Here is a 56,443-nt window from a genome sequence, read left to right on the forward strand (position 1 = left end):
TGCCCTCCATCAATGCTTCCAAGATCCTCATTCTCGCCACCGATGGCTATGAACGTTCCGAGCTGCGCGTGCCTCTGGAAAAGCTGCGGGAGCGCGGCGCTGAGGTGAAGATCGCCTCGATCCAGTCCGGCTCGATCAAGAGCTGGGACGAGAAGGACTGGGGCGACAGCGTCGATGTCGATCTCGAAGCCAAGAATGTGAAGATTGACGAGTTCGACGCGCTGGTGCTGCCCGGCGGCCAGATCAACCCCGATACGCTGCGCAAGGATGAGACCGCCGTGAAAGTCGTCCGTGATTTCGTGGCGTCCGGCAAGGTCGTCGCCGCCATCTGCCATGGCCCCTGGCTGCTGGTCGAGGCCGATGCGCTCAAGGGCCGCAAGGTTACCTCCTTCCCCTCCATCAAGACCGACGTGAAGAATGCCGGCGGCCTGTGGGAAGACGCACCCGTCGTGACCGACCAAGGCATCATCACCTCGCGCAAGCCGGATGATCTCGACGCCTTCGTCGACAAGATTGTCGAAGAGGTCGAGGAAGGCCGTCACGACCGCCGCGCCGCCTGAGCCACGCCGATTTTGCCTGCAGATGAAAGGACCGACACGATGGTAGATCTGGCCAAGACCCGCAATGATCCGCTGCAGCAGCTTTGGGATGTGGTGGAGAACATCCACGCCGGCATGCTGGGCGTGGAGGATTCACACCAACACATGCAGCCCATGGCGCCCTTCCTGGAAAAGGAAACCAATTCGATCTGGTTCTATACCAAGGCGGATACGGATCTGGTCCAGGCGGTGCGCACCGGCGACCGCGCCCATTTCTGCGTGGTCGGCAAGGATCATGATTATCACGCCTGCCTCGCCGGCCCAATCGATGAGGAGCTGTCGCGCGAGAAAGTGGACAAGTTCTGGTCGCCGCTGGTGGCTGCCTGGTACGACGAGAGCGGCAAGGACGATCCGCTTTTGACCATGCTGCGTCTGAGGGTCGAGGATGTGTCGATCTGGGCCTCGACCGGCAGCTCGGTGCGCTTCGGCTGGGAAATTGCCAAGGCGAACCTCACCAATTCGGAGCCGGATGTCGGCGTGCATACCCAGCTGACCCTGCCTCACTAAAACCTCACAGGAATGACCGAATCCCGGTTCGCCAGACATCCTGCAATGGATGAACGGCGGCCGGGTTTTGCCGTGCGGTCACGCGCAATGCGTTCGTCTTCCCTTCCGTCCTTTTCTGCCGATCAAGGAATGTCCGCCATGACGCAGCCCCCGAGCAAGGAACCTGGCCCGGAGATCGAACCCTATACCGGCCCAGCCGGAGGCTGGGGTTCCGTGACCTCGCTGATGCGGCAGGCCAAGCGGGCCAAGCGTCCGGCCAGCGTGCTGCCGGGGCTTGTCCAGCAGAACAAGCCGCATGGCTTTGCCTGTGTCAGCTGCGCCTGGGCCAAGCCCGCCGATCCGCATCCGGCGGAATTCTGCGAGAACGGCGCCAAGGCCACCTTTTGGGAGCTGACTTCCGACCGGGCAACGCCGGATTTCTTCGCCCAGCATACGCTTGCGGAACTGAAGACCTTCGACGATTACGAGCTGGAAATGACCGGCCGGCTGACCGAGCCGATGCGCTACGACCGGGAAAGCGACCGTTATTTACCCGTAAGCTGGGACGAAGCCTTTGCCGAGATCGGGCGCGAGCTTCAGGCCATCCGCGCGCAGGACCCGAAGACGGCGATCTTCTACGCCTCCGGCCGCGCCTCGCTCGAAACCTCCTATATGTATGCGCTGTTTGCCCGGCTCTACGGCAACAACAACCTGCCCGACAGCTCCAACATGTGCCATGAATCCACCTCCGTCGCCCTGCCGGAGGTGATCGGCGTGCCCGTGGGAACTGTTCGCCTGCCGGATTTCGATCAGGCGGATGCACTGTTCTTCTTTGGACAGAATCCGGGCGTCAATTCCCCGCGCCTGCTTCATCCGCTGCAGGAAGCGGTGCGGCGCGGTGCGCGCATCGTCACCTTCAACCCCCTGCGCGAGCGCGGGCTGGAGCGCTTCACCAATCCGCAGAGCCCGGTGGAGATGGTGACGCGTCACGAGACGAAGATTTCCAGCCAGTATCACCAGGTCAAGGCCGGCGGCGACATTGCCGCGCTTGCCGGCCTCTGCAAGGCGGTGTTGGCGATCGATGGCGACGCCATGGAAAGAACCGCCGGTGGCGTGCTGGACCGCGCCTTCATCCGCGAGCACTGCCATGGCTTCGAGGCGTTCCGCGCCTTCATCGATGCCACGCCCTGGGAGGCGATCGAGCGCGAATCCGGTCTGACCCGCGCGGCGCTGGAAAGTGCGGCCGAGGTTTACGTCAAGGCCAAGGCGGTGATCGGCATCTATGGCATGGGCCTGACACAGCATAAGCGCGGCGTCGAAACCATCCAGATGCTGACCAATTTCCTGTTTCTGCGCGGCAATATCGGCCGTCCCGGCACGGGCGTCTGTCCGGTGCGCGGCCATTCCAATGTTCAGGGCCAGCGCACCGTCGGCATCTCGGAAAAGACCAAGCTGGTGCCGCTTGACCGGCTGGCCGAGCAATATGGCTTCGAACCGCCGCGCGAGGATGGGCTGACCACGGTCGATGCCTGCGAGGCGATCATCGCCGGGCGCATCCGCGCCTTTGTCGGGCTCGGCGGCAATTTCCTGCGCGCCGTGCCGGAAACGGAGGCGATGGAGGCGGCTTGGCCGCGCATGCGGCTGACGGTGCAGATCGCCACCAAGCTCAACCGCAGCCATCTCATCAATGGCGAGGTCGCCTATCTCCTGCCCTGTCTGGCCCGAACCGAGATCGACCGGCAGGAGAGCGGGTCGCAGGCGGTGAGCATCGAGGACAGCACCTCCTGCATCCATGGCTCCAAGGGCTTCCACGCCCCGGCGAGCGAGCATCTCCTGTCCGAACCGCGCATCGTTGCCGGGATTGCCAAGGCGACGCTGCCTGCCAATTCGAACGTGCCCTGGGATGGCTGGGTCGCGGATTATGCCCGCATCCGTGACGCGATCGAGGCGACCTATCCCACGATCTTCACCGATTTCAACAAGCGGATGTGGACTCCGGGCGGCTTTGAGAAACCAATAGCCGCGCGCGAACGCCGTTTCGACACGGAGACCGGCAAGGCCAATTTCAAGGTGCCCTCAGCGCTTTCGGCGAGCTTCGCGGAGGATGCGCCCGATGTGCTCCGGCTGATGACGCTGCGCTCGAACGGTCAGTTCAACACGACCATCTACGAATATACCGACCGCTTCCGGGGCGTGGATGGCACGCGCAAGGTGCTGTTCCTTAATGCGCGCGACATGGACCGGTTCGGCCTTGCCGAGGGCGAGCGCGTGACGCTGGAGACGGCCGTGGACGATGGCGTGGTGCGCCGCGTCGCAGATCTGCGCGTGACCGCTTACGATATTCCCCCGGGCTGCTGCGGCGGCTACTATCCGGAATGCAATCCGCTGATCCCGCTCTGGCAGCATGCCGAGCGCAGCAAGGTGCCGGCGGCGAAGTCCGTTCCGGTCAGGATCGTCAAGCAGAACTCGCCATCGTAACTGGAACTGCAACCTTTGATCGCATATGAGAAATATGGGAAGAAAGCCGGCTTCGACACAATTAATTAAGCCGGCCCTAACCCCGCATCGCTAGATCTGGCGAATGCGCAGTCACAGGCCGGAGTTCATGGTGGCATTCTTCACGTCGAAATCGCAGGCGAAGCTCGACGCGATCGCCCGTTCCTATGCCGTCATCGAATTCTCGCTGGACGGCTATATCCTCGATGCCAACCAGGGCTTCCTGGAGACCATGGGCTATCAGCTGGACGAGATCCGCGGCAAGCATCATCGCATCTTCGTCGAGGCGCAGGATGCGGCTTCCCAGGCCTATGCCGCCTTCTGGGCCAAGCTGAAGCGCGGGGAGTTCGACCGGGGTCAGTATCGCCGCCTGGGCAAGGGCGGACGCGAGATCTGGATCGAAGCGTCCTACAGCCCTGTCCTGCAGGGCGGCCGTCCGGTCAGCATCATCAAATGCGCGACCGACATCACCGCGCGGACGCTGAAATCCGCCGAGGATGCCGGCAAGCTGACGGCGATCTCGCGTGCGCAGGCCGTGATCGAGTTCACGCCGCAGGGCGAGGTGCTGACCGCCAACGAAAACTTCCTGCAGACGCTAGGCTATGAGCTGACGGAGATCGTCGGCCGGCATCATTCCATTTTCTGCGATCCCGAGCAGGTGGGCAGCGCCGAGTACCGCCTGTTCTGGGAGGCGCTGAGGGCTGGCGAGTTCGTCGCGCGCGAGGTCCGGCGGGTGGGCAAAGGCGGCCGTGAAGTGTTCATCCAGGCTTCCTACAATCCGATCTTCGACCTGAGCGGCCGGGTGATCAAGGTGGTGAAATTCGCCACGGATGTCACCCCGCGCGTGAAAAATGTCGAAATGCTGCGCACCGCCCTGCGCCTCCTGTCGCAAGGCGATCTGACCCAGCGCCTCGACCGGGACTTCACGCCGCAGCTGGAAAGCCTGCGCCTTGATTTCAACGAGGCGATCGGCCGGCTGAGCGAGACCATGGGTGCGGTGGGCGACAATGCCCAGGCCATTGCCGCCAGCGCCGAACAGATCCGTGTGGCGGCCGACGATCTGGCCGAGCGCAACGATCATCAGGCCAGCTCGGTGGAGAAGACCGCCTTTGCGCTTTCGGCCATCACCCGCAGCATGGCGGATGCCACACGACAGGCCGAGGAGGCCGGCCGGATGGTAGAGGAGACGCGCGGTTACGCCGAGGGGTCCGGCATCGTCGTGCGCCGGGCGATCGCGGCGATGGGGCAGATCGAAACCTCCTCGCGCGAAATTTCCAACATCATCGGCGTGATCGACGAGATTGCCTTCCAGACCAACCTTCTCGCACTCAACGCCGGCGTCGAGGCGGCCCGTGCCGGCGATCTCGGCAAGGGTTTTGCGGTGGTGGCGCAGGAGGTCCGCGCCCTGGCGCAGCGCTCGGCCGAGGCGGCCAAGGAAATCAAGCGGCTGATCCAGACATCGGGCGAGCATGTGGCCAGCGGTGTCGCGCTGGTGGGCGAGGCCGGCGCGGCGCTCGACCAGATTGCGGCGCAGGTGAAGGATATCAACGGCAACGTCGCGGCCGTGGTGGAGGCGGCGCGCGAGCAGCGCGAGTCGCTGGGCGAGATCAACGAGGCCGTCAATACGCTCGATCACGGCACGCAGCAGAATGCCGCCTTGGTCAAGCAGTCGAATGCGGCAAGCCGCGATCTGGCCGAGGAGGCGAGCGGCCTGTTCCACCAGATCGGCCAGTTCCGCACCGGCGGCACGGCATCGGCCACGCTGGCGGAGACGGCCGCGCGGATGCGTGCGCCCTCCAGCCGGTTGGGTTCACATGGAGCGCCGCCCGCGGGCCTCCCGGCCAGCCGGTCTGCGCCCGCCCGATCCGCGCCCGCGCAATCCGCGCGACCGGCGACCGTCGAAAGGCCGCGACCCGCCCCGCCGCCCCGCCGCCTATCTTCCGCCGGCGGCGCCGCAGCCGTGGCGCAGGAAGCCAATTGGGAAGAGTTCTGATCAGGCCAAACGCCGCGCCGGCGCGGGGTGCTCTTTCATGACAGGCAGAGCCTCGGGCAGGGGCAGGCAGGCTGCCTCGGCAAAGGCCGCGCCGATGCCGATCAGCACCGGCTCGTCCACGCCGATCGCCTGCATGGCCGCTGGCATATCGGCGAGCCGGCCGGCCCAGCGCTGCTCCTTGTCCCGCGTCACCGCGCTCATGATCACGGCCGGCGTCGTCGGCGGCAGGCCAAAGGCGGCCAGCTTTTCGGCAATGCCGCCGGCCGTGCGCCCGCCCATGTAATAGACTGTGCTGGTGCGCGGATCGGCCAGCCCCTGCCAGTCGAGCGTGTCCGGCAGGGCGCCTTTACGCGAGTGGCCGGTGACGAAGCGTACGGACTGGGCATGGTCGCGATGCGTCAGCGACACGGTGAAGCGCGCCGCCATGGCGCTCGCCGCTGTGATCCCCGGCACCACCTCCACGGCGATGCCCTCGCCGCGCAGCCGCGCGATTTCCTCGCCGGCGCGGCCGAAGATCATGGGATCGCCTGACTTCAGCCGCACCACATGCTTGCCGTCCTTGGCGAAGCGCACCATCAGATCGTTGATATCTTCCTGCCTGCAGCTTTCCCGCCCGCCGCGCTTGCCCACCAGCATGCGCTTGGCCTCCCTTCGCGCAAGCTCCAGCACCTCGGCGGAGACGAGATCGTCGAACAGGATCACATCGGCCGACTGCAGCGCCCGCATGGCTTTGAGCGTCAGCAGTTCGGCATCGCCCGGCCCGGCGCCGACCAGCGTCACGCGGCCGGCGGGTGCCTCGATCGCCGTCGCATCGAGATCGCCCAAAAGCTTTGCCACGGCCTCCTCGCGCGAGCCCGGCTCGGTGGAGAGCGCCCGATCGACAAAGCGCTCCCAAAAGCGCCGGCGCGCCGGCCCCGGCTGCAGCCGCTCGGCCACCCTTTCGCGAAGGCTGCGCGCGGCCTCGCCCCAGCGCGTCAGGCCCGGCGGCAGCAGGGTCTCGATTCGCCGGCGGATCGCCTGGGCCAGGATCGGCGCGGCGCCATCGGTGGAGATCGAGACCACGACGGGCGAACGGTTGACGATCGAGCCGAACTGGAAGCTGCAGAAATCCGGTTTGTCGATGACATTGACCGGCACGCCGGCCGCCCGCGCGGCACAGAAGAAAGCCTGCGCCTCCTCCCGCGTCTCGCAATCGGCAAGCGCCAGGGCCGCGCCGGAAAACAGGCCGACATGCCAGGGATGGGCATGGTGGACGAGACGCCCCGGCCCGGCGCTTTCCTCGGCGATCAGGTGCGCCATGGTCTCATCAAGGGCCTCAGCGGGACAGTAGAGATGAACCTCGGCGCCGCAGGCGAGGAGAAGCTCGGCCTTCCAGGCCGCGCCATCGCTGCCGCCCGCCATCACCACCCGCCGTCCTTCCAGACCAACGAAGACGGGCAGCTTGGCGAGCGGGGCCATGCGGGCGCGCCGTCCCTCGGCGCTGGCGGTTTCACTCTGCGGCAGCGGCGTGACAGGCATGGAGGATCCCCTTGATCTCGGCACGGCAGGAGCCGCAATTGGTTCCGGCATTCAGGCAGGCGCCGATCGCCTCGACGCTTTGCGCGCCCTGGCGGATGGCGGCGGTGATCTGGTTGATGCCGACGGAAAAGCAGCTGCAGACGATGGCACCCGCATCGACCCGCCCGGCATCCGGCCGCCCGGCAATCACGCCAAGCCGGGCCTTGAGATCGCCATGGCTCTGGCCGAGCTGGGCCAGCGCGAAGCCACGGGCGGCGGCCACCGGACCGCGTGCGAGATAGACCGCCGCCACCAGCCTTTCGCCGGCGAAGAAGGCGAGGCGCACATCGCCGCCCGTGGCATCGAGATAGCCGATCGGTTCCAGCGACGGATCGAGACCGAAAGCGGCCCGGCACCAGTCGGCCCAGTTTGCCGGCGCCTCTTCCAGCGCGAATTCCAGCCGCCAGCCGGCCTCGGCCTTGCCCAGCGCCCAATAGGCGCAGTCGAGGTCACCAGGCTTTTGCGCCAGCACGGCAAAGCCATAGGCGGCCGCGGCAAAGGGCGCGGCGCTGACGGCGACGTTCTTTGTGGCCGGCTGGCCGGAATGCGGATCGGTGAGCCCCGGGATCAGCGCGCCGATCCGCGCCTTGGCGGCATAGGCGTCGTTCCAGTGCATCGGCGCAAACAGTGCTCCTTCCGCCTGCCGCGCGGTGACGAGTGCGCGCAGGATCACCCGGCCGAGCGGGCTCGTGACCGTGACCAGCTGCGCATCCTCGATGCCGAGCGCTGCTGCGTCGCGCGGGTGGATCTCGCAGAAGGGCTCGGCGATATGGGCGGAGAGGCGGGCGCTCTTTCCGGTCCGCGTCATCGTGTGCCACTGGTCGCGGATGCGCCCGGTGTTGAGCGTCAGCGGAAAATCGGCGGTGCGGCGCTCGGCCGGCTGCGCGGAAACGGCGACGAAACGGGCCTTGCCATCGCCATGATAGAAGCGGCCATCGGCGAAGAAGCGCTCCTTGCCCTGCCGGTTTGCGGGCCGCGGCCACAGGAAGGGCGGAAGTTCCTCGTAAGCTTCATTAGACATATCCGCGAAGGCGCCGATGTCGAAATCGCGGCTGCCGTCATTCTCGAAGGCCGAGAGCGCGGCATGTTCGGCGAAGATCTCGGAGGGCGCCTGATAGGCGAAGGCCGCGCCATGGCCGAGCCGGCGGGCGACCTCCGCCATCTGCCACCAGTCGGGCCTGGCCTCGCCGGGTGCTGTGAGGAAGGCGCGCTGGCGGGAGATGCGCCGTTCGGAATTGGTGACGGTGCCATCCTTCTCGCCCCATCCGAGGGACGGCAGCAGCACGTCGGCCTCGCGCGCGGTGTCGGTCGTCCCGCTCATGTCGGAGACCACAACGAAGGGGCAGGTGCTGAGCGCGGCACGCACCAGATCGGCCTCCGGCAGCGAGACCACCGGATTGGTCGCCATGATCCACAGCGCCTTGATCCGGCCGTCTGCGGCAGCGCGGAAGAGGTCCACCGCCTTCAGCCCCGGCCGGTCGGCAATGACGGGCGCCTTCCAGAAGCGGCGGACGCGGTCTCGGTGTTCGGGCTCTTCGAGCGCCATATGGGCGGCCAGCATGTTGGCGAGCCCGCCGACCTCGCGCCCGCCCATGGCATTGGGCTGGCCGGTGAGCGAGAAGGGGCCCATGCCCGGCCGGCCGATGCGGCCCGTGGCCAGGTGGCAATTGAGGATGGCATTGACCTTGTCCGTGCCCGAGGTTGACTGGTTGACGCCCTGGCTGTAGCAGGTGACGACCTTTGTCGTGCCGGCGAAGAGGCGGAAGAAGGTTTCGATCTCCGCCGGCGTCAGTCCGGTCAGCGCCTGAAGCGTGGCATCGTCAAGCGCCTCGGCCTCGGCCAGCGCTGCGTGGAAGCCGCGCGTGTGGGCGGCGATATAGGCACGGTCGAGCGCCGGGCTTCTGGCGAGATGGGCCAGCAGTCCCATGAACAAGGCCACATCGCCATCGGCGCGGATGGGCAGATGCAGATCGGCAATCTCGCAGGTCATGGTGCGGCGCGGGTCGATCACCACCACCTTCATGTCAGGCCGTGCGGCCTTGGCGGCGGCCAGGCGCTGATAGAGCACCGGATGGCACCAGGCGAGGTTGGAGCCGGTCAGCACCACGAGATCGGCGAGTTCCAGGTCTTCGTAAGTCCCCGGCACCGTATCCGATCCGAAGGCGCGGCGATGGCCGGCGACCGAGGAGGACATGCAGAGCCGTGAATTGGTGTCGATATTGGCCGAGCCGATGAAGCCCTTCATCAGCTTGTTGGCGACATAGTAATCCTCGGTCAGGCACTGGCCCGAGACATAGAAGGCGACCGCATCGGGCCCATGTTCGGCCACCGCCGCGCCGAAGCGTTCGGCGACGAGATCGAGCGCCGCCTCCCAGGAGGCCTGCCGCCCCCCGATCTCGGGATGCAGCAGCCGGCCCTCGAGATCGACGGTCTCGCCCAGCGCCGAGCCCTTGGAACAGAGCCGGCCGAAATTGGCGGGATGGTCGGGATCCCCCTTCACGGACACCTGCCCGTCGCCCTCGCGCCGGGCGATGACGCCGCAGCCGGTGCCGCAATAGGGGCAGGTGGTCTTGGTTTCAACGGCCATGACGGGGCTTTCTCCGGCAGACGGGAATCGCGGATGGAACAGGATGGGCTTGCTGAAGAGGCCGGAAATGCGTATTTAAATACGCATTAAAGGAGGCACGCGTGGAGTGCGACAGCCGCAAGATCATCCAGCGTCTCAAGGATGACGGCTTTACGCTCGTCAAAGTCTCTGGTTCGCACCACAAGTTTCGTAAGGATGATCGAACGGTCATCGTGCCGCATCCGAAGAAGGATCTGCCGCTCGGCACGGCCCGCAGCATCGCGCGCCAGGCAGGCTGGCTCAGCAAGCCCTCTGCCGAAGAATGAAAGGATAGTCCATGCGGTCCTATCTCGCTCTTGTTCACAAGGATCCCGACAGCGCCTTCGGCCTGTCCTTCCCGGATCTGCCCTCGGTCTTTTCCGCTGCCGACGAAGAGGGCGACCTGATCGACAAGGCGGCGGAGGCGCTGCGCCTGTGGGCGGAGGATGAAGAGCTGCCGGAGCCGACCCCCATCGACGTGTTGCTTGCCCGCCCGGATCTGCGCGAGGAGCTTGCCCAGGGCGCTTTCCTGATCCGCGTTCCGCTGATCGAGGACGACGTCCGTGTCGTGCGCGCCAATGTCACCTTTGAAGCCGGCACGCTGAGGGCCATCGACGCCGCTGCGGCCAAGCGCGGGCTGACACGCTCGGCCTTTCTGGCAAGCTGTGCGCGCAAGGAGATCGAGCGGGCGGGGTGACATCGTCGTTACTCCGCCGCCGCCAGCGCCGGCTCGGCGAGCGCGATCGAGAGGCGGCCATTGTCGTTGCGCACGGGGAAGGTGCGCACTGTGCCTTCATCGGCGCCAAGTGCTGCGCCTGTTTCCAGCGAGATCACCCAGTTGTGCAGCGGGCAGGTGACAGCGGCGCCGTGGACGATGCCTTCCGACAGCGGCCCGTGCTTGTGCGGGCAACGGTTCTCGATGGCGTAGACGGCATTGTCGGCGGTCCGGAACACGGCGATCTTGGCGGTCGGGGTCTTGATGCAGCGCGCGCCGCGCAGGGGAATGTCGTCGATCTCTCCGATGGCGATCCAGCTCATGGCATGTTCCTTTCGGGCGGTCGTAAATGGGTGGGGGCAGAAGGAGGGCCGCCGCGCGGATCAGCCGGCAGCGGCCCGTGCATCACTCGGCCGCGGCTTCAAAGCCGACGGTCGCCATGGGCTTGAACTCGTGCTTGTCCTTGCCGGAGACGCGCTCCGACCAGGGGTCAACCTGCGCGAATTGCTGGGAGAAGACGAAGCGTTCGTAATAAGCCCGGCGCTTCTCGCCATCCTCCAGGATCTGGCGGCGGATCTCGTCGAGGCCGATGCGCTTGGCCCATTTGTAGATGCGCTCGAGATAGCGGGCCTGCTCGCGGTACATCTGGGTCAGCGCGACGATATGCTCCAGCGCCTCGTCCTCGGTCTTGACCAGGCCGAGCACCTCCGTGCCCTTGATGTCGAGGCCGGCCGCGCCGGCGAAGTGGATCTCGAAGCCGGAATCGACGCAGATGACGCCGATATCCTTGCAGGTCGCCTCCGCGCAGTTGCGCGGACAGCCGGAGACGGCCAGCTTCAGCTTGGCCGGCGTCCAGGAGCCCCACATGAACTTCTCGATGCGGATGCCGAGCCCGGTGGAATCCTGCGTGCCGAAGCGGCACCAGTCGGAGCCGACACAGGTCTTCACCGTGCGCAGGCCCTTGGCATAGGCCTGGCCGGAGATGAAGCCGGCCTTGCCGAGATCGGCCCAGACGGCGGGAAGGTCTTCCTTCTCGATGCCGAGCAGGTCGATGCGCTGGCCGCCGGTAACCTTGACCATGGGGATCTCGAACTTGTCGACCACATCGGCGATCGCGCGCAGCTCGGCCGCGTTGGTCACCCCGCCCCACATGCGCGGGACGACGGAATAGGTGCCGTCCTTCTGGATATTGGCGTGGACGCGCTCGTTGATGAAGCGCGACTGGTAGTCGTCGGCATAGTCGGCCGGCCAGTCGCAGACCAGATAGTAGTTCAGCGCGGGCCGGCACTTGGCGCAGCCGCAGGAGGTCTTCCACTCCAGCTCCTGCATCACGGCGGGGATGGTCTTCAGCCCCTTGGCCTTGATCAGCCGGCGCACATCGTCATGGCCGAGCTCGGTGCAGGTGCACATGGGCGTTACGGCAGCGGGGTTATAGGCGTCGCCCAGCGTCAGCGACATCAGCTGCTCGACAAGGCCGGTGCAGGAGCCGCAGGAGGCGGAGGCCTTGGTGTGCGCGCGCACACCGTCCAGCGTCGTCAATCCCTTGCCCGTGATGGCCGAGGTGATCTTGCCCTTACAAATGCCGTTGCAGCCGCAGATTTCCGCATCATCCGGCAAGGCTGCAACGGCCGCCATAGGGTCCAGCGGAGACCCTCCCTGATAGGCCTGGCCGAAGATCAGCGTGTCGCGCATGGCCGAGATGTCAGCGCCCTTCTTCTTCAGGTCGTTGAACCAGGCGCCATCGGAGGTCTCGCCATAAAGCACCGTGCCGATGATGCGATTGTCCTTGATGACGACGCGCTTGTAGATCCCGGCTGTCGCATCGCGCAGCACGATTTCCTCGCGGTCGTCGCCATCGGCAAAGTCACCGAGGGAGAAGAGGTTGATCCCCGTCACCTTCAGCTTGGTCGGCGTATCGGAGTGGACGAAGGCGGGCTTGGTGTCGCCGGCCAGATGGGCGGCGGCAATGCGGGCCATTTCATAAAGCGGCGCGACGAGGCCATAGACCATGCCGTCCACTTCGGCGCATTCGCCGACCGCAAGGATATCGCCATCGGAAGTCCGCATGCCGGCATCGACGACGATGCCGCGGTTGACGGCAAGGCCGGCGTCCTTGGCAAGACCGGCATTCGGCCGGATGCCGACGGCCATCACCACGAGTGTCGCCGGAATGATCGTGCCATTGTCGAGCTCGATGCCCTCGACGCGATCCGTGCCGATGATGCGCTTGGTGTTGGCCTTGGTGATGACCTTGATGCCGCGCTCTTCGACCGCCTTCTGCAGCAGATAGCCGGCGGCGGGATCGAGCTGGCGCTCCATCAGCGTCGGCATGACATGCAGCACGGTCACGTCCATGCCGCGCAACGCAAGGCCGGCTGCGGCTTCGAGACCGAGCAGCCCGCCGCCGATGACGATGGCCTTTTCGCGCGATTGTGCGGCGAGCAGCATGGCGTCCACGTCGTCAAGGTCGCGATAGGTGATGACGCCGGGCAGGTCCTTGCCCGGCACGGGGATGATGAAGGGCACCGAGCCGGTGGCGATCACCAGCCTGTCGTAGCTTTCCGTCACGCCATGGTCGGAGGTGACGGTGCGGGCGTTGCGGTCGATGGAAACGATCCGATGGCCCTTGTAGAGGGTCACGTTGTTGTCGATATACCAGCCGTCGCCGTGGATGATGATGTCCTCGAACGTCTTTTCGCCCGAGAGCACCGGCGAGAGCATGATGCGGTCATAGTTGACGCGCGGCTCGGCGTTGAAGATCGTGACCTCGTAGAGGCCGGGCGCCTGTTCGAAGAGGTGCTCCAGCATGCGGCCGGGGGCCATGCCGTTGCCGATGATGACGAGTTTCTGCGTCATGCCGTCTGCTCCATATCTTTAGCGCTGCGCGTGCTTGCCGCGATCATCACGCCGGAGAGCGTCCCATAGGCGGTCGCCCAGGCAGACTTGGTCTGCGGCGTGAAATCGGGCCCGAGGCCCTGTTCCAGTGTCCAGAGAAGTGCGTCGCCCACCACCTGGTAGTGCTCGGGCTTCACTCCATAACCATTGTGCTTGACCGCCAGCGCTTCGGCGGCGGGCACGATGCTCGGAAGATCCTTGAGGCCGTTGACGACGACGCCGAGCGTCATCATCAGCTTACGACCCTGCTCCTTCATGTCGCCCTTGGAGAGAGGCTTCACCTCGGGCGCGATTTCAAAGAGCCTGCCGTAGAAGAGCTCCGCTGCCGCTTCCTTGATCGGGACGACTTTCGCGAAGGAGGACTGGACGAGATCGATATCAGTGGGTGTCATGGTCCCGTCCTCTCATTCAGCGGCTTCGACGAAGCGGTGGCGTTCGTAGAGGAACTTCAGCACGGCTTCGCGGCACTTGAGGTAGGTCCGGTCGGCGGCGAGCGCGATGCGGTCGCGCGGGCGGGGGATCGGCACGGAAAGCACCTCGCCGATGCGCGCCGCAGGTCCGTTGGTCATCATCACGATCCGGTCGGAGAGCAGCACGGCCTCGTCCACATCATGGGTGATCATCACCATGGTGTTGCCGAGCCGGGCGTGGATCTCCATCACCGCATCCTGCAGATGGGCGCGGGTCAAGGCATCCAGCGCGCCGAAGGGCTCATCGAGCAGCAGGATCTTCGGCTCCATGGCCAGCGCGCGGGCGATGCCGACGCGCTGCTTCATGCCGCCGGAGATTTCCGAGGGGCGGCGCTCGCGGGCATGCGCCATCTGCACGAGATCGAGATTGTGCATGATCCAGTCATGCTGCTCGGCCTTGGTCTTGGTCGCGCCGAAGACCTTGGTGACGGCGAGGTTGACATTGTCATAGACGCTGAGCCAGGGCAGCAGCGAATGGTTCTGGAACACCACCGCGCGTTCGGGACCCGGCGCGTTGACCTCGCGGTTTTCGAGCAGCACGGCGCCGGCCGAAACCTTGGTCAGCCCTGCGATCAGGTTCAGCATCGTCGACTTGCCGCAGCCGGAATGGCCGATGATCGAGACGAATTCACCCTTGTCGATCGTCAGGTTGATGTCCTTCAGCACCTCGGTGCGGCTGCCGCCCCGGTCGAAATGCTTGTCGATATGGTCGAGCTTGAGATAGGCGGTCATGGGTCTGGCTCCTCAGTTGGTGGCCGCGCCGCGGGTGATGATCCGGGCGGCGAAAGCGACGAGCTTGTCGAGGATGAAGCCGACCACGCCGATATAGACGAGGGCGACGATGATGTCGGGCAGGCGGGAGGAGTTCCATGCATCCCAGATGAAGAAGCCGATGCCCACGCCGCCGGTCAGCATTTCCGCCGCGACAATGGCCAGCCAGGACAGGCCGACGCCGATGCGAAGCCCGGTAAAGATGTAGGGGGCGGCGGCCGGCAGCATGATCTTGAAGAAGAACTCGACCTGGTTCAGCCGGAGCACCTCGGCGACGTTGCGGTAATCCTGCGGAATGTTGCGCACGCCGACGGCGGTGTTGATGATCACGGGCCAGATCGAGGTGATGAAGATCACGAAGATGGCCGAGGGGCCGGCCTGCTGGAAGGCGGCGAGCGACAGCGGCAGCCAGGCAAGCGGCGGCACGGTGCGCAGCACCTGGAAGATCGGGTCGAGCCCGCGCATGGCCCAGATCGACTGGCCGATCACCGCGCCGAGCAGGATGCCGACGATGGCGGCCAGGCCGAAGCCATAGGCGACGCGCTGCAGCGAGACGAGCACGCGCCAGCCGAGCCCGATATCCTGCGAGCCATTGTCGAAGAAGGGCGAGACGATCAGATCGCGGCTCTGCTCCCAGACGGTGGCCGGCGAGGGAAGGGAAGCGTCGGGCGCCGAACAGAGCAGCTGCCAGAGACCGACGAGCAGGGCGAGCACGACGAGCGGCGGCAGCACCGACTGGGCAAGGCCGATGCCGATGCGCTTGAGGTTGAAACGCGGCTGCGGGCGGCGGGAAAGCGCGATCACGGTGCCGCGCGCCGGGCTGGCGGCCTTGCGGTCTGGGCCGGCGCCGGCGGGGGTGGGGGCCAAAGCGGACATGGCGGGTTCCTTGACGAACGAAAGAGGAGGCGAAGGCCAGGCCCTGTCAGGGCCAGACCGTCCGGTCAGGAGGCGGCCTTGATCGAAAGGCTCTTGAGATAGGCGGAAGGATCGGCCGGATCGAAGGTCTTGCCGTCGAAGAAGGTCTCGACCCCGCGCGAGGTGGAGGCCGGGATGTCGGCGTCTGCGACCGACAGCGCCTTGGCGGCCGAGCGCCAGAGATCCTCGCGGTTCACCGCATCGACCAGCGCCTTGATGTCGGTGTCGGGCGCGAGCTTGCCCCAGCGGATGTTCTCGGCCATGAACCAGGTGTCGTGGCTCTTGAAGGGGTAGGATGCGGCGTTCTGCCAGAACTTCATGTAGAGGTCTGTGCCCTTGGCGACCCGGCCATTGCCGTAATTGATGTCGCCCTTCAGGCGCCCCAGCACGTCCTTCGGCGGCACGTTGAACCATTGCCGCTTGCCGAGAATGGTGGCCATCTCGTCCTTGTTGGCCATGCTGTCGCACCAGATCTGCGCTTCCATCACCGCCATCAGCAGCGCCTGGGTGGCCTTCGGATTCTTCTCGATCCAGTCGGCACGCATACCTAGCGCCTTTTCCGGATGGCCCTTCCACAGCTCGCCCGTCGTACAGGCGGTAAAGCCGATGCCCTGGTTGACCAGCTGCTCGTTCCACGGCTCGCCGACGCAGAAGACGTCCATATTGCCGACCTTCATATTGGCAACCATCTGCGGCGGCGGCACGACGATGGTGGAAACGTCCTTGTCCGGATCGATGCCGCCCGCGGCCAGCCAGTAGCGGATCCACAAGTCATGCGTGCCGCCGGGGAAGGTCATGGCCGCCTTGATCTCGGCGCCCTCCGCCTTCTTCTTCTCGAAGGCGGCCTTGAGCTTGCCGGCATCCAGCGTCACGCCGGTCTCGGCATAGGCCTTGGCGACGGAAATGCCCTGGCTGTCGGTGTTGAGCCGGGCAATGATCGCCATCGGCACTTTCTGATTGTTCTGGGTGACCTTGCCGGTATGCAGGAGATAAGGCAGCGGCGAGAGGATATGGGCGCCGTCAATGCCGCCGGCCGCGCCGCCCAGCACCAGATTGTCGCGCGTGGCGCCCCAGGAGGCCTGCTTGGCCACCTCGACATCGGGCAGGCCGTATTTGTCGAACAGGCCCTTTTCCTTGGCGACGATCAGCGGCGCGGCATCGGTGAGCGCGATATAGCCGAGCTTGACGCCGGTGACCTCGGGGGCGGGTGCGGCGGCGAAAGCGCCGGAGGGGAAGGCGGAGCGCAGCGCGCTGACCAGCGCGGCGCCGGCGGCGACTTTCAGGAGATTGCGGCGGTTCAGGCTGCTGGTGGGGCCTGAGGACAGGGGCGTGCTCGAAAGCTTGGTCATGGGAGGCGCGTTCCTCTTGGGTGGGGCGCGGATGGCCGGTGGCGGAAATTCGGGCAAAAAAAAACGTCGCTCGGATGTGCCTTTCGCGGGGACGAAAGCGTCCCGCATGGCAGATCCTTGCGACGTCGGTGTCGATCGATAGGCCGCCTCGCGCGGCCTCGGTTGCGCCCCGGTCCTCGTTGACAGGCGCGCTTCAAGAGAAGCAAGCGCCGTGCCAGTTTTTCAGAATTTTCCTAAGTCTTTCTGTGAAAAAGAATATTTCCGTAAGGTCAGGCGAGTGCGTTTAATTTTGTCCTGAGTTGCACTGCAAATTTCTTGAGCAGCTGCTCAAACGGCCTGCCTGTTTCCTGCATGTCGGCTGTGCAGCCGGGTCAGGATTCTCTGTCGCGGCCGCGCCGTTTCCATACGGGTTCCGGCTGATCGCTTCGCGAACTGGAACCAAGAACCAACGAAAATCTTTGGCCGGAAGGCCTGATTTTCGATGGACGGAATACGGTTTCCGGTCCGATCAACCGGAAACCCTGTCAGTCATCCTCCAGCACGCTGCCTGTATCGGCGCGCACGGGAAAGCCCGCGACATAGGCGGGAATGCCGACGGGGTCGAACACGTGGCCGTCCATGAAGCGATCCTCGGCTTCTCGTCCCTCGGCCCGCAGGTCGTGCGCGGGATCAGGCGACGCCTCGCCCAGCGCGGCACGGTAGAGATCCGGCCGATAGGCTGACAGTGCGGCCTCAAGGCCGGCGTGGCTGAAGGGTGTCTGACCCCAGCGGATCATCTGGCTATAGATCCACAGGGCCTGGCTGGGGCGGGGATAGCCCGCATGTCGATCATGGAAGACCATGTAGTCGGGAATGGTGCGGCGGCTGCCGCGGTCATCCAGGCTGAATTCGCCCGAGAGCACATGGCGCAATAGCTCGGCCGGCGCGGCGAGATAGCGCGGCTGGGACAGCACCTCGGCAAGGTCGGCATGGTTGGCGCGATCGTCGCACCAGCTTGCCGCCCGGTCGAGCGCGAGGAGCAGGCTCAGCACGCGCTCGCGATGGGCCTCAGCGAAATCCGGCCGCAGCCCGATGACCTTTTCCGGGGCGGAGGGCCAGATATCCTGCTTGGCCGCGACGATGCGGCCGACGCCGCGCTCGCTGGCCACCATGTTCCACGGCGCGCCGACGCAGAAGCCGTCGATGGCGCCGGCGGCGAGCGCGTCCGAGGTGAGCGGCGGCGGCACGACGACCAGTTTCACGTCCCGGTCCGGATTGATGCCGCCGGCCGCCAGCCAATAGCGCATCTCGTAATTGTGCGAGGAGAAGGGATAGGTCACGCCGAAGGTCGGCACAGCCTCGTCACGCGCGCGCATCTCGGCGAGAACGGCGGCCAGCGCCCGGGCATTGGCCAGGGCATCCTCTCCCGGACCGGTCAGGCCCGTCTCCTCCATGCGGGCGAAGAGCCGAACCGACAAGGTGATCGCATTGCCGCCGCGCCCCAGCGAGAAGGGGGCGATGGTGGGCGAGGGATTGGAGCCGAGCCCGAGCATGGAGGCCACCGGCATGGGCGAGAGCATATGGGCGACATCGAACTGGCGGAAGGCCAGCCGGTCGCGGATATTGGCCCAGGAGACATCCTTGACGAGATCGAGCTGCAGCCCCTCGCGCGCGGCGAAGCCGAACTCGGCCGCCGCGATCAGCACGGAGGCATCGACCAGCGGAATGAAGCCGGCGCGCAACGTGCGCGGCCCGGCCTCTCCCGCCAAAGCAGGCGTGGAAAGGGTCGGCGCGGAAAGCGAAAAACCGGTGCCGGAATCGGAAAAGGTCATGGCCGAACTGCCTGCAACAGGAGGGAAGCGTCGAAGCGCGAAGAAAGCGGCGTGATCACATCAGCAACCCCGCCGCCGTCACCACGCTCTGGGCGATCTCCACCATCTTCTTCTTCTCGTTCATGGCCGTCTGGCGCAGAAGCGCAAAGGCTTCCTCCTCTGACAGGCCGCGCATTTTCATCAATATGCCCTTGGCCCGCTCGATCACCTTGCGCGCTTCCAGTGCCGACTTGGCATCGGCCAATTCCCGCTGCAACCGGCTGAAGGCATTGAAGCGGCTGACCGCCATGTCGAGGATCGGCTTGACCCGCTCCTTCTTCAGCCCGTCCACCACATAGGCCGAGACGCCGGCCTCCACCGCCTGCTCGATGGCCGCCGTGTCGGAGCGGTCGACGAACATGGCGATCGGGCGCGAGACCATGCGGGTCAGCTGGAACAGATGCTCCATCATGTCCCGGTTCGGGTTTTCGATGTCGATGATGATCACATCGGGCTGCAGCGTCTCGATTACCCTTGCGACACCGCTGACCTCGTGGATCACGGTGACGCGCAGGTGCCCCGCCTCGCGCAGGCCCTCCTCGATGATGGAGGAGCGGATCGCGTTCTCGTCAATGACCAGGATCGTCAGGTCTGGCTGCGTCATGAGGCTTTCGATCGGTTTTGCCTGTGGAAAAGGGGCGGCTGGCGCCCGTTTCCCGCTTCTGAAGCATCGGAGTGACATCCCACCCGGTCCGATGCGCAAGGCTCTTGTTTTCGCATCATAATCTTCCGAAAGCCGCTTCCCGCCCTTTGGGCCGGCGCGCTCATCGGCATGGGCAAGGCGCCGAGGCCGCGCAAGCCGCCGCGCGCGTCACCAGGCGGCCCGCAGCCTGCGGGCCGGGGAGACGCTCATGCATCGGCCTTCCCGGCGGGATCGCCCTGCCGCTCGACCCCTGTCACCAGGCAGTCATGCGGCCCGAGGCTCAAGGCCATTTCAAAGGCGTCGACGAGATCCGGCTGGCCGGCAACGGCCATCGTCGCCGCTTCGGCCGTGCAGCTGCCAAGCGACAGAGCGAGATCCAGCCGGCCGGCGCGGTGGCGGGCGAAGGCCGCGAAACTGTCGCAGTCCAGCCGGCCGCGAAAGGTGAAGCAGGCCTGCGCCCGCCCGGCCTTCTCCTGTCCGGCCTCCCCTTGCGCGGGTGCTCGTCGCATGGTCATTCCTTCGGTGTGAGTGCAGCATAAAATTTATGCGTGCGCGTGTTTTGGGCATTTTAAGCGCGCGGCCCTGCCGAGTTCAAGGGCATTGGCGAAAGGCGCGTGCATTTCGCCAGAGGAATTTGCCGGCATAGCCTGTCCGATCGCCCTGCGCATCCCACTTCAAATGCTGGCGCGGCGCCGACCGCTCTACATGCCAAAAGAGGCTTTACGCCCCGTTTCCGGGCGGGCAAGCTTCGGACGGAACCGATCCGGCCTTTCCGCCTGCGCAGCGTTACGCACGGCGCGTGGTCGAGGCACGATCGACAAGGGGAGAGAGACGATGGCTGAGGATTTTCCCGCGCTGGTGTTGGAGGAAAAGGACGGGCGCAGCGCCGGCCGGCTGGCGCGGCTGACCATGGGCGACCTGCCCGATCTCGATGTCACGGTCGAGATCGCCTTCTCCACGCTGAATTACAAGGATGGGCTGGCGATCACGGGACGCGGCAAGATCGCCCGGCGCATGCCGCTGATCGGCGGCGTCGATCTCGCCGGCACCGTGGTGGCCTCGCGCAGCCCCGCCTTCACGCCGGGAGACAGGGTGGTGGTCAATGGCTTCGGCCTGTCGGAAACCGAGCATGGCGGCTATGCCCGCTTTCAGCGGCTGAAGCCGGAATGGCTGATGCGCCTGCCGGATGTCTTCAGCTTCGAGCAGGCCATGGGCATCGGCACGGCCGGCTATACCGCCGCGCTCGCGGTGGATGCGCTGGAGGCCTGGGGCGCCGGCTGGGGACGCTTTGTGCCCGGCGAGCGCGAGGTGCTGGTCACCGGGGCGGCCGGCGGCGTCGGCTCGATGGCGGTGGCGCTCCTGGCGCGCGCTGGCCATCGGGTGACGGCGGCGACCGGCCGGCCGCAGACCCATGATTATCTCCAAAGCCTCGGCGCCACCGGCTTTATCGATCGTGCCGCGCTCGCGGAAAAAGGGCCGCCTTTGCAGAAGGAGCGCTGGGCGGGCGGCATCGATTCCGTCGGCTCAACCACGCTCGCCACCGCACTGGCGCAGACCGCGCGCGGCGGCGCCATCGCCGCCTGTGGTCTTGCGGGCGGCGCCGACCTGCCGGCGACCGTGATGCCGCATATCCTGCGGGGCGTCGGCCTGATCGGCATCGATTCGGTGATGGCGGAAATGCCCCGGCGCGAGGCGGCCTGGGCGCGGCTGGCGCGCGACCTGCCGGCCGATCTCCTCTCCCGCGCGATCCGGGTGGAGCCGATGTCGGCGCTGCCGCGTCTGGCCGAGGAGATCCTGGCCGGGCACATCCGCGGCCGCGTCGTCATTGACGTCAGCCGCTAAAAGGGCCCGGGACGTGAGCCGCTGACAGGGCCCGGGCAGCGCCGGATCGATGCCCTCAACCGAGCTTGTCGAGCTTGGTCTGCAGCGCGCGCAGCTGTTCCTTCAGTTCGTCGATGTCCTTGGCCTCGGCCTTGCGCGTTTCCTTCGCCACCGGCGGCGTCATGAAGGGGGAGAACATCTGCATGGCCTGCTGGAAGATTTCGGTGTTGCGGCGCACCTGTTCCTCGACCAGCTGCAGCGGCACCTGCAGGTTCTTGCCGAGCGGGGTGTCGCCGAAGGCCTTGTTGATCTGCTCGCGCATCTGCGACTGCTGCTCGACGAAAGCCTGCATGGAGTGCTCGAGATAGCTCGGCACGACCATCTGCATCTGATCGCCATAGAAGGAGATCAGCTTGCGCAGGAAAGAGATCGGCAGGAGCGTGTTCCCGGTCTTGGATTCCTGCTCGAAGATGATCTGCGTCAGCACGGAGTGAGTGATGTCATCGCCCGATTTCGCGTCCTGGACGGTGAATTCCTCACCCTTTTTCACCATCACCGCCAGATCGTCGAGCGTCACATAGGTGCTCGTCCCGGTGTTGTAGAGCCGACGATTGGCGTATTTCTTGATCGTGATCGGCCCCTCTTGTTTGGGCATCGAGCGTCCTCCTCCAAAACACACCGCGGTCCGGCAGCAGACTAGCCGGAAAAACGCAAGGCTGACAATGGCCTTCTCTGCCTTGTGCAATGCAAGTACCGCATATGCGAAGCTTAAGGATATCGCGATGGATGGCGTTTGACTTCACCTGCGAGCTTTGCCAGTGTCCCGGCACACGTGAAGTGGGAAGAGGAAACACCACCATGAGCAGCTCCTCCATCGTCATCGCCAGCGCCGGTCGCACGGCGGTCGGTTCCTTCAACGGCGCCTTTGCCACCATCCCCGCCCATGAGCTGGGCGCTGCCGCCATCAAGGGCGTGCTGGAGCGTGCGGGTGTCGACGCCGCCGAGGTGGACGAGGTCATCCTCGGCCAGGTCCTGCAGGCCGGCGAAGGGCAGAACCCCGCACGCCAGGCCGCAATGAAGGCTGGCTTGCCCAAGGAAAAGACCGCCTGGGGCATGAACCAGCTCTGCGGCTCCGGCCTGCGCGCCGTGGCGCTCGGCATGCAGCAGATCGCAACCGGCGATGCCGAGCTGATCGTTGCCGGCGGCATGGAGTCCATGTCCATGGCGCCGCATTGCGCGCATTTGCGCGGCGGCGTGAAGATGGGCGACTTCAAGATGGTCGATACCATGATCAAGGACGGCCTGACGGACGCCTTCTACGGCTACCACATGGGCATCACCGCCGAGAACATCGCCCGGCAGTGGCAGCTCTCGCGCGATGAGCAGGACCAGTTCGCGCTCGCCTCGCAGAACAAGGCCGAGGCCGCGCAGAAGGCCGGCCGCTTCGCAGACGAGATCATTCCCTTCGTCGTCAAGAGCCGCAAGGGCGACGTCACCGTCGATCAGGACGAATATATCCGCCATGGCGCCACCCTCGACAGCATGGCCAAGCTGCGCCCGGCCTTCGACAAGGACGGCACGGTCACGGCCGGCAATGCCTCGGGCCTGAACGATGGCGCCGCCGCCGTGCTGCTGATGCGCGAGGAAGAGGCCGCGCGCCGCGGCCTGACCCCGCTCGTGCGCATCGCCTCCTGGGCGACGGCCGGCGTCGATCCGCAGATCATGGGCTCCGGCCCGATTCCCGCCTCGCGCAAGGCGCTTGAGAAGGCCGGCTGGTCGGTCAACGATCTCGACCTCGTCGAAGCCAATGAAGCCTTCGCCGCCCAGGCCTGCGCTGTCAACAAGGACCTCGGCTGGAACCCCGAGATCGTCAACGTCAATGGCGGCGCGATTGCCATCGGCCATCCAATCGGCGCCTCCGGCGCCCGCGTTCTCAACACGCTGGTGTTCGAGATGAAGCGCCGCAATGCCGCCAAGGGCCTCGTCACGCTCTGCATCGGCGGCGGCATGGGCATCGCTATGTGCGTGGAAGCGCTCTGAGCTCTTGAGCATCGGACCGAAGGCCGCACCCCGGTTTTCGGTCCGTTGCAGAAGACGAAAAAGCAAGAGCGACGGGCTGTATCCGATGCCAGATGAGGCGCGCTGATCGGCGTTTTCGAGGGTGTCATCCTGCCTGCGCGGACGACCTGCACCTCTTTCAGGGCGGCGGCGCTCCCGCCCGGATGGCAGCCGGTGCATCACTGCCCGTCCTGCAAGAGGTACAGACAAAGCTGAAAATCACAGCCGGCTGTGGAGATGGCCTTCCCGGATTTGCAATCTCACACCAATGCGCGCATGAAGTGTGCAGAGCGCAGCCTGCCGGCGATGGCAGGGCGCAAGCGGATCGTGCGGCGCAGTCCGGCTTCCGCCGTGACTTAGGGCATCGGACCGAAAAGTGGGAACCGGTTTTCGGAAAAATCCGATGCCAAAAACAAAAATCTAGAGCATCGCACTGAGGACTGTTTTCAGTCCGATGCTCTAGGCTGGGGTCGTGCACCCCAGGGCATTGATATCGCCCCGGTTCCGCCTGCGCGGCGCCAGAGGATGCCGGCCGCTGCCGGCTGAAAGGCAGGCTCCCGCAGGGGAGGCTGCGACAGAGTGACAAGATCGAGCATCAACCCAGGCATGAAGCCGGACAAGCGGAGGATAGACAGATGAGCAGGGTCGCACTGGTCACCGGGGGAACGCGCGGCATTGGCGCGGCCGTATCGATGGCGCTGAAGAACGCCGGCTACAAGGTTGCCGCCAACTATGCCGGCAATGCCGAAAAGGCCAAGGCCTTCAGCGAGGTCACGGGCATTCAGACCTTCCAGTGGGACGTGTCGGATTATGACGCCTGCGTCGCCGGCATTGCCGAGGTCGAGGCCGCGCTGGGCCCGGTCGAGGTGCTGGTCAACAATGCCGGCGTGACGCGCGACGCCATGTTCCACAAGATGACGGCGCAGCAGTGGAACGAGGTCATCAACATCAACCTGACCGGCCTGTTCAACATGACGCATCCGGTTTGGTCGGGCATGCGCGATCGCGGCTTCGGCCGGGTGATCAACATTTCCTCCATCAACGGCCAGAAAGGCCAGATGGGCCAAGCGAATTACTCTGCCGCCAAGGCCGGCGATCTGGGCTTCACCAAGGCGCTGGCCCAGGAAGGCGCCGCCAAGGGCATCACCGTCAATGCCATCTGCCCCGGCTATATCGGCACGGAAATGGTGCGCGCCATCCCCGAGAAGGTGCTGAACGAGCGCATCATCCCGCAGATCCCGGTGGGCCGCCTCGGCGAGCCCGAGGAAGTTGCGCGCTGCGTCCTGTTCCTCGCCTCCGACGATGCGGGCTTCATCACCGGCTCGACGATCTCGGCCAATGGCGGCCAGTTCTTCGTCTGATTATTGGATCGGGCAGAACCGCGAAACGGATTTCCGTGCGCGGTTCTGCCCCTGTCTGGTTTTTTAAGCCAGCGTCGTCCTCAGCCTGCCTTGTCCAGCCGCAGGATCGAGGAGGTGCCGGCATCGGGGTCCTCGGTGACGGCATAGACCGCGCCGTCCGGCCCCACCTGCACATCGCGGATGCGGGCCTCAAGCGGCACGCGCTCCTCGTGGGAGACCTTGTCGGCGTCTATGTGCAAAACGACGAGGCCGGTCGAGACCAAGCCGCCGATCAGGAAGGCGCCCTTCCATTCGGGAATGCGGTCGCCATCGTAAAATACCATGCCCGAGGGGCCGACCACGGGATCCCAGTAATAGACCGGCTGCTCGAGGCCTTCCTTTGCGGTGATGCCTTCGCCGATCGGCTTGCCGCTGTAATCCAGGCCATAGGTGATGACGGGCCAGCCGTAATTTTTGCCTGCCTCCGGCCGGTTCAGCTCGTCGCCGCCGCGCGGCCCGTGTTCCACGGTCCAGAGCCTGCCCTGGCCGTCGAGCGCCGCCGATTGCAGGTTGCGATGGCCGTAGCTCCAGATTTCCGCCTGAGCCTTGTCTCGCCCGGCAAAGGGGTTGCCCTCGGCTGCCTTGCCCTCCGGCGTGATGCGGAAGACCTTGCCGAAACCGCTGTCGACATCCTGGGCGAAGACGCGGGTCTCGGCATCCGAGCGCTCGCCCACCGTGACATAGAGCGCGCCGTCGCGGTCGAAGACGAGGCGCGAGCCGTAATGCTTGGTATTGTCATAGCCCGGCATCTGCCGGAAAATCACCTTGAGATCCTCCAGCCGCGCGCCCTGCTTGTCTTCCGTAAGCACGGCCGTGGCCACAGAGGTGCCGTTGCCCTTCTCGCGCGGCTCCGAATAGGAGAGATAGATCCGCTTGGACTGGGCGAAATCTGGCGCCAGCGCCACATCGAGAAGCCCGGCCTGGCCGCTGGAAACCACCTTTGGCGGGCCTGCCACCGCCATGACCGAGGCGCCGTCCTTGGCGACGAGATGCAGCGTGCCCTTCTTCGCCGTCACCAGCATGCGACCGTCAGGCAGGAATTCCATGGCCCAGAGCTGCGGCAGACCGACGGCTACGGCCTTGTGGGCGATATCGGGCATCTTTGCCGGCTGCGGCGCCCGGGTCTGGCCGGCGAAAGCCGGCTTCTGGTCCGGGGCATTGGCGGCCCGGGTCTCGACCGGCCGGCCTGCCGGGGTCGCCTCCGCGCCCGTTGCCGGGGGCTGTCCCTCCACATGGTCGATCGGCGAGGTGTCGCCTGTCGATTGCTGGGCCAGCGCCGGCGGCGCGACGGAGGCCGCCAGAAGCGCCACGAGCGCGGCGGTGCAGGTGATGGCACGCATTTTGTGGGCAGGAAGGCTAGGGGGAAGCAGGCGGGGCATGCGTTGTCCTCGTCGATCTCCCGGAGCACGGCCAGGGGGCGGCGCGCGGGTCATGATGCCCATGGCGCTGGCCATGGGACGGCGGGTGGTGGGTTCAGTCTTGCGAGGTAGCGCGCGCGGCCCCGCCGTCTCCTCACGGCCGGGTCAACTCTCGGTTATTGCCGGCCTTGCCGCCAATCCGCGCAGCGGCCAGGGCGTGGCTCTTGTCATCGGGCGCTGGCGGCGTCATCTGTAGGGGATGATCCATCATGGCGGCCCCGTGTTCGAGCGCGGGGCCGCGGATCCCTGGCGGCGCGCGAATCGGCAGGGTCAGCAAGCAGACGGCGCATGCCGGGAATGAAGACGTGTCGATCCAACCCATGATCTTAAGCGGGCGCGGCGTGACCGCCGTGCTCGGCCCCACCAATACCGGCAAGACCCATTATGCCATCGAGCGCATGGTGGCCCATGAATCCGGGGTCATCGGCCTGCCGCTCCGGCTTCTGGCGCGCGAGGTCTATGGCCGGCTGGTCGACCGCGTTGGCGAGCACAATGTCGCGCTGGTGACCGGCGAGGAAAAGATCACGCCGCACATGGCGCGCTATTCCGTCTGCACGGTCGAGGCCATGCCGCGCGAGACCCGCGCCGCCTTCGTGGCGATCGACGAGGTGCAGCTGGCCGGGGATCTCGAGCGCGGCCATATTTTCACCGACCGCATCCTGCATCTGCGCGGCCGGGCCGAAACCCTGCTGCTCGGCGCGGGCACCATGCGGCCGATCCTCGAACAGCTGCTGCCCGGCATCACCGTGGTGGAGCGGCCGCGCCTGTCGCAGCTGCTCTATGCCGGTTCGAAGAAGATCACCCGCCTGCCGCAGCGCTCGGCCATCGTCGCCTTCTCGGCCGAGGAGGTCTATGCCATTGCCGAGCTGATCCGCCGCCAGCGCGGCGGCGCGGCCGTGGTGCTGGGCGCGCTGAGCCCGCGCACGCGCAATGCGCAGGTCGCGCTCTATCAGGAAGGCGATGTCGAATATCTGGTTGCCACCGACGCGATCGGCATGGGCCTGAACCTCGATGTCGACCATGTCGCCTTCGCCCAGGACCGCAAATATGACGGCTACCAGTTCCGCAATCTCAATCCGGGCGAGCTGGCCCAAATCGCCGGCCGCGCCGGCCGTCACCTGCGCGACGGCACCTTCGGCGTCACGGGCCGGGTGGAGCCCTTCGACAAGGAACTGGTCCACCGCATCGAATCCCACGAGTTCGATCCCGTGCGCGTGCTTCAATGGCGCTCCAAGGCGCTGGACTTCGCCTCCGTCGCCGCGCTGAAGAAGAGCCTGGAGCGGCCGCCGGGCGTGCAGGGGCTGACGCGGGCGCTGCCGGCCGTCGATGTCCAGGCGCTCGATTTCCTCAGCCGCGACGGCAGCGTCGCCGCGCTGGCAAACCGGGCCGATCGGGTGGAGACGCTCTGGGATGTCTGCGCCCTGCCGGATTACCGCCGCATCACCCCGGCCCAGCATGCCGATCTCATTGCCACGCTCTATACCGATCTCGTGCGCCATGGCCGCGTCAACGAGGATTTCATGGCCGAGCAGGTGCGTCGCGCCGATCATACGGACGGCGAAATCGACACGCTCTCGGCGCGAATCGCTCAGATCCGGACCTGGACTTATGTTTCCAATCGGCCCGGTTGGCTGGCCGATCCGACACACTGGCAGCAAAAGACGCGAGAAATCGAGGACCGATTGTCCGATGCGCTACATGAAAGGTTGACGAAACGCTTCGTTGACCGCAGGACATCCGTGCTCATGAAGCGGCTGAGAGAGAATGCAATGCTGGAAGCGGAAATCAGTGTGAATGGCGATGTCTTCGTCGAGGGGCATCATGTGGGACAGTTGGCCGGGTTCCGGTTCTCCCTTGCCCAGACGACCGACGGGCTGGACGCACGCGCCGTACAGGGCGCCGCGCAGAAGGCGCTGGCGCTGGAGTTCGAGGCGCGCGCAGCGCGGCTGCATGCCGCCGGCAATGCCGATCTCGCGCTGAGCTCCGACGGCACGGTGCGCTGGCTGGGCGATCCCGTCGCCCGCCTTTCGGCGAGCGATCATATCATGCGCCCGCGCGTGATTCTGCTCGCCGACGAGGGTCTGCAGGGCGTGGCCCGCGATCACGTCGCCGCCCGCATCGAGCGCTTCGTCAATCATCACATCTCCACGGTGCTCAAGCCGCTCGACGATCTCTCGCGCGCGGAAGACCTGCAGGGCATGGCCAAGGGCCTCGCCTTCCAGCTGGTGGAAAATCTGGGCGTTCTCTTCCGTCGCGATGTCGCCGAGGAAGTGAAGTCGCTGGATCAGGAGGCCCGCGCCTCCATCCGTCGCCATGGCATTCGCTTCGGCGCCTATCACATCTTCATGCCCGCGCTCCTGAAGCCGGCCCCGGCCGAGCTCATCACGCTGCTCTGGGCGCTGAAGAATGACGGGCTGGACAAGCCGGGCTATGGCGACCTGATCCCGGTGCTCGCCGCCGGCCGCACCTCCGTCGTCACCGATCCCTCCTATGAGCGGATGTTCTACAAGCTCGCCGGCTTCCGCTTCCTCGGCAAGCGCGCCGTGCGCATCGATATTCTCGAGCGGCTGGCCGATCTCATCCGCCCGCTTCTGCAGTGGAAGCCGGGCACGACGCCGCGTCCGGAAGGCGCCTATGACGGCCGCCGCTTCACGACCACCACGGCCATGCTGTCGATCCTCGGCGCCACGCCGGACGATATGGAAGAAATCCTCAAGGGCCTCGGCTACCGCGCCGACGCGCTGAAGGCGGAAGAGGTGCAGGCGCATCTGGCCGCGCAGGACGTTGCCGCCAAGCCTGCCGCAGAGGCACCTGCCGCCGATGCCCCCGCTGCTGATCCGGCCGTGGCCGAAGAGAGCGCCACGGCTGCGGATGAGGCGGGCGAAGCGCCGGTCGAGACGGCTCATGCCGAAACCTCTGAAGAACCCGCAGCGTCCGAGGCGCCGGCCGAAGAGGCAGTTTCTGCTGAAGAAGCAGCGCCGGCCGAGGTTGTCCCCTCCGCCGAAGAGGCCCCGTCTCAGGACGGCGAGGCCGCTGTTGTGGCCGAGCCTGTCGAAGCCAAGCCGGTTCTGCTCTGGCGTCCGGGCGGACGCAGCGACAATCAGCGCCCCGCGCGCAACAATGCCCGTGGCGGCGAGCGCCGTGGCGGCAATCGCGGCGAAGGCCGCGGCCAGGAAGGCCGCGCTCAGGATGGGCGTCCTCAAGACGGCCGCAACCAGCAGCCGCGCGGCGAGCGCCGCGATGGCCAGGGCGGCGAGCGCCCGGCCGGGCAGTCCTTCGGCGGCGGCCGCCGGGATGAGCGCGATGGCGGCGGGCGTGATGCTGGCCGGCAGGATGGCGGGCGTGGCGAGCAGCGCGGCCGCGACGGGCAAAAGCACGAGGGTCGCGAAAATCGCGGCGGGCCGCGCAACGAAAATCGCGGTGAAGGCCGGGGTGAGGATCGGCGCGAGCAGCGCCATCGCGATCGTCCCGAGCGCGACAACCGCGACCGCGGCGGCAAGGGCGCACCGATGACCTTCGAGGCCCGTCCGCCGCGCAAGGAGAAGGCGATCGATCCGGATTCGCCCTTTGCCAAGCTGGCCGCGCTCAAGGAACAGATGAAGAAGTAGCAGGCCATGGCGGAGGAACAGCGGCTGACGGGAATGGCTGGCGAGCGCCAGCGGCTCGACAAATGGCTGTTCTTCACGCGGCTGCAGAAATCGCGCTCGATCGCCCAGAAGGCGATCGAGCAGGGTCTGGTGCGCGTCAATGCGGTGCGCGTCAGCCAGTCTTCCGCCCAGGTCAAGCCGGGCGATGTCGTCACCCTCTCGCTCGACCGGCAGGACCGCATCGTCAAGGTGCTGGCATCAGGCACGCGGCGCGGGCCTTATGAGGAGGCGCGGCTCCTCTATGAGGATCTGACGCCGCCGCAGGATCCCGAGAACCGGCCGACACTTTACGAGATCGCCACCCGCGAGCGCGGAGCCGGCCGGCCGACGAAGAAGGAGCGGCGCGAGATCGACGCGCTGACGCCCTATCCCGACGAGGATTGACCGGGCAGCTCCTGCCGCCCATCAGCGGCCCTGCCGCGCACCGGCTGCGGTGCATCTCGACCTTGCCCTGTCATATCCCCCTGTCGGCTGCTTCCCCCTCACAGTGGGGCGCTGTGGCGATCCTTGCCCGGCGTGGCCGAGCGCATCCGCCTTCCTCATGGAACTTCGTTCTCCAGATGCGGTTTTCCTTGAAAGGAAATGGCCTTGCAATGGCTCCGCAAAGCCTTTACCTCGTTGCTCGATCACCGGTCGGCCCCTGCTTTGCGGGTCGCCTCGACCGGTTGCCTGTCGACCCCTGCTTGAGCGGAAAGGCTGGCGGCTCCTGCCCGCCGGACATCGTTCAGGACGCGCTGCCGACGCTTGAGACCCTGTCATCGCTTGCGTGGTTCGCAAGCCCGGATGGCCGGAGACCCTGCGGCCCGGCTGCCGAACCGAAGCCTCTTGGAGACCCTCATGACGTATGTCGTGACCGACAATTGCATCCGCTGCAAATATACCGATTGCGTGGAGGTCTGTCCGGTGGACTGCTTCTATGAGGGCGAGAACTTCCTCGTCATCCATCCGGACGAATGCATCGACTGCGGCGTCTGCGAACCGGAATGCCCTGCGGGCGCCATCAAGCCGGACACCGAGAAGGGTCTGGACATGTGGCTGAAGCTCAACGCCGAATTCGCGCCGCAATGGCCGAACATTACGGTGAAGCGCGATCCGCTGCCGGAAGCCAAGGAGATGGACGGCGTGGACGGCAAGTACGAGAAGTTCTTCTCGCCCAATCCCGGCACCGGCGACGCCTGAGCGCTCGGGATGACGGCATCGGAGCGAAAGCCGTTCACCGGCTTTTGCAAACATCCGGTGCAAACGAAAAAAGGGGACATCGGATTGCCTGGGATTTCCAGCCCGGTGGTCCGGCTGCCGGCGCCGCATTGCGTGCGATCCGCGGCAGCACAAGCCCCGCGCAAGCCTGTGCGGGATAGGAACGGGAAGACGGCCGCCGGCCCTGATCGGCAGCCTGTCGATGGCGGCGCATTCGCCGCCCTGTTCCGCTGACATCATGCGGCCATCGCGGCCGCTGCCGACCGGCATCCTGCCTGCCAGCCCGCCCGTTAAGAAACGGTTTGCGGGTCGAATCGGCTGCGCAACCAAATTATTGATTTCCGCCATTATTTGTGTTAGCTTTGCCACACTGTTCCATATTGCGGACCTTTTGTGTCCCGAAGCCTCACGAAAGCACGAGATTCCCTGACGCGGCTCACTCCCAGAACGCAACGCCCGTTGCCGATTTGTGCCGCATCGAGGAACCTTTGTCTTTCGCTGGCGCGTGGCTCAGTACGGAGACACCCGTGGGTGCCCCTTTCCATCCGGGCCGCCTTGCCCGGCCCCGGCCTTGAACAGGCCGGGTGCGTAACAGGGAGTTTTTGATTCGTATGACGACCCAGCAGAAAAAGTCTTCTACCCGCCATGGCTTCAAGACGGGCGAGTCCATCGTCTATCCCGCTCATGGCGTGGGTCAAATCGTCGCCATTGAAGAACAGGTCGTAGCGGGCATGACGCTCGAACTGTTCGTGATTGATTTCGAGAAGGATAAGATGCGTCTGAAGGTGCCGGTGGCCAAGGCCGTCAGCATTGGCATGCGCAAGCTGTCGGAAACCGACTTCGTCGAGCGCGCCTTGAAGGTCGTCCAGGGTAAGGCTCGCGTGAAGCGCACCATGTGGTCTCGTCGCGCCCAGGAATATGATGCCAAGATCAATTCCGGCGATCTGATCTCGATCGCGGAGGTCGTTCGCGACCTGTATCGCGCCGAGAACCAGCCGGAGCAGTCCTATTCCGAGCGCCAGCTCTATGAAGCTGCCCTGGATCGCATGGCCCGTGAAATCGCGGCCGTCAACAAAATGTCCAGCACCGAAGCCATCCGTCTGGTGGAAACCAACCTGAGCAAGGGTCCGAAGCGCGGCAAGACCGTGGAAGAAGACGAAGCCCAGGAGGAAGAGGCCGCGTAAGCGCCTTCTTCAATCTGCCAGCACAGACCAAAAGCCCTGCCGGAAACGGCGGGGCTTTTTTGTTGGCGCATCGGGGCGAAAAGGGGAGGCGGTTTTGCGATGACGAAAAGCGATGAAAAGACATAGACAAAGGTCTGAGCATCACGTGCGAATTTTGAGATTTTTGGCAAAGATGACCATCACGCGGGACGTCATCCTCGGGCTCGTCCCGAGGATCTGCCATGGTCAGTGAGTCATCTATATATCAGGCGTTTGCAGATGCTCGGGACAAGCCCGAGCATGACGAAACGAGGACTTTGCGCCTCTGCCTCGAAGCTCCAGGCATCGCGAAGCGATCAGTCGGCCTTTGGGAAAATCCGATGCAACAACAGAAAGAGAGAGGATCGAACTGAGTGCTCTTTTCAGGTTTCTGACACAGGCGCGTGCCGTGCCCTATTTACCGGTCACCACAACGCAAAACGCCGACCCCGGAGGGCCGGCGTGCTTTCCGGCAGGAAATCCTGCCGGCTGATCTCGATATGCCTGGCGCGATGCCTCAGGCGGCGCCGGAGGCGCGGCTCTTTTCGAAGCGCTTGCGGTCGTTGGCGTCCAGGAACATCTTGCGCAGGCGGATCGACTTCGGCGTGACTTCCATCAGCTCGTCGTCCTGGATCCAGGACAGCGCGCGGTCGAGCGTCATGCGGATCGGCGGGGTCAGCTTGACGGCTTCATCCTTGCCGGCGGCGCGGATGTTGGTCAGCTGCTTGCCCTTGAGCACGTTGACCTCGAGGTCGTTGTCGCGCGAGTGGATGCCGATGATCATGCCGGCATAGACCTTCTCGCCCGGCTCGATAATCATCGGACCACGATCTTCCAGGTTGAACATGGCATAGGCCACGGCTTCGCCCGAGCCGTTCGACAGCAGCACGCCGTTGACGCGGCCGGCGATCTGACCCTTGAACGGCTGGTAGCTGTGGAACAGGCGGTTCATGATCGCCGTGCCGCGCGTGTCGGTCAGCAGTTCGGACTGGTAGCCGATCAGGCCGCGCGTGGGGGCCAGGAACTTCAGGCGCACGCGGTTGCCGCCAGACGGGCGCAGCTCGGTCATTTCGGCCTTGCGCTCGGACATCTTCTGCACGACGACGCCGGAATGCTCCTCGTCCACGTCGATGACGACTTCTTCGATCGGCTCCATGGTCTGGCCGGTCTCTTCGTCCTTGTGCATGACGACGCGCGGACGCGAGACGGCAAGCTCAAAGCCTTCGCGGCGCATGGTCTCGATCAGGACGGCGAGCTGCAATTCGCCGCGGCCGGAGACGAAGAACGAATCCTTGCCTTCGGCTTCCTCGATCTTCAGCGCGACATTGCCTTCGGCTTCCTTGAACAGGCGGTCGCGGATGACGCGGCTCGTGACCTTGTCGCCTTCGGTGCCGGCCAGCGGGCTGTCATTGACGATGAAGGACATGGTGACGGTCGGCGGATCGATCGGCTGTGCCGTCATGGCTTCGTTGACCGAGGGGTCGCAGAAGGTGTCGGCGACCGTGCCCTTGGACAGGCCGGCAATGGCGACGATGTCGCCTGCCTGGGCTTCCTCGATCGGCTGGCGCTCGATGCCGCGGAAGGCGAGGATTTTGGAGATGCGGCCGTTTTCGATGACGCGGCCGTCCTGGCCCAATACCTTGACCGGCTGGTTCGACTTCAGCGAGCCCGAGGCGATGCGGCCGGTGATGATGCGGCCGAGGAAGGGGTTGGCTTCCAGGATCGTCCCGATCATGCGGAACGGGCCTTCCTCGACGGTCGGCTCGGGCACGTGCTTGAGCACGAGGTCGAGCAGGGGGGTAAGGCCCTGGTCCTTCGGACCTTCGGGATTGTAGTTCATCCAGCCATCGCGGCCCGAACCGTAGAGAATCGGGAAGTCGAGCTGCTCGTCGGTGGCGTCGAGATTGGCGAAGAGGTCGAAGACTTCGTTGATGACTTCCTCATGGCGGCCATCGGGGCGGTCGATCTTGTTGATCGCCACGATCGGCTTCAGGCCGACCTTCAGCGCCTTGCCGACCACGAACTTGGTCTGCGGCATCGGGCCTTCCGAAGCGTCGACGAGAACGATGGCGCCGTCCACCATCGAGAGGATGCGCTCGACTTCGCCGCCGAAGTCGGCGTGGCCGGGCGTGTCGACGATGTTGATGCGGGTATCCTTCCACTCGACCGAGGTCGCCTTGGCCAGGATGGTGATGCCGCGTTCCTTTTCGAGGTCGTTGGAGTCCATCACGCGTTCAGCGACGCGCTGGTTCTCGCGGAACGAGCCGGACTGCTTGAGAAGTTCGTCGACGAGCGTCGTCTTCCCATGGTCAACGTGCGCGATGATCGCGATGTTGCGAAGTTTCATGACCGATGTTCTCTGAGGCTTGGGGAGTGCTGCCGCAGCGCGCTCCGGTTTCGTTGGCGCGCCTATACCTTGTTTTCCGCATTTGCGAAAGGGGGCGGGGGCGCCGGACAGCCCGCCCCTGACAAGGAGTTTGCCGAAAAGGCGGGTTTTCTGACCGGAAAAGCCCTCTCATCCGCCGATATCCTGATGGCGGCGCAGGCAGGCGCGCCAGAAGAGCGCTGCCATAAGGGCCAGGATCGGCCCCGCCGCCAGCGCCAGAACCGGTGCTGCGCCGCCGAGAAGCGGCACGGGCTTGCCGATCATCACCGAGACGGGGACGAAGGACATATAGGCGAAGGGCAGCACGGTGAAGAGGATGATCTGCAGCGGCGCGGTATAGATCCCGATGGGATAGCGCGAAAGCTCCCACAGGTCGAAATAGAGGCCGAAGACATAACGCGAGCGGCCGAGCACGAAAGCGAAGGCGCCGATGATGGTGAACATCGCGCCCGTCAGCAGCGCGGCGCTCAAGAGGCTCGCGAGAAAGCGAAGCATCAGGCCGGCATCCCAGGCGAGCGGCAGGGCCGCAGCGCCCGTGATCATCAGCCCGGCGCCCAGCACGAAATGGCTGCCATATTGCAGGTCCACGCCGGAAAAGACGATGAAGCTCCAGGGATTGACGGGGCGCACCAGGAGCATGTCGAATTCGCCCTCGCGCACCATGGCGTCCATGCCGCGAAACTGGGTGAAGGTGAAGACCGCGCCGATCGCATAGGCGAAGGTGTGGAAGCCGAGCAGGAAGGCCATTTCCGGCCAGCTCCAGCCCCCTAAGCCCCCGAAGCGGTTGAGGATCACCCAGATGGAGGCGAAGGTGCCGGCATAGCCGAAGCCCTGCGAGATCCAGGCGAGCACGAGGCTGGCACGATATTGCAGCCTTGTGCGGGCGCGCAGCCGCATCAGGTGCCAGTAGAGCGCCAGATTGATGCCGGGCGGCGCCGGTGCCCTCACCTCGCCGGTCATGCTGTCCGATGTCGCGTCCTCACGCCCCACCATGGCTCAGCCTCCCTGAACCGTGACGCGGCGCGTCGTGAGCCGCCAGAGCACGGCGATGCAGGCGCCGAGCACCAGAGCCCAGCCGACGCCGGCGGCAAACAGGAGGGTGCTGGTGAAAAGATCCGCGCGGCCGAGATAGCAGGCCATGGGGTAGTAGGTGATCCAGGCAAAGGGCAGGGCGTGGGCGAAGGCGCCCAGCGCCGGCGGAAAGAACCAGAGCGGCACCAGCCCGCCGGAGAGGAGCGCGGTCAGGCCGCGCATGAACCATTCCAGCGAATGGGCCTCCAGCACCCAGAAGGACAGAAGGCCGAAGAAGATGGCGATCAGGAACAGCAGCGTGGTCGACAGCGCCACATGCGCTACGAACAGCAGGAAATGGCCGGGGCTCGCCGGCGGCTGGATGCCATAGACGGACGCGAGGATCGCGATAACGGGCAAGCAAACCACGGCAAACTGCAGCAGGCGGGGCCCGAGCTGTTCGGCGAAGAGCATGCCGGGAAAACTGACCGGGCGCATCAGGGTCGCGCCGATCTGGCCGCTGCGGATGGCGGCGCCGATCTCGCGCACGATCAGCGCCGCATCCCAGCTGGACAGGAAGGTGCTGCCGACAAGCGCATAGGTGATCATCTCGGCCAGGCTGATGCCGGCCATGTCCTCGCGCCCGGCATAGACCGCCTTCCAGATCGAGATCCGGGCAAAGACATCCATGAAGGCGCCGAAGGCCATGGCCAGAAGCTCGGAGCGATGCGTCGCCTGCTGGCGCGCGGCGGCTGTGGCAAAGGCGGCCAGCGGCCGCAAGGCCAGGGGGTGGAACGCGGCGAATTTGAGAGCAGGGGCGCTCATGCGGAGCGCCCCTGATAATGGGTGCGGATCACCTCCTCGATGCCCGGCTCGTGCAGGCGGGCGTCGCTGAGCGGCGCGCCGGCCGGCAGCGCGCGGATCAGGTCGATCAGCGAACGCTCGTCATCGGCGATCTCGAAGTCGCGCCGCAGCCCCTCTGACGGCAGGGGCCTTGCGCCGTCGAGGATCAGCTCTCCGGGATCGGCGGAAAAATCCAGCGTCAGCCGCCGCCGCGCGCCGAAGGTGGTGCGCAGCGCCGGCAGCGGGCCGTCGAACAGCAGACGGCCATCATCCACCATGATCAGGCGCGGGCAGATCTCCTCGATGTCCTGCAGATCGTGCGTGGTGAGGATGATGGTGGTGGCGCGCTCGCGGTTGATGCGGGCGAGGAATTTGCGCACCACATCCTTGGCCACGACGTCGAGCCCGATGGTCGGCTCGTCGAGAAAGAGGATCTTCGGCGCGTGCAGGAGCGCCATGGCGATCTCGGCGCGCATGCGCTGGCCGAGGCTCAGCTGGCGCACCGGCCGGTCGATGAAGCTTTCGAGCGAAAGCATCGCCACCATCTCCGCGCGGCTGGCTTTGAACTGCGCCTCCGGCAGACGGTAGATATGGCGGGCGAGGTCGAAACTGTCGTTCAGCGGCAGGTCCCACCAGAGCTGGCTGCGCTGGCCGAAGACCACGCCGATCTCGCGCGCATTGGCGATGCGCTCCTCGATCGGCCGCCGGCCAAGCACGGACAGGCTGCCGGAGGACGGCGCGAGAATGCCGGTCATCATCTTGATCATGGTCGATTTGCCGGCGCCGTTCGGCCCGAGATAGCCGACCGCCTCGCCCGCCTCGATGGCGAAGGAAATCTCCTCCACCGCCCGCACCTCTTTCGTGACCGGCGCGAAGAAGCCGCGCAGCGCGCCCGAAAACCCGCCCGTGCTCTGGCGCTGGCGGAAGACCTTGCTGACCGTGCGGGCGTCGATGATGGGCGGCATGAGGAGGATCCCTTTCGGACCGTCTCCCCTATGCGGGTTCTGCGACAGGGGCGTGACGGGGCTGTCGCGCGCCCGGACGGGCCTGATCAGGTCCGCCTGGCCGATGGCCGGGGAAGCAGCCGGCATCGGCCGGCTGCAGGGTGGTGTCGGTCTGCGCGCGGCGCAGTCCCTCAGGCCGCCAGGCCGCGCTTGGCCAGCATCGCGTCCGGGCTCGGCAGGCGGCCGCGGAAGGCCTTGTAGGTCTCTTCCGGGTCGACGGCGCCGCCGGCCGCATAGACATGGGTCTTCAGGCGCTCGGCCAGCGCCGGATCGAAGACGTTGCCGGTCTCCTCGAAGGCGGCGAAGGCATCGGCATCCAGCACTTCCGACCACATGTAGGAATAATAGCCGGCCGAATAGCCGCCGGAGAAGATGTGCTGGAAGTGCGGCGTGGCGTGGCGCATGACGATGGAGGCGGGCATGCCGATCTCGCCGAGCACCTCAGCCTGCACCGCCATCGGATCCTCCACCGTCGTGCGGGTGTGGAAGGCCATGTCCACCAGTGCGGAGGAGGTGAATTCCACCGTGTTGAAGCCGGCGTTGAAGTTGCGGGCAGAGAGAACTTTGTCCAGCAGCGCCTGCGGCATCGGCTCGCCCGTCTCCACATGGCGGGCATAGTGCTTCAGGATCTCGGGCACGGTCAGCCAGTGCTCGTAAAGCTGCGAGGGCAGCTCGACGAAATCGCGCGAGACGCCGGTGCCGGAGACGGAGGGGTAGGTGACATCCGACAGCATGCCGTGCAGCGCGTGGCCGAACTCGTGGAACAGCGTGCGGGCATCATCCAGCGACAGGAGCGCCGGCTTGCCTTCGGACGGCTTGGCGAAGTTGCAGACATTGTAGATGATCGGCCGCTCGCCTTCGGCGCCGTTCTTCAGCCGCAGCCGGTGCTGCGACTGGAAGGCGCTCATCCAGGCGCCGGAGCGCTTGCTGGGCCGGGCGAAATAATCACCGAGGAACAGGGCGATCACCGCGCCCGTGCGGTCGCGGATCTCGAAGACGCGCACATCGGGGTGATAGGCCGGCACGTCCTTCACCTCGACCGCCTTAATGCCGAACAGGCGGCCGGCCACGTCGAAGCAGGCCTCGATGATCTTTTCAAGCTGCAGATAGGGCTTCAGCTCGGCTTCGGAGAAGGCGAAGCGCTGGGCGCGGATTTTCTCGGCATAATGGCGCCAGTCCCAGGGCATGACAGGGTGGTTACGGCCCTCCTCGGCGATCAGCGCGGCGATGTCGGCCTCTTCCGCCCGCGCCCGCGCCACGGCCTTATCCCAGACCTGCATCAGCAGACCGTTCACCGCCTCCGGCGTCTTGGCCATGGTGTCTTCGAGCTTCATGGCGGCGAAGGTCTTGTAGCCGAGCAGCCCGGCGGTCTCGGTGCGCAGCGCCAGCATCTCGCGCACGATGTCGCGGTTGTCGGTCGGGCCTTCATTGGCGCCGCGCGCTGCCCAGGCGGCGAAGGCCTGTTCGCGCAGGTCGCGCCGCTCGGAGAAGGTGAGGAAGGGTTCGATGATCGAGCGCGACAGCGTGACGGCATAGGCGCCCTCCTCGTCACGCTCGCGGGCGGCTGCGGCCATGGATTCGCGCAGGAAATCCGGCAGGCCGGCCAGTTCCGCCTCGTCCTTGAGGATCAGCGACCAGCCGGATTCGTCCTTCAGCACATTCTGGCCGAAGGCAGCCGAAAGGCTCGCCAGGCGCTCGTTGATGGCCGCCAGCCGGTCCTGCGCCGGCTTGTCGAGCCGGGCGCCCGACTTGACGAAGCCTTTCCAGTGGCGCTCCAGCACGCGCAACTGTTCCAGAGTGAGGCCCAGCGTCTCGCGCGCCTGCCACAGCGCGTCGATGCGGGCGAAGAGCTTGGGGTCGGTGCCGATCCTGGAATAATGGCGCGACATTTTCGGCGCGATCTCGCGTTCCAGCGCCTGTATCGTGTCGTTGGTATGGGCGCCGGCCCGGTTCCAGAACAGCGCGGAGACGCGCGACAGCGTGTCGCCGGCAATTTCCAGCGCCACCACCGTGTTTTCAAAGGTCGGGGCTTGGGGATTTTCGGCGACCGCCGTCACCTCGGCCGCATGCTCGGCCAGCGCGGCATCGAAAGCGGGGGCGAAGTCCTCGTCGCGGATCGCCGTAAAGCGCGGCAGGCCTTCATGGCCCGTCCACTGGAAAAGCGCGGGGGCGATGGCGGGTTCGGCAGTCATCAGGCGTCGTCCTTTCAGGTCGGCATATCCAAATCGGCATGTCCAAATCGGCAGGTCCATATCGGCGGGCAGGGCTGCTGCGAAGCACCGCCGCCACAAACCGCGTCCTCTCCTTGTTTCTGGCCCATGGGGCTCTATTGAGGCAAGAGCGCATCGTCGGCGCGGCAACCGTCTACTTGCCGCGTGGAGCGTCTAATGATAAGGAAAGCTTATGATTAGCCTCGGATGGTGACACGCTACCGTTGCCGCTCCTCCCGCCCATCTCCTTTCGCCCTCAGGGTCCTCATGTCCGTCAAGCTTCCCAATGATACGATCGGCATGCTGCTGACCGATGTCTCCCGCCTGCTGCGCGGCGCGTTCGACCGGACGATTCTCGCCGCCGGCCTGGGGCTGACGCCGGGCGAGGCGCGGGCGCTGGTGCAGGTGGCCGCCAGCGAGGGCATCAAGCAGGCGGAGATCGCCCAGCGCATGGGCATTGAGCCGATGACGCTGTCGACCTATCTCGACCGGCTGGAAGGTCTCGGCCTCGTCAGCCGGGTGGCAGACCCCACCGACCGCCGGGCAAAGCATGTGGTGCTGACCGATCAGGCCGATGGCATCGTGCTGTCGATCCAGGCCTCGTTGAGGACGATGATGGACAATGTCACCGACGGGCTGGACGAGGAGGCGCGTGCGGCGCTGCGCCTCAGCCTGCTGACGCTGCGCGACAATCTCCAGGCCGTCGATGGCTGTCCCCCCACGCGCACGCCGTCCCGGGAGGACCGCACGTGACCGGCATGACCAGGGCCGCGATGAGCGCCCGGCGCACCAGCCTGATCGGCGCGCTGCTTGCCATGCTCGGGCCGATCTCTATGTCGATCTATACCCCGGCCATGCCGGAGCTGGTGCGCGCCTTCCTGACCACACCCTCCGAAGTCAAACTGACGCTCTCGGTCTATTTCGGCGGCTTCGCGCTCGCCCAGCTGATGGCCGGACCGTTTTCCGATGCCTTCGGCCGCAAGAGCGCGACGCTCGCCTTTCTCGGTATCAATCTGGCGGGCAGCCTCGCCTGCGCCTTCGCCCCCGATATCGACACGCTGATCTTCGGCCGCATGATCCAGGGCATCGGCGCTTCCGTCGGCATCACCGTTGCGCGGGCCATCGTGCGCGACCAATTCACCGGCGCCGAGGCCTCGCGCATCATGAACCTGATCGGCATCATGCTGGCCATCGGTCCGGCCATGGCGCCCGCTCTGGGCGGGCTGGCGCTGGCGGCGTTCGGCTGGCGCTCGATCTTCTTCCTGCTCATGGGCTTCAGCCTGATGACCATGCTCGCCATCCTGGTCTACCTCCGGGAAACGACCGTGCCCGACCGGACGCGGGCCCGTCCGGGCCGGCTGCTGCGTGCTTACGCGGAGATCCTGCGCGACGGGCGCTTCCTCGCTGCCGTCGGCGTGCTCGGCGGGGCGATCGGTGCGCTCTATGCGCAGTCCACTATGCTCTCCTTCATCCTGATCGACCGGGTCGGCCTGTCGCCGACCGCCTTCGGTCTGAGCATGCTGATGCAGTCGGGCTTCTATTTCCTCGGCTCGGTGGTGCTGAGGCTGACCGCGCGCTGGACGGGCGGCGAGCGGGCCGTGCAGATCGGGCTTCTGGCCTGCGGGCTGGGCGGTGTCATGATCCTCGCCTCCGTGCATCTTTTGACGCCGAGCCTGCTGTCGATCATGGTGCCGGTCGCTTTTTCCGCCTTCGGCATCGCCTTCCTCACTCCGCATATGACCACGGTGGCGCTGCAGTCCTTCCCGCATATCGCCGGATCGGCCTCGGCCATGCTGGGCTTCATCCAGATGGGCTGCGGCTTTCTGGGCGGGCTGGCCGCCTCCTTCGTCGGCACGCCGCTGGATGCCTTCGGCGCGATCATCCCAACCATGCTGTTTGCGGCCGTCGTCAGCTATCTGGCCTTCCAGGCGCAGACACGCCGCCAGGTTCTAGACCCTCCGGCCGCCTGAGCCTGCGCCAAGACCGGCAGCTGCCATCGGGAGACGGCGCCGTAGGCTGATGCGGGCGGCCGCCTGCCGCAACACTCCTCCTCCGTCCTGCCGGATTTCCCTTTTGCGATACCTGGTCTCTCGCAGTGCCGGGCCTGTCGCGCTGCCGGCCTTGTGCGGTGCCGGGCCCTTTGCGGTGCCGGGAGTGTCACTCCGATTTGACTTGGGGTTGAAGGGCCATCGGCGTAAGAGAACAGCTGCCGCCATCAGATGTTTTAATTTAATCGAACCACTTCGATGCGAAGGTTTCCGCATGCCTGATCGTCTGTTGTTCCGTCTCGCTATCCTCGGCTCTGCGCTCCTCCTGGGTGCGGCATCGAGCCGTGCGGGCGAAACGGTGCCGCTCGGGGTGGTAGAGCTGTTCACCAGCCAGGGCTGCGCCTCCTGCCCGCCGGCGGATGCGGCGCTGCGCAAGCTGGTGGAGAGCGGCAAGGTGATCGCGCTCGGCTACCACATCGATTACTGGAATTTCCGCGGCTGGGCCGATACGCTGGCGACCAAGGAAAACACGGCGCGTCAATATGCCTATTCCCGCAGCTTCGGCAAAAACGGCGTTTATACCCCCCAGGCCGTGCTGAACGGCCGCGAACATATGAATGGCGGCGATCTCGCCGGCATCAACCGCCGCCTGGACGAGATGCAGCAGGACCGTGAGGGTCTGGACCTTGCGGTGGCCGCCATCCGCCGGGGCGACGAGATCGACATCGAGGTCGGCGCGCAGGCCGGCGGCGCCACGGCCGCGACCAAGGCCAATGTCGTCGCCGTCTATTTCGCGCCGCAGAAGGTCGTCACCATGCATCGCGGCGAGAACAACGGCCGCACCATTTCCTACATGAACGCCGTGCGTGACGTGCAGACCATCGGCATGTGGGACGGCACCCATGCAAGCTTCGTGCTGCCCGCCACGGTGCTGAAGGAGGAGGATAGCGGCGGTGTCGCCATTCTCGTGCAGCAGATGAAGGATGGCGATACGCCGGGGCCGATCCTCGGCGCCACCGTGCTGACCAATGCGACCACGCAGCCCTCCGACATGGTGCAGGTCAAGCGCTAACCTCCCGGGCTCGAAAGCCCGTTCTGGTCAGCGAACGCCTGTCCTGCCCGGGTTTTGACCCCGACGGCGGTCTTGCATTTCCCGCCGGCTCGGGCACACTGTCACCCTGCAGTCATAAAACATGACGCCCGGAACCTCGGGAGCGAGTTTGCGGTTTACGGCATGTTTCGCAGGCAAGAGCCTCAAGCGCGCGAGGGTCGATCTCAAGCGATCCACCGCGCGCTGGAGCATGGCGACTGGGAAGAGGCACCGGGACGAGGCATGGCAAATCAGACGGAACCGCCCGCAGGCGAGGCCTTGTCACAGGGCATCGTCGTCGATCTCAGGGATTATCGCAGCGCCAGGGACCCGCTCCCCGTCACCTTCGACCGGCGCGAACTCGACCGCATCCTCTGGGTCTATGGGCGCATGGTCGGTGATGGCGAGTGGCGCGACTATGCGCTCGATCATCTCAAGGACCGCGCCGTCTTCTCGGTGTTCAAGCGCTCCGGCGAAATGCCGCTGTTCCGCATCGAGAAGAGCCCCAAGCTCGCCGCCAAGCAGGGCGCCTACAGTGTCGTCAACACCCATGGCATGATCCTCAAGCGTGGCCATGATCTGGCGCAGGTGCTGAAGGTTTTCGACCGGATGTTCAAGGTGATCAAGAGCTGACATCCAGGGCCGGTTAGGCCAATCCGAGGAACGCTGGATAACCCGCCGTCCCGCTCGCTGGATCGGGGACGGTGTCCCGATCCGCCGTGCCCTGTGGCCTATGATTTCCCGTCTCACGCTCTCATGACAAAACGGCCGCGAGGTGATCGCGGCCGTTTTGTGCTTTCGTGACATCGCGTCTGCGCCGGTGCTTAATTACGGTTGCCCATGAAGCGCAGCAGGAACAGGAACAGGTTGATGAAGTCGAGGTAGAGCGTCAGCGCGCCCATGATGGCCTTGCGGCCGGCGGTCTCGTAGGCATCGCCTTCGAAATACATCTCCTTGATCCGCTGCGTATCCCAGGCCGTCAGGCCGGCGAAGATCAGCACGCCGAGGATCGAGATGGCGAAATCCATCGCCGGAGCATGCAGGAAGAGGTTGACGAGCGAGGCGATGATCAGGCCGAACAGGCCCATGACCATGAAGGAGCCCATGCCGCTCAGATCCCGCCGCGTGGTGTAGCCGTAAAGCGACAGGCTGCCGAAGGCGGCCGCGGTGACGAAAAAGGTCTGAGCGACGCTGTGGCCGGTATAGACCATCAGAATCGAGGAGAGCGACAGGCCCATCAGGCCGGCATAGATCCAGAACATGGCCTGCGCCGCAGACACGCTCATGGACTGGATGCGGAAGCTCAGGATCATCACCATGGCGAGCGGCGCCAGCATGATCACCCACCGCAGGGGGCTCAGATAGATCGCCTGGCCGAAGGCGGTCAGACCGCCATCGTTGAAAGCGAGCTGCACGGCGCCGAACGCGACCACGCCGGTGATCGCCAGCCCCAGTGCCATCAGGTTGTAGATGCGCAGCATATAGGCGCGCAGGCCTTCATCGACGACGGCCCCGGCCCGAGCGCCTGCCGGCGTCATTCGGAAGTTTCTGGGATCAGCCATTGTTGTCCTCACTGAATTCAAGGGAAATCAAGCTCCGATGACGGGCGGCGCGATCCGGGCTTTCGTTTCGATGCTCCAATTCCGCGTCAGGCGTCGCTGCAGAGCTCAGCATGCCCAAGGTCAATATGAGGCGATGACGTGCGCTTCACAAGGTGGTGCGCGCGTCAAACGGGCGGAATCCGCCCATCATGACCGAAGTTTAATCCGAAGGAGCCCTTCATCAAGGGCCGGTCACTGCTCCCGCAGCACGGGCGCCGCCTTCTGGCCGAGTACCCGCCAGGTGCCGATGAGGCCGATGCCGATGGTCAGCACCAGGGCACCGGCAAGCGTCAGCAGGGCCACGTCGGGCAGGAAGCTCGACGGCAGCGTCATGATGCGCGAGACCACGAACCAGGCCGCCACGCCGCCCGCCGCAAGCGAGAACAGCGCCGTGGACAGGCCGAGAATCGCATATTCATAGACGAAGGCGCGGATCAGCGTCGCGCGCGTGGCGCCCAGCGTCTTCAGCACCACCGCATCGTGCAGCCGCGCCCGGTTGCCGGCGGCCAGCGCGCCGGCCAGCACCAGCACCGAGGCCACCAGCGCCACGGCCGCGGCCGCGCGAATGGCGGTTGCGAGCTGGGCGACCAGCGTGTTGACGATATCGAGCGCGTCCTTGACCCTGACGCTGGTGATGGTCGGATAGGCGCGGGTGATCGCGTTCAGCGTCGCCGCCTCCTGCGCCGGGGTCGCCTTGGGGTCGATGACGGTGGCGAGCCAGGCATGCGGGGCGCCGGCGAAGGTGTTGGGCGAGAACACCATGACGAAGTTGATCGACAGGCTCTCCCATTCCACCGTGCGGAAATTGGCGATCCGGGCGGTGATGTTGCGGCCCAGCACATTGACGGTCACGGTGTCGCCGATCTTCAGCTTCAGCTCGCGGGCCTCCTTTTCGGCAAACGAGACCAGCGGCTCGCCGCTATAATCGGCCGGCCACCATTCGCCCTCCACCAGCCGCGAATTTTCCGGCAGGTTGCGGGCATAGGTGATGCCGCGGTCGCCGCGCAGCACCCAGCGCGCGCCGGGCGCCACCGTCATCTTCGTCACGTCCTGGCCGTTGAAGGCAAGGATGCGGCCGCGCAGCATCGGCACCTCGATCAGCTTGCCCTCGGGCATCTCCCGCTTCATCAGGTCGCGAAAGCCTGTGAGTTCGCTCGACTGGATGTCGACAAAGAAGAAATTGGGCGCGCGTTCCGGCAGGGTGCCGGTGAGCTGGCGGCGCAGATTGCCGTCGATCAGCGCCAGCGTGACCAGCAGCGCCAGGCCGAGGCCGAGCGACAGCACCACGGAGGGCGTCAGCGCCCCGGGCCGGTGGATATTGCCGATGGCGAGCCGCAGCGCCGGCGACGAAACGCGCGGCGCCCTGCGCGCGAGGAAGGCCACGCCGGCGCCCACCAGCCTGAGCACGACGAAGGCGCCGGCCACGGCGGCAAGGAAGGTCCAGGCGACGCGCTCGTCTTCCGCCGTGAGAATGCTGATCGCGGCAAGCGCCAGGAAGCAGGCGGCCGAGGCGACGATATAGGGCCAGGGCGCCAGCCGCCTGCCGCTGCCCTTGATGTCGCGGATCAGCGCGGTGGCCGGCACCTGCCGCGCCAGCCCAAGCGGCAGGAAGGCGAAGGCGAGCGCCGTCAGAAGCCCGAACAGCGCCGCCAGCCCGAGCGCTGCGGGATAGACGGCAAAGCCTTCGGTGACCGGCAGCACGCCCTTGAGCGCCAGACCCGCCAGCGGCGCGATCATCACGCCGAGGAGCAGGCCAATGACGATGCCGAGCAAGGCCACCATGCCGATTTGCAGGAGGTAGATCAGGCTGACGAGGCTGCCCGGCGCGCCAAGGCATTTGAAGGCGGCAATGACATTGCGCTTGGAATCGAGGAATGCGCGCACGGAATTGGCGATGCCGACGCCGCCGACCACGAGCGCGGTGAGCCCCACGAGCGTCAGGAATTGCGAGAAGCGGGTGACATTGGCGGTCAGCGCCGGCGCGGCATTGTTGCTGGTGCGCACGGACCAGCCGGCCTGGGGAAAGCGCGTTTCCGCCGCTTGGCGCAGGGCGGGCAACTGCGCGGGATCCGCAAGCTTCAGCTTATAGGCATGCTCCACCAGACTGCCGGCCTGCACCAGCCCGCTGGCGGCAAGCCCCGCCTGGGACAGCATCAGCCGGGGCGCGAAGCCGAAGCCGTCGGAGACGGCATCCGGCTCGTTGACGATGGTGCCGGTGATGATGACGGCGGCATTGCCGACCAGCAGCCGGTCGCCCGGCTTCAGCCCCAGCCGGTCGAGCAGCAGCGGCGCGACCAGCGCGCCGAAGGCGCCATCCCGCTCCGCCAGGAGATCGGAAAGCGGGGCGGCCGGCGTGCTTTCCAGGCGGCCATAGAGCGGATAGGCGCCATCCACGGCCTTGACCTCGACCAGCGCCTGGTTCGATCCGTCCGGCAGGCGCGCCATGGAGCGCAGGCCCGTGGTGAGCGAGACCGTGCCGTAGCTTTCGAGAAAGTCGCGCTCCTGCGGGCTCGCAATGCGGTTGGTCAGCTCGAAGCGGATATCGCCGGCCAGCAGGTCGCGGCCCTGAGACTCGATAGCGCCGGTGATGGAGCGCGACACGGAATTGACACCAGCGATTGCCGCCACGCCGAGCGCGATGCAGGCGAGGAAAATATAGAAGCCGGAAAGGCCTCCGCGCATTTCACGCAAGGCCAGGCGGAAAGCCAGCGCCAGCCGGCTGGCAGAGAAGGCACCCGGCTGAAGCGCGGCGGCTGAAGGGGCGGGGGCGGACGACGCGCTCATGCGCCGGCCTTCTTGCCCGCCTGCAGCAGGGCGGACGTGCCACCGGCCTGGGCCGCGCTGCGCCCCTGGTTCAGGCTGCCATCGTCGAGGATCTCGCCTGAGCGCACATGCACCTGCCGGCCGCAGCGGGCGGCAAGGGCGGGATCATGCGTGACCAACATCAGCGTCATAGCGCGCTCCGCCTGCTTGGAAAAAATCAGGTCGGCAATCTGCCGGCCGGTCTCGCCGTCGAGATTGCCGGTCGGCTCGTCGGCGATCAGAAGGCGGGGGTTGGGTGCCAGCGCGCGGGCGATCGCAACGCGCTGCTGCTCGCCACCCGACAGCTGGCCGGGATAATGGCCGAGCCGATCGCCGAGCCCGACCGCCACCAGCTCGGCGCGCGCCCGCTCGAACGCATCACGCGCGCCGGCAAGCTCCAGCGGCACGGCAACGTTTTCCAGCGCGGTCATGTTGGGGATCAGGTGAAAGGACTGGAAGACGATGCCGACATTGCGGCCGCGAAATTCGGCCACCTTGTCTTCGGACAGACCCTGGAGCGAGACGCCGTTGATGGTGATCTCGCCCGAATCCAGCCGCTCCAGCCCGGCCAGTACCATCAGCAGCGTCGATTTGCCCGAGCCGGATGGCCCGACGATGCCGACCGTCTCGCCCCGGCCGATCCTGAGGTCGATCGATTTGAGCACATGCACGGAAGCGGCGGCGTGCCCGAGCGTCAGATCCGCCTTTTTCAACTCGATCATGGTGTCTGACACGGAAATCGCCCTATATGATGTTAAGACCGCAGGAAGGTTTTGCGCTTGCGAAGGTCCTGCCGATTTAGGAGTGCGGTGATGCGTTTGAAAGAGAGCGGTGCACGAGGCCTGAAGCTTTTCGCCTCTTCTCTCGCAGTGTTGATCGCTCTCCTCTTCAGCGTGATCCCGGCTGCCGCGGCACCCGTTAGTCTCGTCGGCTTCGGCGATAGCCTGATGGCCGGCTACCAGCTGCCGCCGGAAGACGCCTTTCCCGCACGGATGGAAAAGGCCTTGCGCGACAAGGGGCTCGACGTCACCATTGCCAATGCCGGCGTGTCCGGCGACACCACGGCCGCGGGGCTTGCGCGCATCGCCTGGTCCGTGCCCGATGGCACCAAAGGAGTGATCCTCGAACTGGGCGCCAATGACGCCCTGCGCGGCATTCCGCCCGAAGAGACCCGGAAGAACCTGACGGCGATGATCGAGGCGCTGAAGGCGCGCGGGATCGACATTCTTCTGGTGGGCATGCTGGCGCCGCCGAACATGGGCGGCGATTACGGCGCCCGGTTCAATGCGATCTATCCCGATCTCGCCAAGACCTATGGTCTGACGCTTTACCCGTTTTTCCTCGACGGCGTGGTGGAAAATGCTGCGCTGAAGCTGCAGGACGGCATGCATCCCAATGCCGAGGGCGTGGCGACCATGGTCGACCGCATGCTGCCGGCGGCAGAAGCTTTCGTGCGCAAGCTAGCGGAATGAATTTAACGTTTGAGACACCTCTGCGGCGATCTCGCGGATCAAATGTTCAATTCAAACCACTGGAAGCATCACAGTAACCTAACGAGACCTGTGGATAAGCCCGTTCAGTCTTTGTTAAGCTTGCCGGGTAAATATTGCAGGTGCGAATTTGCAGTTGCGCGGCCTCGACCGTCATGTTTCGCTCGGGGTGTCGCCAAAGATTCGAGGAGCTGGCCATGCCGAGATTGTTCACCGCCCTCGAGATTCCCCGCAATGCCGCCATGAGTCTTTCGCTCCTGCGCGGCGGTCTTCCCGGCGCCCGCTGGATCGACGTGGAAAATTACCACATCACCCTGCGCTTCATCGGCGATGTCGACGGCCGCACGGCGGACGAGATCGTCGAGCGGCTCGATCGGATCGAGCGGCCGGAATTCCAGCTGCAGCTGACCGGCACCGGCGCCTTCGGCTCCAAGAAGCCGCATTCGGTCTGGGCCGGCGTCACCACTCCGCCCGAGCTGTTTCAGCTGCAGGCCGAGATCGAGCGCATCTGCCAGCGCATTGGTCTTCCCTCCGACCCGCGCAAGTTCACCCCGCATGTGACGCTCGCCCGGCTGCGCTCCACGCCGGTGGACGAGGTCGTGCGCTATCTCACAGGCCGGGGCGGCTTCATGACGCAGCCCTTCACCGTTTCGCGCTTCGTCCTCTTGTCCTCGCGCGATTCCGTCGGCGGCGGTCCCTATCTGACCGAAGAGGTCTTCCCGCTGCATGAGGCGCCCGCCAAGCGCGCCATGATGGAAGTCGGCCCAGAGCTTCCCAGACTCTGAGCGGCCTCAGGGCTCTGCCGATGTCGCGCAAGCGGTTGGACGAAGCAGCCATTGCCGACGGGATCGCCCGGCTCAATCTGGGCCTCGACCCGGCTGAGAGCTGGCAGCGCGACGCGGACGGCCTGTCGATCGCGCGCAGCTTCCGCTTCGACAGCTTTGCCGAAGCCTTCGCTTTCATGACGCGATCAGCCCTTGTGGCCGAGAAGCTCGATCACCATCCCGACTGGTCGAACAGCTATCGCACCGTATCCGTGCGGCTGACGACCCATTCCGCCCAAGGGCTGACGGCGCTGGATCTGGCGCTGGCGGAGGCGATGAACGCGGCCGCCCGCAGACCGTAGAGCCTTGGATCAGAGCATCGGGCCGAAAGGTTGGAGCCGGTTTTCGGGAAGATCCCATGCGCAGTCAAAGGTCGGGCGCAACGGGCTGATTTTCCGTCCGATGCCCTGCCGTCTTGCCCTGATCCCATGGCGATCCCGCCGCAGGCCAGCTCTGCACCAAGAGGACCTTTAATCTCGCCTGTGCATTCCCATATGCGTTCAGACGATCCGCACGCCACCCTCTGGCGTGAAGGACAGACACCGTTCTGACAAGGACAAGGTTCTGACACAAGGACAGGCGAATGGATGAGGTGAAGATCGGCGAGATCCTGTTGCCGGGCGAGGAAAGCGAGCAGGATGCCAAGGCGCGGCGCGTGCGCAAGCGCTTCTGGCCGACCCTGAAGCGGGCCATCGGCCATATTCCCTTCGCCCGCGACCTCGTCGCCAGCTACTATTGCGCACTCGACCCGGAGACGCCGCTGCGCACGCGCGGCATCCTTCTAGGCGCGCTCGCCTATTTCGTGCTGCCTTTCGATGTCGTGCCGGATTTTCTCGCGGTCGTCGGCTTTTCCGACGATATCGCTGTACTCACAGCCGCCTTTGCCGCCGTCAGCGGCCAGATCCGCGAACGGCATTACCAGAAGGCGGATGCGGCGCTGAAAGGGCCGATGCCGGAGAGCTGAGTGGTTGAGGAGCTTGGGCGCGGCGCTTGGCGTCCGGGTTCAGCTGGCGCTTTCGATCCCCTGCTCGCCAAGCAAGGTGCGCAGCTTGCCGAAGGCAAGCCGCAGTCGTGACTTGACCGTACCGAGCGGCAGGCCCGTTTCGGTGGCGATCTCGGAATGGGAGCGCCCCAGGAAAAAGGCCAGCTGCACCAGATGCAATTGCTCCTGCGGCAGCTTTTTGATCACCCGCTGCACCACATCCTCGCGATCCGTCATGTCCACCACCTCGTCTGGTGCGGGCGGTGCCGTCGGCTGAAGAGCCATGTCGTGCTCGTCCAGCTTGGCGGCGCGCTTTCGGCGCGCGGCATCGATCCGGCGGTTGCGCGCAATGCGAAACAGCCAGGTCGACAGCGAGGATTTCGCCGGATCGTAAAGATGCGCCTTGTTCCAAAGCACCACCATCACCTCCTGCACCAGTTCCTCCGCTTCCATCGCGCTCATGCTCTGGCGCATCAGAAACGACTTCAAACGCGGTGCGAAAAAAGTGAAGAGCTGCGCGAAAGCAGCCTTGTCGCGGTTTTTGGCGACGGCATCCGCCAGGAGGGCAAACTGCCGCCGTTCATCACCATCCATGCGCCTCTTGAGGCCTCCCGCAAACGTGATCGTCCGTCCAGGGCATCAGACCCCGAAGGGAAAGTGGTCCGCAGCTCTGGAATTTTTGTTCTTGCATCGATTTAACCGAAAAACCGTTTCTCGCTTTTCGGCCTGACGCTCTAATGACAACAGGTTGCCTGGTTTTGTCAAAGGTCAAACTCTCGCCCAATTTTTTCTGACAGTGGACGGCGACCGGACGGTCCGCATTGGGAAACCAAGCTTCCTTCCCCATCTTTCTTATTCGCCGCAGCAGGTGGCGGCCGGGCTCACCATGGCGCGCCGGCCGTGCTCTCGGGCCGGGGTAGGCCCTGCTGCTGGCGCTGATCTGCTCGACGGGAGGGGGACGCAGCAGGATCGTCCGGGCGCAGATGGGTCAAGAACGCTTTGTTAACCTCAACGAAGCCATAATTGATTGCCTTGAACACCCCAGCGTCGCCTGCCAGGCCCCTTTGATGGGCGGCCGGCAGGCAAACTTATGGCAGGACAAGATGTTTGTACGAAAACTCACCCTTGCGCTCGCACTCGCGGTAACAGGTGCGGGCATCGCGGCGGCGCAATCGCCGACGCGCATCCAGCAGTTCAACGCCTGGGGCGCCTATTCCTATCAGTCGGGCAAGAGCAAGGTCTGCTATGTGCTCTCCGTTCCCAAGGAAAAGACACCGGCCAGCGTCGATCATGGCGACGTCTTCTTCCTCGTCTCCCAGCGCCCCGGCCAGAACATCTCCTATGAGCCGCAGGTGATGGTCGGCTATCCGCTGCAGGAAAATTCCAAGGTCACCGTCACCATCGACCAGAAGAATTTTACGCTGTTCACCAAGGGCAATTCGGCCTGGGTGGAAAATGCCGCGGAAGAGCCGGCGCTGGTCACGGCGATGAAGTCTGGCAAGTCGCTCAAGGTGGCCGCCAAGTCCCGCAAGGGCACGGCCACGTCCTACACCTATTCGCTCTCGGGCATCTCGGCAGCGCTGAAGCAGATCGAGAGCTGCAAGTAAGATCGGCGCTGGCAGGCCTCGTGCGGGGCTTTGGCGACATTATCGGAAAGGCGCGGCCCTCGGGCCGGCGCCTTTTTGCATGTCGGGCGCGTGACTGCGCGGCGAAATCATGCTATGGGCCCGGCAAAGATTGATGGCTCCGTGCGCTCGCCGCCACGCGGCCTCCCCCTATGCTCACATGACCGATGACGACTGAAACGAGAAGGGCGGGATGATCCGCTCATGGCTCGATGCCCTTGTTTATCCGTCAGGCGCCGATCCGTCAGGAACAAACGACATGGCCGATACCGCTCTTTCCGACCTGCCTGCCAAGGCGTCGTCCGCCCCCTCCTTCTCTCCCATGGCCGCCGCGACGCGCCCCGCGCCGGAAAAGCCGTCGCTGATCGGCCTGACGCGCGAGGAGATGGCCGAGGCGCTGGGCGGCATCGGCGTGCCCGAGCGCCAGCGCCGCATGCGCGTCAACCAGCTGTGGCACTGGCTCTATGTGCGCGGCGTGTCCGATTTCGACGCGATGACCAATGTCGCCAAGGACATGCGCGCGCTGTTGAAGACGCATTTCACCATTGCCCGTCCGGAAGTGGTGGAGGAGCAAATTTCGAGCGACGGCACGCGCAAATGGCTCCTGCGCTTTCCCGCCCGCGGCGCCGGCCGCCCGGTGGAGGTGGAAACCGTCTATATCCCCGAGGAAGGACGCGGCACGCTGTGCATGTCGAGCCAGGTCGGCTGTTCGTTGACCTGCTCCTTCTGCCACACCGGCACGCAGCGCCTTGTGCGCAATCTGACGGCCGAGGAGATCCTCGCCCAGCTTCTCCTGGCGCGCGACCGTCTCGGCGATTTTCCCGGTGCCGACGTGCCTGAAGGCGGGCTCATTCCGTCGAGCGACCGCAAGGTCACCAACATCGTCATGATGGGCATGGGTGAGCCGCTCTATAATTTCGAGGCGGTGAAGACCGCCCTGCTGATCGCGTCGGATGGCGACGGCTTGTCGCTCTCCAAGCGCCGTATCACGCTCTCCACCTCGGGCGTCGTGCCTGAGATCGCCCGCACCGGCGAGGAAATCGGCGTGATGCTGGCAATCTCGCTCCATGCCGTGCGCGACGATCTTCGTGACATGCTGGTGCCGATCAACAAGAAATATCCGCTGAAGGAGTTGATGGAGGCCTGCCGGGCCTATCCGGGGCTCTCCAATGCCCGGCGCATCACCTTCGAATATGTCATGCTCGAAGGCGTCAACGATTCGCTTGAGGATGCCAAGGATCTGGTCCGGCTGCTCAAGGGCATTCCCGCCAAGATCAACCTGATCCCCTTCAATCCCTGGCCGGGCACCAATTACCGCTGCTCCTCCTGGGAGCAGATCGAGACCTTCGCCGATTTCATCAACAGTGCCGGCTACGCATCACCGATCCGCACCCCGCGCGGCCGGGACATCCTGGCCGCCTGCGGCCAGCTGAAGTCGGAATCCGAGCGTATGCGCAAGGTTGACCGTCTTGCCTATGAGGCGATGATGATCGCCAATCACGGCGAGGACGATTGAGGCGATCCGGTTCGGCGCCTGTCTAGGAACTTGCCCGTCGCTTGCCACGCGGTGGGAGCGGATGCGTGTTTTTCCGCGAACGCATAGCCGTTTCCACCCCGACTTGCCTCGAACCTCGCCCCATGATCGTCCGACCCAACCGCAACGGCTTCCTGACCCTCTTTGCCCTTCGCGGCTCGATCCTGCCGGCGATCGCGCCGCGGCTGATCGTGACCACGGGCGTCGCCTGCCTGGCCGTCGTCTTCTCGCGCCATCACCCCAGCCTGTTTTCCGGCGTGGGGTTGACGCCGTTCACGCTGATCGGGCTCACGCTGTCGATCTTCATGAGCTTTCGCAACAGCGCCTGCTTTGCCCGCTGGTGGGAGAGCCGCCAGCTCTGGGGCGCGATCGTCACGGAGATGCGTAGCATGGCGCGCCAGCTTGGCAGCCTCAGCCTTGAGGAGCGCCGGCCGATGCTGCTTGGCCTTCTCGGCTTTGCTCATGGTCTGGCCGCGCGCCTTCGCGGCCATGATGAAGCACATGCGATCGCTGCGGCAAGCGGCGGCGAGGGCTATGCCGGGGCGCCCAACCCGACCGATGCGGTGCTGCGGACCGTGGGCCTGCAGGCGGCGCGGCTGAATGCGCAAGGGCGGATCGGCGATATCGCACTCTCGCTCCTGGAAACACGGCTCGGTCATCTCAGTGCCGCTCAGGCCGGATGCGAGCGGATTGCCACCACGCCGCTGCCCTTCTCCTATTCTCTGCTGATGCATCGCACGGCGACGATCTTCTGCCTGCTGCTGCCCTTTGCGCTGGCCGGGACGCTCGGCTGGTGGTCGCCGGCCATTGTCTTCATCATGAGCTATACGCTCTTCGGCCTGGACCGGCTGGGCGACGAGCTGGAAAATCCCTTCGGTACGGATATGAACGACCTGCCGCTCGATGCGCTGGTGCGTGTTATCGAGCGCGACCTCCTGCACGCGGCCGAGCTGCACCCGCTGCCGCCGCCCCTCGAGCCGAAGAATTTTGTGCTGAGCTGATCGCTCTGTGTCGGTGGGAGAGGCGCGCCGGCGGCTTTATCGCGCGCTGGTGAAAAGGATCTTCACCGCAAAGAGCGAGAAGACCGAGGCGATCAGATAGTCGAGCCCGCGCAGGGCCTTGGGATTGGCGCGCAGCCAGCCCGACAGCGCATCCGCGCCCAGCACCACCGCCAGCCCGATCGGAAGGCTGACGACAATCGACCATAGGCCGAGAAAGACCAGCTTGCCGGCGACATGCGGATCGCTGGCGCTGACGAATTGCGGCAGGAAGGTCATGAAGAAGATGATGACCTTCGGATTGAGCAGATTGACCCAGAGACCATTGACGAAGGCGCCGGCCAGCGACCGCTGGGCCGCGGTTTCCGGCCGCATGGAGAAGCTGGAGCCATGGCGGATGGCGGCGAAGGCGAGCCAGGCGAGATAGGCCGCGCCGCCGGTCTTCAAAAGCAGAAAGGCGGTCGGTGAGGCGACGATCAGTGCGGCGATGCCGAAGGCGACCAGCAGCGTATGGACCGAGACGCCGGTGCTGGTGCCGGCCAGCACCGCCAGCCCGATGGCGCGGCCATCGCGCATCGATCGGCTCATCCACAGCGTCATGTCGGGCCCCGGCGTCAGCGCCAGAAGCAGGATCGCGCCGGTGAAGGCCAGGATGACGGGGAAGGACGGCACGAAATCCATGGCAAAACTCCCGGAAAAGGGGTGATCGAAACGGCATTTGTCATCGCTAGGCCAAAGTCAAGTAACATGTTATGGAGCATGTGCCGAAACATTCCCATCCCTGCCACGAGATCGCCCTTCATGCCCAGCACCGTGACCGTCACCCTTGACGACGATCTCCTGGCTCTCGCGCAGGAGCTGGTCGATCGCGGCTGGTTCGGCTCGGTCGAGGAGGTGCTGCTCGGTGGTCTTCGCCGCTTGGAGCGCGAGGCGGAGGAACTCTGCGCCTTGCATGATACGCTGATGGAAGAGGGCGAAGAGGATGAGGACGAGGCCCTGGACGCGATGATGGCGCCCGCGCCGCGCCGGCAGCGGGACGCGGTCTGATCAGGCGTTTCGCTCTCGGGGCTTAAGCCTTACCGAAGGCCGCCTTGGCACATCGTCATATTCCCGCTAAGAGTTCGCTGGATTTACGCGCTCCGGTCATCCGGCCGGGCCGCCTTCGACCCCTCATCCGACGGACCCCTCCCATGGCATCGCATACGAACGTCAAGAAGGTCGTCCTCGCCTATTCCGGCGGGCTCGACACCTCGATCATCCTGAAGTGGCTGCAGACCGAGCTCGGCGCCGAAGTCGTCACCTTCACGGCCGATCTCGGCCAGGGCGAGGAGCTGGAGCCGGCCCGCAAGAAGGCCGAGATGCTCGGCATCAAGGAGATCTTCATCGAGGATGTGCGCGAGGAATTCGTGCGCGACTTCGTCTTCCCGATGTTCCGCGCCAATGCCGTCTATGAAGGCGTCTATCTGCTCGGCACCTCGATTGCCCGGCCGCTGATCTCCAAGCACCTGATCGAGATCGCCAAGAAGACCGGCGCCGACGCCATCGCCCATGGCGCCACCGGCAAGGGCAATGACCAGGTCCGCTTCGAACTGTCGGCCTATGCGCTGAACCCCGACATCAAGATCATCGCGCCTTGGCGCGACTGGTCGTTCAAGAGCCGCACTGACCTCTTGAACTTCGCCGAGCAGCACCAGATCCCCGTGGCCAAGGACAAGAAGGGCGAAGCGCCTTTCTCGGTCGACGCCAATCTGCTGCACTCCTCCTCCGAGGGCAAGGTTCTGGAAGATCCGGCGCAGGAAGCGCCCGAATATGTGCATATGCGCACCATTTCCCCCGAGGCCGCGCCCGACAAGGCGACGATCATCAAGATCGGTTTCGAGAAGGGCGATGCCGTCTCCATCAATGGCGAGCGCCTCTCGCCCGCCACGCTGCTCGCCAAGCTCAATGATTACGGCCGCGACAATGGCA

General features: G+C 65.4%; 49 protein-coding genes (2 of these 49 cut by a window edge). 26 read left to right on the forward strand and 23 right to left on the reverse strand.

Translation table 11 applies throughout. From position 1 onward, the window contains the following. The 4 genes from BJF92_RS07460 to BJF92_RS07475 form a co-directional block, all read left to right on the forward strand. Positions 1-560 carry the 3' portion of a type 1 glutamine amidotransferase domain-containing protein gene (locus tag BJF92_RS07460; protein ID WP_075634129.1) on the forward strand. The gene continues 1 nt to the left of window position 1, outside the view, so the window shows 560 of its 561 coding nt (coding positions 2-561); its start codon straddles the left edge of the window (only 2 of its three bases are visible, at positions 1-2); it ends in the stop codon at positions 558-560. 39 nt (positions 561-599) lie between these two features. Further along, positions 600-1,106 (forward strand): pyridoxamine 5'-phosphate oxidase family protein, encoded by a 507-nt coding sequence (locus BJF92_RS07465; protein ID WP_075634130.1) that lies wholly within the window; start codon positions 600-602, stop codon positions 1,104-1,106. A 138-nt stretch (positions 1,107-1,244) separates the two neighbouring features. Beyond that, positions 1,245-3,563, forward strand: a complete 2,319-nt coding sequence (locus BJF92_RS07470; protein WP_075634131.1) for an FdhF/YdeP family oxidoreductase — start codon at positions 1,245-1,247, stop codon at positions 3,561-3,563. Positions 3,564-3,693: 130 nt separating this feature from the next. Next, a complete protein-coding gene (locus BJF92_RS07475) occupies positions 3,694-5,574 on the forward strand; it encodes a methyl-accepting chemotaxis protein (protein ID WP_425356458.1) in 1,881 nt (626 codons plus the stop codon). Here the strand turns inward: BJF92_RS07475 and cysG are convergent, their stop codons facing one another. Next, positions 5,575-7,092 (reverse strand): siroheme synthase CysG, encoded by a 1,518-nt coding sequence (gene cysG, locus BJF92_RS07480; protein WP_075634133.1) that lies wholly within the window; start codon positions 7,090-7,092, stop codon positions 5,575-5,577. After that, positions 7,064-9,718, reverse strand: coding sequence for a nitrate reductase (locus BJF92_RS07485; RefSeq protein WP_075634134.1), 2,655 nt, complete (start codon positions 9,716-9,718; stop codon positions 7,064-7,066). The genes cysG and BJF92_RS07485 overlap by 29 nt, the downstream gene beginning before the upstream one ends. Positions 9,719-9,819: 101 nt before the next feature. Between BJF92_RS07485 and BJF92_RS07490 the strand changes: the two genes are divergently transcribed. Together BJF92_RS07490 and BJF92_RS07495 are read left to right on the forward strand one after the other, a co-directional pair. Continuing rightward, positions 9,820-10,023: a type II toxin-antitoxin system HicA family toxin gene (locus BJF92_RS07490; protein ID WP_075634135.1), complete on the forward strand. Its 204-nt coding sequence runs from the start codon at positions 9,820-9,822 to the stop codon at positions 10,021-10,023. An 11-nt stretch (positions 10,024-10,034) separates the two neighbouring features. Continuing rightward, positions 10,035-10,433 carry a type II toxin-antitoxin system HicB family antitoxin gene (locus tag BJF92_RS07495; RefSeq protein ID WP_075634136.1) on the forward strand — a complete coding sequence of 133 codons (399 nt, stop codon included), beginning with the start codon at positions 10,035-10,037 and terminating at the stop codon, positions 10,431-10,433. An 8-nt stretch (positions 10,434-10,441) separates the two neighbouring features. On the opposite strand, the gene nirD is transcribed toward BJF92_RS07495, so the two are convergent. The 9 genes from nirD to BJF92_RS07540 all read right to left on the reverse strand — a co-directional run bounded on the left by nirD (position 10,442) and on the right by BJF92_RS07540 (position 19,853). Next, positions 10,442-10,774, reverse strand: coding sequence for a nitrite reductase small subunit NirD (gene nirD / locus BJF92_RS07500; protein ID WP_075634137.1), 333 nt, complete (start codon positions 10,772-10,774; stop codon positions 10,442-10,444). An 82-nt stretch (positions 10,775-10,856) separates the two neighbouring features. Beyond that, entirely contained in the window at positions 10,857-13,307 is a 2,451-nt protein-coding gene (gene nirB / locus BJF92_RS07505; protein WP_075634138.1) for a nitrite reductase large subunit NirB, read from the reverse strand. After that, positions 13,304-13,738 carry a globin family protein gene (locus BJF92_RS07510; protein ID WP_075634139.1) on the reverse strand — a complete coding sequence of 145 codons (435 nt, stop codon included), beginning with the start codon at positions 13,736-13,738 and terminating at the stop codon, positions 13,304-13,306. The genes nirB and BJF92_RS07510 overlap by 4 nt, the downstream gene beginning before the upstream one ends. 12 nt (positions 13,739-13,750) lie before the next feature. After that, positions 13,751-14,548: an ABC transporter ATP-binding protein gene (locus tag BJF92_RS07515; protein ID WP_075634140.1), complete on the reverse strand. Its 798-nt coding sequence runs from the start codon at positions 14,546-14,548 to the stop codon at positions 13,751-13,753. 12 nt (positions 14,549-14,560) lie between these two features. Beyond that, positions 14,561-15,463 carry a nitrate ABC transporter permease gene (gene ntrB, locus BJF92_RS07520; protein ID WP_075634141.1) on the reverse strand — a complete coding sequence of 301 codons (903 nt, stop codon included), beginning with the start codon at positions 15,461-15,463 and terminating at the stop codon, positions 14,561-14,563. A 65-nt stretch (positions 15,464-15,528) separates the two neighbouring features. Next, positions 15,529-16,851: a CmpA/NrtA family ABC transporter substrate-binding protein gene (locus BJF92_RS07525; RefSeq protein ID WP_075634142.1), complete on the reverse strand. Its 1,323-nt coding sequence runs from the start codon at positions 16,849-16,851 to the stop codon at positions 15,529-15,531. A gap of 524 nt (positions 16,852-17,375) precedes the next feature. Beyond that, a complete protein-coding gene (locus BJF92_RS07530; protein ID WP_078057910.1) occupies positions 17,376-18,662 on the reverse strand; it encodes a CmpA/NrtA family ABC transporter substrate-binding protein in 1,287 nt (428 codons plus the stop codon). 55 nt (positions 18,663-18,717) lie between these two features. Further along, positions 18,718-19,305, reverse strand: coding sequence for an ANTAR domain-containing response regulator (locus tag BJF92_RS07535; protein ID WP_075634143.1), 588 nt, complete (start codon positions 19,303-19,305; stop codon positions 18,718-18,720). A gap of 245 nt (positions 19,306-19,550) precedes the next feature. Continuing rightward, positions 19,551-19,853, reverse strand: a complete 303-nt coding sequence (locus BJF92_RS07540) for a hypothetical protein (RefSeq protein WP_245294691.1) — start codon at positions 19,851-19,853, stop codon at positions 19,551-19,553. Positions 19,854-20,178: 325 nt separating this feature from the next. Between BJF92_RS07540 and BJF92_RS07545 the strand changes: the two genes are divergently transcribed. Then, positions 20,179-21,186, forward strand: a complete 1,008-nt coding sequence (locus tag BJF92_RS07545) for an MDR family oxidoreductase (protein ID WP_075634144.1) — start codon at positions 20,179-20,181, stop codon at positions 21,184-21,186. A 55-nt stretch (positions 21,187-21,241) separates the two neighbouring features. On the opposite strand, the gene phaR is transcribed toward BJF92_RS07545, so the two are convergent. Further along, on the reverse strand, positions 21,242-21,820 hold the full coding sequence (gene phaR, locus BJF92_RS07550) for a polyhydroxyalkanoate synthesis repressor PhaR (RefSeq protein ID WP_075634145.1): 579 nt from the start codon (positions 21,818-21,820) through the stop codon (positions 21,242-21,244). Positions 21,821-22,023: 203 nt separating this feature from the next. Between phaR and BJF92_RS07555 the strand changes: the two genes are divergently transcribed. Both BJF92_RS07555 and phbB read left to right on the forward strand, forming a co-directional pair. Continuing rightward, positions 22,024-23,205: an acetyl-CoA C-acetyltransferase gene (locus BJF92_RS07555; RefSeq protein WP_075634146.1), complete on the forward strand. Its 1,182-nt coding sequence runs from the start codon at positions 22,024-22,026 to the stop codon at positions 23,203-23,205. Positions 23,206-23,858: 653 nt separating this feature from the next. After that, positions 23,859-24,584, forward strand: a complete 726-nt coding sequence (gene phbB / locus BJF92_RS07560) for a beta-ketoacyl-ACP reductase (protein WP_075634147.1) — start codon at positions 23,859-23,861, stop codon at positions 24,582-24,584. An 80-nt stretch (positions 24,585-24,664) separates the two neighbouring features. On the opposite strand, the gene BJF92_RS07565 is transcribed toward phbB, so the two are convergent. Then, positions 24,665-25,963: a PQQ-dependent sugar dehydrogenase gene (locus BJF92_RS07565; RefSeq protein WP_075634148.1), complete on the reverse strand. Its 1,299-nt coding sequence runs from the start codon at positions 25,961-25,963 to the stop codon at positions 24,665-24,667. A 398-nt stretch (positions 25,964-26,361) separates the two neighbouring features. Here BJF92_RS07565 and BJF92_RS07570 point away from each other — a divergent pair, with 398 nt between their 5' ends. The 4 genes from BJF92_RS07570 to BJF92_RS07585 all read left to right on the forward strand — a co-directional run bounded on the left by BJF92_RS07570 (position 26,362) and on the right by BJF92_RS07585 (position 32,069). Continuing rightward, positions 26,362-29,649: a helicase-related protein gene (locus tag BJF92_RS07570; protein ID WP_078057911.1), complete on the forward strand. Its 3,288-nt coding sequence runs from the start codon at positions 26,362-26,364 to the stop codon at positions 29,647-29,649. A 6-nt stretch (positions 29,650-29,655) separates the two neighbouring features. Then, a complete protein-coding gene (locus BJF92_RS07575) occupies positions 29,656-30,072 on the forward strand; it encodes an RNA-binding S4 domain-containing protein (protein ID WP_078057912.1) in 417 nt (138 codons plus the stop codon). 453 nt (positions 30,073-30,525) lie between these two features. Continuing rightward, the gene (gene fdxA / locus BJF92_RS07580) at positions 30,526-30,867 is read left to right on the forward strand and encodes a ferredoxin FdxA (protein WP_075634302.1); all 342 of its coding nucleotides are present in this window, start codon (positions 30,526-30,528) and stop codon (positions 30,865-30,867) included. 629 nt (positions 30,868-31,496) lie between these two features. Continuing rightward, complete coding sequence (locus BJF92_RS07585; protein ID WP_075627262.1) at positions 31,497-32,069, forward strand: CarD family transcriptional regulator; 573 nt, start codon at positions 31,497-31,499, stop codon at positions 32,067-32,069. A gap of 535 nt (positions 32,070-32,604) precedes the next feature. Here BJF92_RS07585 and typA read toward each other — a convergent pair. The 5 genes from typA to BJF92_RS07610 form a co-directional block, all read right to left on the reverse strand. After that, positions 32,605-34,434, reverse strand: a complete 1,830-nt coding sequence (gene typA / locus BJF92_RS07590; protein ID WP_075634149.1) for a translational GTPase TypA — start codon at positions 34,432-34,434, stop codon at positions 32,605-32,607. A 168-nt stretch (positions 34,435-34,602) separates the two neighbouring features. Further along, positions 34,603-35,466: an ABC transporter permease gene (locus tag BJF92_RS07595; protein WP_078057913.1), complete on the reverse strand. Its 864-nt coding sequence runs from the start codon at positions 35,464-35,466 to the stop codon at positions 34,603-34,605. Positions 35,467-35,469: 3 nt separating this feature from the next. Then, on the reverse strand, positions 35,470-36,309 hold the full coding sequence (locus BJF92_RS07600; RefSeq protein WP_078057914.1) for an ABC transporter permease: 840 nt from the start codon (positions 36,307-36,309) through the stop codon (positions 35,470-35,472). Further along, complete coding sequence (locus BJF92_RS07605; RefSeq protein WP_075634151.1) at positions 36,306-37,292, reverse strand: ABC transporter ATP-binding protein; 987 nt, start codon at positions 37,290-37,292, stop codon at positions 36,306-36,308. The genes BJF92_RS07600 and BJF92_RS07605 overlap by 4 nt, the downstream gene beginning before the upstream one ends. A gap of 170 nt (positions 37,293-37,462) precedes the next feature. Beyond that, positions 37,463-39,523, reverse strand: coding sequence for a M3 family metallopeptidase (locus BJF92_RS07610; protein WP_075634152.1), 2,061 nt, complete (start codon positions 39,521-39,523; stop codon positions 37,463-37,465). A 285-nt stretch (positions 39,524-39,808) separates the two neighbouring features. Between BJF92_RS07610 and BJF92_RS07615 the strand changes: the two genes are divergently transcribed. From BJF92_RS07615 to BJF92_RS07630, 4 genes are all read left to right on the forward strand, one after another. Next, on the forward strand, positions 39,809-40,294 hold the full coding sequence (locus BJF92_RS07615; RefSeq protein ID WP_075634153.1) for a MarR family winged helix-turn-helix transcriptional regulator: 486 nt from the start codon (positions 39,809-39,811) through the stop codon (positions 40,292-40,294). Between the two features lie 5 nt (positions 40,295-40,299). Next, entirely contained in the window at positions 40,300-41,511 is a 1,212-nt protein-coding gene (locus BJF92_RS07620) for a multidrug effflux MFS transporter (RefSeq protein ID WP_245294695.1), read from the forward strand. A gap of 292 nt (positions 41,512-41,803) precedes the next feature. After that, positions 41,804-42,601: a DUF1223 domain-containing protein gene (locus tag BJF92_RS07625; protein ID WP_075634154.1), complete on the forward strand. Its 798-nt coding sequence runs from the start codon at positions 41,804-41,806 to the stop codon at positions 42,599-42,601. 261 nt (positions 42,602-42,862) lie between these two features. Beyond that, a complete protein-coding gene (locus BJF92_RS07630; protein ID WP_075634155.1) occupies positions 42,863-43,252 on the forward strand; it encodes a DUF2794 domain-containing protein in 390 nt (129 codons plus the stop codon). A gap of 191 nt (positions 43,253-43,443) precedes the next feature. Here the strand turns inward: BJF92_RS07630 and BJF92_RS07635 are convergent, their stop codons facing one another. The 3 genes from BJF92_RS07635 to BJF92_RS07645 form a co-directional block, all read right to left on the reverse strand. Further along, positions 43,444-44,181 (reverse strand): Bax inhibitor-1/YccA family protein, encoded by a 738-nt coding sequence (locus tag BJF92_RS07635; RefSeq protein ID WP_075634156.1) that lies wholly within the window; start codon positions 44,179-44,181, stop codon positions 43,444-43,446. Positions 44,182-44,412: 231 nt separating this feature from the next. Further along, positions 44,413-47,004, reverse strand: coding sequence for an ABC transporter permease (locus BJF92_RS07640; protein WP_078057915.1), 2,592 nt, complete (start codon positions 47,002-47,004; stop codon positions 44,413-44,415). Next, positions 47,001-47,756, reverse strand: a complete 756-nt coding sequence (locus tag BJF92_RS07645) for an ABC transporter ATP-binding protein (RefSeq protein WP_075634157.1) — start codon at positions 47,754-47,756, stop codon at positions 47,001-47,003. The genes BJF92_RS07640 and BJF92_RS07645 overlap by 4 nt, the downstream gene beginning before the upstream one ends. A 78-nt stretch (positions 47,757-47,834) precedes the next feature. On the opposite strand from BJF92_RS07645, the gene BJF92_RS07650 reads away from it, so the two are divergent. From BJF92_RS07650 to BJF92_RS07665, 4 genes are all read left to right on the forward strand, one after another. Then, entirely contained in the window at positions 47,835-48,494 is a 660-nt protein-coding gene (locus BJF92_RS07650) for an arylesterase (protein ID WP_075634158.1), read from the forward strand. A gap of 215 nt (positions 48,495-48,709) precedes the next feature. Next, positions 48,710-49,297 carry an RNA 2',3'-cyclic phosphodiesterase gene (gene thpR, locus BJF92_RS07655; RefSeq protein WP_075634159.1) on the forward strand — a complete coding sequence of 196 codons (588 nt, stop codon included), beginning with the start codon at positions 48,710-48,712 and terminating at the stop codon, positions 49,295-49,297. A 20-nt stretch (positions 49,298-49,317) separates the two neighbouring features. Next, positions 49,318-49,638, forward strand: a complete 321-nt coding sequence (locus tag BJF92_RS07660; RefSeq protein ID WP_075634160.1) for a 4a-hydroxytetrahydrobiopterin dehydratase — start codon at positions 49,318-49,320, stop codon at positions 49,636-49,638. Positions 49,639-49,919: 281 nt separating this feature from the next. Beyond that, complete coding sequence (locus tag BJF92_RS07665; RefSeq protein ID WP_075634161.1) at positions 49,920-50,300, forward strand: YkvA family protein; 381 nt, start codon at positions 49,920-49,922, stop codon at positions 50,298-50,300. 39 nt (positions 50,301-50,339) lie between these two features. On the opposite strand, the gene BJF92_RS07670 is transcribed toward BJF92_RS07665, so the two are convergent. After that, the gene (locus BJF92_RS07670) at positions 50,340-50,912 is read right to left on the reverse strand and encodes a sigma-70 family RNA polymerase sigma factor (protein ID WP_075634162.1); all 573 of its coding nucleotides are present in this window, start codon (positions 50,910-50,912) and stop codon (positions 50,340-50,342) included. 509 nt (positions 50,913-51,421) lie between these two features. Here BJF92_RS07670 and BJF92_RS07675 point away from each other — a divergent pair. The 3 genes from BJF92_RS07675 (at position 51,422) to BJF92_RS07685 (ending at position 54,478) form a co-directional block, all read left to right on the forward strand. Beyond that, positions 51,422-51,925 carry an invasion associated locus B family protein gene (locus BJF92_RS07675; protein ID WP_075634306.1) on the forward strand — a complete coding sequence of 168 codons (504 nt, stop codon included), beginning with the start codon at positions 51,422-51,424 and terminating at the stop codon, positions 51,923-51,925. A gap of 340 nt (positions 51,926-52,265) precedes the next feature. Continuing rightward, complete coding sequence (gene rlmN, locus BJF92_RS07680; RefSeq protein WP_075634307.1) at positions 52,266-53,459, forward strand: dual-specificity RNA methyltransferase RlmN; 1,194 nt, start codon at positions 52,266-52,268, stop codon at positions 53,457-53,459. Positions 53,460-53,581: 122 nt separating this feature from the next. Then, entirely contained in the window at positions 53,582-54,478 is an 897-nt protein-coding gene (locus tag BJF92_RS07685) for a bestrophin family protein (protein ID WP_075634163.1), read from the forward strand. A gap of 36 nt (positions 54,479-54,514) precedes the next feature. Here BJF92_RS07685 and BJF92_RS07690 read toward each other — a convergent pair whose 3' ends face one another. Then, positions 54,515-55,156, reverse strand: coding sequence for a LysE family translocator (locus BJF92_RS07690; protein ID WP_075634164.1), 642 nt, complete (start codon positions 55,154-55,156; stop codon positions 54,515-54,517). Between the two features lie 120 nt (positions 55,157-55,276). Between BJF92_RS07690 and BJF92_RS07695 the strand changes: the two genes are divergently transcribed. Both BJF92_RS07695 and BJF92_RS07700 read left to right on the forward strand, forming a co-directional pair. After that, positions 55,277-55,522: a ribbon-helix-helix domain-containing protein gene (locus tag BJF92_RS07695; RefSeq protein WP_075634165.1), complete on the forward strand. Its 246-nt coding sequence runs from the start codon at positions 55,277-55,279 to the stop codon at positions 55,520-55,522. Positions 55,523-55,665: 143 nt separating this feature from the next. Then, on the forward strand, positions 55,666-56,443 hold the 5' portion of the coding sequence (locus BJF92_RS07700; protein ID WP_075634166.1) for an argininosuccinate synthase. 440 nt of this gene lie beyond the right edge of the window; 778 of the gene's 1,218 nt are visible here — the first part of the coding sequence; the start codon lies at positions 55,666-55,668; its stop codon lies beyond the right edge, outside the window.

The sequence above is a fragment of the Xaviernesmea rhizosphaerae genome (assembly GCF_001938945.1).
GTDB lineage: Bacteria > Pseudomonadota > Alphaproteobacteria > Rhizobiales > Rhizobiaceae > Xaviernesmea > Xaviernesmea rhizosphaerae.

Bases quoted from the DNA above. Each gene is read 5' to 3' on its own strand.
- BJF92_RS07565 (WP_075634148.1), bottom strand. From the start codon at position 25,963: ATGCGTGCCATCACCTGCACCGCCGCGCTCGTGGCGCTTCTGGCGGCC.
- rlmN (WP_075634307.1), top strand. From the start codon at position 52,266: ATGGCCGCCGCGACGCGCCCCGCGCCGGAAAAGCCGTCGCTGATCGGC.
- BJF92_RS07495 (WP_075634136.1), top strand. From the start codon at position 10,035: ATGCGGTCCTATCTCGCTCTTGTTCACAAGGATCCCGACAGCGCCTTC.
- phaR (WP_075634145.1), bottom strand. From the start codon at position 21,820: ATGCCCAAACAAGAGGGGCCGATCACGATCAAGAAATACGCCAATCGT.
- fdxA (WP_075634302.1), top strand. From the start codon at position 30,526: ATGACGTATGTCGTGACCGACAATTGCATCCGCTGCAAATATACCGAT.
- BJF92_RS07660 (WP_075634160.1), top strand. From the start codon at position 49,318: ATGTCGCGCAAGCGGTTGGACGAAGCAGCCATTGCCGACGGGATCGCC.
- BJF92_RS07515 (WP_075634140.1), bottom strand. From the start codon at position 14,548: ATGACCGCCTATCTCAAGCTCGACCATATCGACAAGCATTTCGACCGG.
- cysG (WP_075634133.1), bottom strand. From the start codon at position 7,092: ATGCCTGTCACGCCGCTGCCGCAGAGTGAAACCGCCAGCGCCGAGGGA.
- BJF92_RS07640 (WP_078057915.1), bottom strand. From the start codon at position 47,004: ATGAGCGCGTCGTCCGCCCCCGCCCCTTCAGCCGCCGCGCTTCAGCCG.
- BJF92_RS07690 (WP_075634164.1), bottom strand. From the start codon at position 55,156: ATGGATTTCGTGCCGTCCTTCCCCGTCATCCTGGCCTTCACCGGCGCG.
- BJF92_RS07510 (WP_075634139.1), bottom strand. From the start codon at position 13,738: ATGACACCCACTGATATCGATCTCGTCCAGTCCTCCTTCGCGAAAGTC.
- BJF92_RS07585 (WP_075627262.1), top strand. From the start codon at position 31,497: ATGACGACCCAGCAGAAAAAGTCTTCTACCCGCCATGGCTTCAAGACG.
- BJF92_RS07620 (WP_245294695.1), top strand. From the start codon at position 40,300: ATGACCAGGGCCGCGATGAGCGCCCGGCGCACCAGCCTGATCGGCGCG.
- BJF92_RS07600 (WP_078057914.1), bottom strand. From the start codon at position 36,309: ATGAGCGCCCCTGCTCTCAAATTCGCCGCGTTCCACCCCCTGGCCTTG.
- BJF92_RS07630 (WP_075634155.1), top strand. From the start codon at position 42,863: ATGGCAAATCAGACGGAACCGCCCGCAGGCGAGGCCTTGTCACAGGGC.
- BJF92_RS07540 (WP_245294691.1), bottom strand. From the start codon at position 19,853: ATGCGACGAGCACCCGCGCAAGGGGAGGCCGGACAGGAGAAGGCCGGG.
- BJF92_RS07485 (WP_075634134.1), bottom strand. From the start codon at position 9,718: ATGGCCGTTGAAACCAAGACCACCTGCCCCTATTGCGGCACCGGCTGC.
- BJF92_RS07530 (WP_078057910.1), bottom strand. From the start codon at position 18,662: ATGACCTTTTCCGATTCCGGCACCGGTTTTTCGCTTTCCGCGCCGACC.
- nirD (WP_075634137.1), bottom strand. From the start codon at position 10,774: ATGAGCTGGATCGCCATCGGAGAGATCGACGACATTCCCCTGCGCGGC.
- thpR (WP_075634159.1), top strand. From the start codon at position 48,710: ATGCCGAGATTGTTCACCGCCCTCGAGATTCCCCGCAATGCCGCCATG.
- BJF92_RS07545 (WP_075634144.1), top strand. From the start codon at position 20,179: ATGGCTGAGGATTTTCCCGCGCTGGTGTTGGAGGAAAAGGACGGGCGC.
- BJF92_RS07695 (WP_075634165.1), top strand. From the start codon at position 55,277: ATGCCCAGCACCGTGACCGTCACCCTTGACGACGATCTCCTGGCTCTC.
- BJF92_RS07570 (WP_078057911.1), top strand. From the start codon at position 26,362: ATGATCTTAAGCGGGCGCGGCGTGACCGCCGTGCTCGGCCCCACCAAT.
- BJF92_RS07675 (WP_075634306.1), top strand. From the start codon at position 51,422: ATGTTTGTACGAAAACTCACCCTTGCGCTCGCACTCGCGGTAACAGGT.
- phbB (WP_075634147.1), top strand. From the start codon at position 23,859: ATGAGCAGGGTCGCACTGGTCACCGGGGGAACGCGCGGCATTGGCGCG.
- BJF92_RS07470 (WP_075634131.1), top strand. From the start codon at position 1,245: ATGACGCAGCCCCCGAGCAAGGAACCTGGCCCGGAGATCGAACCCTAT.
- BJF92_RS07635 (WP_075634156.1), bottom strand. From the start codon at position 44,181: ATGGCTGATCCCAGAAACTTCCGAATGACGCCGGCAGGCGCTCGGGCC.
- BJF92_RS07525 (WP_075634142.1), bottom strand. From the start codon at position 16,851: ATGACCAAGCTTTCGAGCACGCCCCTGTCCTCAGGCCCCACCAGCAGC.
- BJF92_RS07555 (WP_075634146.1), top strand. From the start codon at position 22,024: ATGAGCAGCTCCTCCATCGTCATCGCCAGCGCCGGTCGCACGGCGGTC.
- nirB (WP_075634138.1), bottom strand. From the start codon at position 13,307: ATGACGCAGAAACTCGTCATCATCGGCAACGGCATGGCCCCCGGCCGC.
- BJF92_RS07595 (WP_078057913.1), bottom strand. From the start codon at position 35,466: ATGGTGGGGCGTGAGGACGCGACATCGGACAGCATGACCGGCGAGGTG.
- BJF92_RS07625 (WP_075634154.1), top strand. From the start codon at position 41,804: ATGCCTGATCGTCTGTTGTTCCGTCTCGCTATCCTCGGCTCTGCGCTC.
- BJF92_RS07535 (WP_075634143.1), bottom strand. From the start codon at position 19,305: ATGACGCAGCCAGACCTGACGATCCTGGTCATTGACGAGAACGCGATC.
- typA (WP_075634149.1), bottom strand. From the start codon at position 34,434: ATGAAACTTCGCAACATCGCGATCATCGCGCACGTTGACCATGGGAAG.
- BJF92_RS07605 (WP_075634151.1), bottom strand. From the start codon at position 37,292: ATGCCGCCCATCATCGACGCCCGCACGGTCAGCAAGGTCTTCCGCCAG.
- BJF92_RS07465 (WP_075634130.1), top strand. From the start codon at position 600: ATGGTAGATCTGGCCAAGACCCGCAATGATCCGCTGCAGCAGCTTTGG.
- ntrB (WP_075634141.1), bottom strand. From the start codon at position 15,463: ATGTCCGCTTTGGCCCCCACCCCCGCCGGCGCCGGCCCAGACCGCAAG.
- BJF92_RS07575 (WP_078057912.1), top strand. From the start codon at position 29,656: ATGGCGGAGGAACAGCGGCTGACGGGAATGGCTGGCGAGCGCCAGCGG.
- BJF92_RS07615 (WP_075634153.1), top strand. From the start codon at position 39,809: ATGTCCGTCAAGCTTCCCAATGATACGATCGGCATGCTGCTGACCGAT.
- BJF92_RS07685 (WP_075634163.1), top strand. From the start codon at position 53,582: ATGATCGTCCGACCCAACCGCAACGGCTTCCTGACCCTCTTTGCCCTT.
- BJF92_RS07665 (WP_075634161.1), top strand. From the start codon at position 49,920: ATGGATGAGGTGAAGATCGGCGAGATCCTGTTGCCGGGCGAGGAAAGC.
- BJF92_RS07650 (WP_075634158.1), top strand. From the start codon at position 47,835: ATGCGTTTGAAAGAGAGCGGTGCACGAGGCCTGAAGCTTTTCGCCTCT.
- BJF92_RS07670 (WP_075634162.1), bottom strand. From the start codon at position 50,912: ATGGATGGTGATGAACGGCGGCAGTTTGCCCTCCTGGCGGATGCCGTC.
- BJF92_RS07610 (WP_075634152.1), bottom strand. From the start codon at position 39,523: ATGACTGCCGAACCCGCCATCGCCCCCGCGCTTTTCCAGTGGACGGGC.